This is a genomic window from Hwanghaeella sp. 1Z406, from assembly GCF_048892425.1.
In the GTDB taxonomy this organism is placed as follows: domain Bacteria; phylum Pseudomonadota; class Alphaproteobacteria; order UBA8366; family Aestuariispiraceae; genus Pacificispira.
On sequence record NZ_JBLZHU010000004.1, the window covers coordinates 57,672 to 115,342 of the forward strand.

Sequence of the window (57,671 nt, forward strand, 5' to 3'; positions counted from 1 at the left end):
TGTACGATTTCGGTGATGTCATTGATGGAGAGATCATTTTCCTGAACGATGGCCGCAACCCCTTCCAATACGGCGCGGGCCGGATCTCGCGGTGTCGTCAGCCGCTTGTGAACTGCGGTCGCACCATCAGGTCGGATGAGGGCAAAATCTGTAAAAGTTCCACCAATATCAATGCCCAAGCGTGCCATAATGCCCCTTTTTATACTGTCAAAAAAGCGTGCCCTTCTGCCATTTCCCGAACCAGCAGATGCAGCGACCGTTATGGTCTATCCGGGGGCGGCAGAATGCTCCCTCTATACCATCGATCTGGCAACGTCCATGGTGAAGACGGAAGAACACTTTCAACTAAATGAGGGACCTTGCCGGAGCGCTAGAATCCTACACCAGTGTTTCTAAAACGACAGAATACAGGGTCAGGCGACCCCGGCAAGGGAACGGGCTTGATCCCAGATTGCATCGCTTAGATCGACGGGATCACTCTCTTCCTTGCCCTGTCCAGGCATCCGGGTGCCCTCGTCCAGGGCCACACCTTCCTGAACCTGGCGCAAGCGATCAAAAAATGCGCCTGAGACATCGGGATCCATTAACAGATAGTACTGCCCCAGATCATGCGGGGGACCATCGGGGGCCTTCAGCGGTTTGACATCCCGACTAACCACGCCGCCGGTCAGCCCGGCTGCCAGCAATTCAGCCATCAAGCCAAATCCCCAGCCTTTATATCCCCCTAGACTGACCAGTGAGCCGGCAATCGCCGCTTCCGGATCTGTGGTCGGTTGTCCGTCGGCATCCACGGCCCAGCCTTCGGGTATCCTCTGACCCGCAGCCTTGGCCATTGTGATCTTGCCCAATGCAACGGTGCTGGTGGACTGGTCAAACTGCATCGCCAGCCCCCCTTTTCCATCCGGCACGGAAAACGCGATCGGATTGGTACCAATCACCCTAGTTTTACCCCCAGGCGCTGCCACGATAGGAGAGGCATTGGTAAATCCCATTCCAATCAAGCCTTTACGCGCTATTTGTTCGGTGAAGTATCCCAGTGATGTGCAGGTGTGGGCGTGACCAATTGCCAGGCTTGCGACGCCACAATCACGGGCTGCTGCAACCGCGACCGGAAGGCCGCGCGAAAAAGCCGGTTGCGCAAATCCAAAACAGGCATCCACGCTGACAGCGCCCGGACGTGGATGGGTGACGATTGGATCGACCGTGCCTTTCACGCGACCACTGGTGAGTTGCAGGCAATAGCTTTCCAGATAGTAGAGACCACAAATACGGTTTCCAACGGCCTCTGCCTTTCGAACCGCCCGCGCGACATCACCGGCTATCCAGGGCAAAGCACCATGCTTTTCCAGCGCTTTCCTGGTTACTGATTCTATATCAGCCAGCGATACCAATGCCATTGTTTACCAACCCTTTTTCTGAAATTCCAAACCGATCCGCTGCCAGTCTTGTGTCCGCTTTGCCCTATTTACGCGCTGCGGCCGCCTCTTCGCGCCATAAATCCCAGGGGCGCTTCACCTGTGCCTCGATTGTGTCGGAACAGGTCTGGCATTCGCCCGGGGTCAGATAACGAACCGTTCCCATTTGCGTGGCTTGCATCTGATAGCGGGCATTCAATTCGGCATAGACCGCGCGATAGACCGCCTGTTGGATCGATCCGCCGACCACGGTTGAACCATGGCCCCGCATCAAGACGATATCTGAATTGGCAAAGCAATCCGCCAGGGCGCGCCCCTTATCGCGATCACTGATCAAAAGGCTGGTGGCATCGCCAAACTCTTCCCGAATTTCAAATATCGGGGCCGCCTGGCCAATAAATCCAGCCATATGAAACATGGCGCGCAGCGGTGTGGATTCCACCACCGTCAATGGGACAATGGCATGGGAATGACTGTGAACAATGGACTGAACATCGGGCCGCTGGCGATAGATTTCACCATGAATGAAGCGTTCCAGATAGACCCGGCGCGCTTCTGATCCGACAGGGTCTCCGTCCAGGGTGAATTCAACAATATCATCCTCTGTCACCTGACCCGGTGCCATGTTCCGCGCCAGCAGAAAATGGTCTGGATTGTTTTCATGCCGGACACTGATATGACCGAATGCATCGACCACGCCCTGATCATAAAGAATATGATTTGCCGCGACCAAATCCTCCAGAATGGCATTGGATATGCCGGAAGCATGTCGTGGTGATGTCTGTGTCATTGCAATTGCCTCTTTTTGATTGTTCCCACCCATTTAACCGCCACACAAGGGGATGACATCCCATCCGCCAATCATGTGCAAAAACGTGACCCTGTTCTAATGCATTAAAATCAGGAAGTCCAAATGCGATCATCATCCACCGATTATCAGAGATCGCCTGCCTTATGACAGAAAAGGGCCGCAGTCGACTGTGACTGCGGCCCCGGTTAATCGAATGCTTTCAATCGATCAGTAACCACCCTTTTGCGCGGGTTTAACCAACACCAGGGTTAGAACCCAGAACACCAGCCCCCCGATAACTGCGGAAGGCAAGGATGCTGTCAGCACTTCATAGGGTGTTTTGCTGACATAGGTCAGCGGGTCCAGCAGATAGACATAGGTCACGAAGCCAGCCGCCATGGCCAGCAAGGCCGCTGGATTGAACCCGCCCCAATAATAGTAAGGCGCTGTGCTGGATCCATCATACAGGCCCCGAACACTGAGACGCTGTTTACGCAGGATCAGATAATCAACAATCTGGATCCCACATAACGGCGCAAAGAATACCCCGATGAAGGCCAGGAAGGTTCCAAAATTGTTGAAGAACAGATCCGGCACCACCACCCCGATCAAAGCAACCGGCACCAATGCCAACAACAAGGTGACTTTCCAGGACAGTTTCCCAATGCCAGGTACGCTTTTCAGACCAACAGCGGTCGCATAAACTCCGATAATTGCCGTTCCCAGATTGGCCGCGATCACAAAGACAAGAGCGATGGCGCCATAGAATGTACCACCCAATTGGACCATCCAGGCGGAGGGGTCTGAGGTTTCCAACGCCAGGATCGCCGCAAGACCGATCAGGCTTAACAACGGAACGGGCAATCCCATACCCAACATGGCTGGCATGCTGGCCGTGCTGGCATTTGGCGCAACACGCACCATCGCACCGATATAGGGCCACCAGGACAACAGACTGACGATCCCGATTTCAATACCGGTCACATAGTCCCATTGGATATCGCCTGATGCATAGGCTGGCTTGGCCTCTGCCACCGCAGCGCCGTTTTGTGTCAGCAGCAGATAAACCATCCACAGGCCAACGCCGACAATGAAGAAGAACAGAATATTGGATGCCCGTTCGATGCCGCTCTTGCCGGTCAACAGAACACCATAGACAACGGCACAGGCCACCAAAGTGGCAACCGGAAGGATCACATCTGTGGCCCCTTCCCCGACAAGACCGGTTGTCAGCAACAATTGAACAACAGACTTACCAAAGAAGATCAACAACAGAGAGTTCCATCCAATGATGGACGCATACTGAAGGAAGACCGTGATGATCCACCCACGCGACCCGAATTGGGGGCGCGCTGCCACGATGGAATCAATGCCATAGCGTGTTGCCGCAGGGACCACCGCTAGGGTCACCAACAACATGCCGATCATGGCACCGGCTGTCATGGTGGCAAAACCCTGTTTCAGGTTCAGATAGTATCCAACATATTCCCCAATGATATAGCACCAGGTAGCAGAAGCCGCGACCAGCAAGACAATGCCCAGTTCAATGCGGCCCCAGGTACGTTCGGACTTTACCAGCGGCCAATTGCTTTCATCAGCCGAATCTTTTGACGTATCGGTCATCTTACCACCCCCACAGCAATAACAGCACCGGGCCAATGATGCCGGTCAACGCCAGCAACAGCCAATCCACACCTGTGAACCCAGCCCCTTGATTTTCCGGTTGTTCCAATTCCTGAATCCGGCGCTCCAATTCCGCCGGTAACGGTTCATCTGACATCCCCACTCTCCCTCTTTATGCGGAAATCACATCCGCGTGTTGTGGCTATTTCCCCGGATATGATTCCGCATCCGCATAGGGGAACCACCAAAAATCCTGAGCCTCACAGCTAGGATCGATCATCACCATCTTGGTTTTGCGGAAGGTTTCGATACCCTCTGGACCCAATTGACGGCCAACACCGCTCATCTTGGTGCCGCCAAAAGGCCCGGCATCATTATCCAGCAAGGGCGCGTTCACCCAGACCATCCCCGCTTCGAAATCTTCCGCAGCGCGGATGCCTTCCTTCAGGTCGGTCGTATAGATATTCGCCCCCAACCCGTATTTGGAAGCATTGGCCAGGGCCATACCTTCCTCATAACTGGACACCCGACAGATCGGGGCCACGGGACCAAAACTTTCATTGTGGAACAAAGACATGTCTGGTGTGCAATCGACCAGCACGGTCGGTTCGACAAACCAACCGCGATTAAAATCGCTGGGGCGCCCGCCGCCGATTGCTGGCTTGGCCCCCTGAGCATAAGCGTTCTTCATCAGGGCTTCATAGCGGTCCCGCTCTTTCATCGACACCATGGGACCCATATCGACCTTGTCTAAACCATTGCCCAGACGGATCTTCTTCGTTTCTTCCACCAGCTTTTCGACAAAGGCATCATGGATTGCCTCATGCACATAAAAGCGTTCCGCCGAAACGCAGATCTGTCCGCAATTCATATAGGCGGAAAATGCGGCCGCCCGCGCCGTCAAATCCAGCGGGGCAGATGGCATCACCAGGAACGGGTCATTACCCGACGTCTCAATCAGACACGGCTTCATTAATTCGCCACAGGTCCGTGACACGATTTTTCCAACCGGAACGCTGCCAGTAAAGGCAACGACATGGGTATGATCATGTTCAATCAGATGCTTGCCGACATTTGCACCGCCACACACGATTTGGAACAGTCCTTTGGGCAGGGCCGAAAAAGCCTCAGAGAACAGCAGCGTCGTAATGGACGTGTATTCCGACGGCTTCACCACGACCGCATTGCCCGCCGCCAGGGCTGCCCCGGCTTCCCAGGCCAACAGCACCATTGGGTAGTTAAACGGCATGATCATCGCCGCCACACCCAGGGGCTGCTTCAGCGTATAGTGAAACTGTCCCGCCGTGGCCGGGCCCATCACGCGACCCATGTCATTGCGCCCAATCTCTGCACTATAGCGGAGGGAATGGACACACCAGTCCACTTCATCCAGAGATTCTTTATAGGGTTTGCCCATTTCGCGGGTCAGTGATTCTGCAAGAATGGGGCGCATTTTGTGGATTGCATCCGCTACTTCATGCATTGCATGGGCGCGATCCACGCCAGACCCGGCCCACCATTTCTTCTGTGCCGCATTGGCAACAGCGATAGCGTCGTCCAGTTCAGCCGCAGGGGTTTCCGGGATTTCTGCAATAACCTGCTCTGTCGCCGGGTCGATAACAGGGATCTGCGTCGTGGCTTTGCTGGCCTGGAAGGCGCTGTCGACGTAATTATGCCCGGAAAGCTTCTTCATCCGTGCCAGTACATCCGTCATAATCTTTCTCCAATCTTCACAGTCGAATACGGTCGTTTTTGGGGTCATAGAAGGGTTTGAACTGAACCTCCGCGCGGAACCGCTCGCAGGCGACTTCCACTTCAAAATCCCCACTGTTCAGGAAATCCAGAGTGACGCCATCTGCAGAACTGACATAGCCCATACCCAATGAGGCCTCGATCCGATGGCCATAGCCGCCGGATGTGATGGAACCAACGATCTGGCCATTTCGAAGAATGGGCTCTTCGTGATACAGCAGGGGTGCATTGCCACCCCCCGCCAGTCGAACCTGAACCAGACGACGGTTCGGCACGCCCTTTTCCTTGGCCCGCAGCACTGCATCACGGCCGATAAAATCTATTGGCTTGTCATAGGCTACGGCAAATCCAAGGCCCGCCTGAATTGGGGTATCCTCTTCGCCGATGTCATGGCCCCAATGACGATAACCCTTTTCCATCCGCATGCTGTTGATGGCAAAGAAGCCCCCGTGTTTCAGGCCAAATGGCGAACCGTTTTTCACCAGCGTGTCAAAAACATGCAGAGCGAATTCTGTGGGCATGTATAGCTCGTATCCCAGCTCGCCAACAAAGGTCAGGCGATTGATCCGCACCCGCCCATACCCGATTTCGATTTCGCGGCTGTGGCCAAAGGGTACCACCTCATTCCCCAGATCTTCCCCGGATACAGCCTCCAGCAGGGCGCGGGATTTCGGGCCCATCAGCGCCAACATCGGCATGGCGGATGTCACATCAAACAGAATGGCGTGGGCGTCATCCGGGATATGCCGGTGCAGCCATGAAAAATCCCTGGTCTGGGAGGTCGCAATCGTCACAATCAGGAAGGAGGTTTCCCCCAGGCGGGTGATCGTCACATCAGCTTCGATGCCCCCCCGCTCGTTCAGCCACTGGGTATAGACAACTTTCCCGACAGCAACATCGACATTTCCGGCTGATACCCGGTTCAAAACGGCACAGGCATCACGTCCTTCCAGTCGAAATTTCACGAAACAGCTTTGATCGAACAAGGTCACATTTTCTGCGGTGTTCAAAGATTCCTGCTTTGCCGCCCCGAACCAGTTCTGCGGCCCATAGGAATACTCAATATGTGATGAAATCTGATCGGTTGAAAAATACCCCGGACGCTCAAACCCGGCGGCCTCCGTCATACTGGCCCCGATGGTCAGCAAACGGTCATGGAAGGGAGACCGGCGCACATCGCGGGCCGTGGCATATTGCCGATAAGGCCAATGCATCTGAAACAACAGGCCCAGTGTTTCCGTGGTTCTGTCATACAGATAGGTTTTGTTGGACTGGAATGGCTGCATGCGGCGGACATCCACATCGGCCAGTTCAAATGGCGCATGCCCGTCATGGATCCATTGTGCCAGGGCCTTGCCAACCCCACCGGATGACAGGATCCCAACCGAATTGAAACCACAGGCACAAAACAGATTCCGGACCTCTGGCGTTTCGCCTAACAGATATCGGTCATCTGGGGTAAAGCTTTCCGGCCCGTTGAAGAACAGTTGAATGCCGGTATTTTCCAGCGCCGGCATACGCTTGATCGCCATTTCAAGAATTGGTTCGAAATGATCAAAGTCTTCCGGCAGCGAATCGAAACAGAAATCTTCGGAGATACCATTATGGCCCCAGGGTTTCGCCTCTGGTTCAAAACATCCCAATAGCAGCTTTCCGGCGTCTTCTTTGTAATAGGAGCATTCATCCCCCAGAAACAGCACCGGCAGGTTGGGTTGCAATCCCTCCATCGGTTCCGTGACGATGTAGAAATGCTCTGCGGCATGCAGGGGCAGATTGACACCGATATCGGCCGCCAAATCCCGTGACCACATACCACCTGCGATCACAACCTTATCAGCCCTTAACAGACCACCATCAATTTCGACCCCGATCACGCGGCCGTTTTCCGTGACAATGCGCTGAACCTTTGTATTTTCCAGGATTCGCACACCCTTGTTCCGCGCGCCTTTCGCCATGGCCATGGTGACGTCTGCGGGATTGACCTGGCCGTCCTTGGGCATCCAGATGCCGCCGACAATGTCATCCACCGTGATCAGAGGATAGCGTTCCTTGATTTCGCCGGGCGTCATCACATCGGCTGCCAGCCCGAAATTACGGGCCATCGACACACCGCGCTTCAATTCCTCAAACCGCGCCGGAGTCTTTGCCAGACGAAAAGATCCATTCTGTTTGAAGCCCGTTGCCTGACCGGTTTCGGCTTCAAGGCTGGAAAACAGCTCCCCAGTATATTTCGCCAATTCGGTCATATTACGCGTGGCGCGCAATTGTGTGACCAGCCCAGCGGCATGCCAGGTCGTGCCACTGGTCAGCTGCTTGCGTTCGCACAGAACGACATCGGTTATGCCTAATTTCGCCAGATGATAGGCGATTGAACAACCAGCGACTCCACCGCCGATAACAACCACATCTGCCCGTTCCAGAATGCTCATCAACCCCTCCAACTGACTCAATTGAGATATTTATATATCACGATAGTGAATTTTTATAGTAAAAATATCACTGCACTGCAGCATGACATCAGAATATTCACGGTCTTTGACATATCGAGACATGCTGCACTATTTATGGGATTATGGTTTGGTCCCAAACAGGAGTTTCTCTGCGTGAAAAAATTGCCGAAGCTTGTGCGTCCCTCAAACCAGATGGGTTTGGCCTCTTCCGCCGAAGACACGACTGTGGACCTGTCGGAGTTTTTAGATCTGGATGAGCGGGTCGGGAAAGAGATCCGGCAACTACGCAAGGCGCGGGACACGACAATCTCTGAACTCAGTGACGCCACCAATTTGTCGCCAGGCTATCTCAGTCAGATAGAACGCGGCATTTCCAGCCCCTCGGTGAAGGCCCTACATTCAATCAGTCGGGCCCTGGGCGTAACCATAAGCTGGTTCTTTTCACCGGCGGCAGACGATGATGATGGATTGCGCGACGTTGTGGTGCGCGCCAATCGCCGTCGACGCCTGACATTTTCCAGCGGTATCTCCGACGAGTTACTATCCCCAAATCTAGGGCGGGAGCTTGAGCTTTTGCGCTGCACCTTTGGGCCGGGGTCAGAAAGCGGGGCAGAGCCCTATCAACATCGGGGCGAGGAATCTGGAATCGTCATCTCTGGCACCCTGCATCTGTGGATCGGCGATAAGCATGTGATCCTGAATGAAGGCGACAGCTTCGCCTTTTCCAGTGACACGCCCCATCGCTATGCCAACCCGACGGACAACGAGACAATCGTCATCTGGGCGATCACGCCCCCGTCTTACTGACAGGTGCCCGTGGCTGGTCGCTTATCAGCACACCGAAGATAGGGTTAACCGACGCTTTGCAGAAATTCTTTCGTTCGCGCCATTTTGGGGGCAGAGAGAACCTGTTCTGGATTCCCTTGTTCGACAACGACACCGCCATCCATGAATACCACCGTGTCCGCCACTTCACGGGCAAAAGCCATTTCATGCGTGACGACAACCATTGTCATGCCGCCTTTGGCAAGATCGCGCATGACTTGCAGAACTTCCCCCACCAATTCCGGGTCCAGCGCAGATGTAGGCTCGTCAAACAGGATCAGTTTTGGTTCCATCGCCAGGGCCCTGGCGATTGCGACCCGCTGTTGCTGGCCGCCGGACAGTCGGTTCGGGAAAACATCCGCCTTATCTTTCAGCCCCACCCTGTCCAGGAGCTCCATCGCCAGATCGCGCGCAGCGTCCTTCTTCATCCGCCGCACGGCAACAGGCCCTTCCATAACATTCTTCAGGGCCGTCTTATGGGCGAAGAGATTAAAATGCTGAAACACCATGCCGATATGGGCGCGACGCGCGGCAGCCTCTTTCTCTCGCAATTCAATCAGGTAATCGCCTTCACGATTATAGCCGACCAGTTCCCCATCCACCGACAGCCAGCCACCATCAATTTTTTCAAGATTGTTGATACAGCGCAGAAAAGTGGATTTGCCGGATCCGGACGGGCCGATCAGGCAAACCACCTGACCGCGATCCACCACAAGGTCAATGCCTTTCAGGACCTGAAGGGCGCCAAAAGATTTGATCACGCCTTCGGCCCAGACCATGGGTTCATTACTTGTCATGTCAGTACTCATAAACGTGTCGGGTCTCCACCCTTTGATTGTCGCTCAATTGGTGCTGCGGAAGCCGCGCCCCAGCTTGTGCTCAAGGAAATATTGCCCAACCGAAAGAAGCGAGCAGATCGAGAGGTACCAAAGGCTGGCAACGATCAGCAGCGGAATAACCTCAAAGGTGCGGGCATAGATTGTCTGGGCAGAATACAACAATTCCGGAAGGGCGATAACGCTGACCAGAGATGTTGTTTTCAGCATCAGGATCACCTGGTTCCCGGTTGCCGGCACGATAACGCGCAGCGCCTGCGGCAGGGTAATGCGCCAAAAGACTTGAAGACGACGCATGCCGATTGCTGTTGCCGCTTCGCTTTGCCCCTGACCAACGGCAAGGATCCCACCGCGAATAATCTCCGCCATATAGGCGCTTTCATGCAGGGCCAACCCCAGAAGCGCGGCCATAAAGGGTGTAATGGCATTCCCCGAAAGCGTGAAGAACGTCTCACCACCGGGCAGGCCAATCTCAACCTCTGGATATAGGGCGGAAATATTGAACCAGAAGATCAACTGGACTAGCAGTGGTGTTCCCCGGAACAACCATTTATACGCAGCGACAAAGCTGCGCAGCCAACGATCCTCTGACAGCATCATAAGCGCCAGGAACACGCCAATAATCGTTCCCAGCACCATAGAAATGACCGTTAATTCGATCGTTGTCCAAAGTCCTTTGAGAATGATTGCGCTGGTGAGATATTTAAAGACCACATCCCATTGGAAATTTGGATTTGTTGCACTCATCCAAATCAGCCCAAAGACGAATAATGCCAAGGCTGCATCGGCCGCCAGACGCCCATAGGACGTCCGCCGAACGATCTTCAATGCGTCTCTCTCCGAACGCTTCCCGGCCCCTTGTGAGGAGGGCCGGGTCGCTTCTTTATTGGCCGTAGTCATTTATTCTCCGTTAATCAGCGGCGCATCCAGGGCCAATTCACCGATATGCCAATCGTCCAGAATCTTCTGATAGGTTCCGTCCGCAATCAGGGCTTCAGCGGCGGCCTTAAAGACCTGCGCCATCGGGTCCCCCTTGCGGAATGCAAAGCCTGACACACCCGACAGGTCTGCCGTCGGTGCCTTTTCAAACAGATCATCATTCAGGCGCACCATATACCCCGCATAGGGTGCTCCATCCAGCCAGCCATCGATACGACCGGTCTTAACCGCCAGGCTGCCTTCATTTGGACCGGCAAAATTCAGCACCTCAAACGCCTCTTTGCCATTTGCAGAACACTCTTCCTGAAGGCGCGGAACCAGTTCAAGCCCTTGTTTCGATCCTGTGGCTACCCCGATTTTGTGCCCACACAGATCATGCAGGTCCAGACCGCTTGGATTTCCCTTTTTCACCATGACCGCAGTGCCGGTTTGCTGAAAATCAACAATATCCATCTTTTCGCGGCGTTCCGGGGAATCATGAAAGTAAGACATGTCATAGCGTTCGCTCAGAATGCCCGCAATGATACCCGCGAATTTCGATGATTCCGACGTAACCGGAATCCCGAGCTTTACGGCGATAGCCTTTTGAAAATCCAGGACATAGCCAACCATTTCACCCTTATCGTCGATGAAATAGCTGGGGGGATATTGTGGGTCATAAACCGCCACGATCCCGTCCTTGTATGCCTCTGGCACTTGTGCATGCAGGGCCGCATCAGCGCCCGCCGGCAGATCCTGGGCAAATGTCGCCTGTGAGGACAGCATCAGGCCCGCAGCAATCGCGACCATCTTCGGGAACCAATAGAATTGTGATGGGTGTGTGTGCATCATTTTACCTCACTTCTGTTCTGAATGATTATGTTTATGGGAGTGTTCTCTGGTCAGAGAATACGGTCCACCAACCTGGCCCAGCCGTTTTCTTCCGTGGCATGCCAGTCCGACGTGGTGAAGGTCGCCGAAACGATCTCTTTGATTTCCAGGTCCGCAAGACCGCAATAATCCAGCTCATGCTGTGGCCATTTATTGAATTTAACGCTGCCCTTGCCGATCTTCTTTTCCAGCAGGGTCACATCCGAAGATGTGTCGCGGTTCAGGACTTCCGCAAATCCCATCCCTTCCCGGGATGCGTCGGGCAGCAATCGCAGCAGGTAATGCGGCGTCAGGTTAAGCGGCTCTGCTTCGGTCACGGTGGCATCTGGAGTCCATTCCAGTTCAACCACCGGCGTCGATCCCAGTTTCACAACGGATCGAATGCCGCCATTTTCAAGCCTGTCGAACGAGATATCGCTGACAAGCTTTGGATACCCCCATTTCTCACGCCCCCCCATCACCAAGCGATTTAAGTTTTCAAACTCAACAATCGGATGTCCGCCTCGCTTCCCCTTATACTCCATCGGCACGATAACGATGATATCCTTGAAGGGAACGACGGCATTGTTGCTGTAATCCGATGCAGAAATGAAAATCCTGTCGCCAACGGGGGTGAACGGCGTGTTGGCGAGGTTCTGTTCAATCCAATCTGGATCGACACGAAGATCAAAGCTGATCGCGGGAAGGTTCGGACAATGACTGGGAACCGTCGTTCCATAGGGCAATCGTTTGTATAGTTGAGAGGACGTAAAACCTTCACGCATACCAGGTCTCCATAACGGATTGATTCAGGGGGATCGTTGACAAAAACTGTTGTGTACGGCATCCCTATAAAGTGTTCATTAAGATGAACGTTCATTTAAATGAACACCCGTGTCAAAAATGAGTCAAGAGCAATTTTACCCGTATTTTGTACGTTTCTTCCCTGGGCAGTGATGGGCGGCACGAATACTATTATGGATACCCTCACCCCTTTTCGAAGGTTGCCGCATATGCGCATTCATGAGTTCTGCTTTCATATCAGGCCCTGCTTTCCTCAGTTTCAGCTTGGGAAATAGCCGTATGAGCAAAGATGCAAAATCCACCGCGCAAGACAGCTTCGCCCGGCATGTGGGCCAGCGCATTCGGTATTTTCGGGGGCTTCAGGATATTTCACTCTCTGAGCTATCGCGTCGCTCCGGGATTGCGAAGGGCACGCTATCGAAGCTTGAATCCGGCAGCGGCAATCCGACAATCGTTACACTGGGCGCGCTGGCCGGAATCCTGAACATTACGCCCGGCGATTTTATGGAGCCGCGCAACGGGGCGCCGCGAGATCAAAGCGGATGGAAAAAACTGGCCGGTCCGGGCATCACCATGCTGTTTCTGCATAAGATCGTGGCGGCAAAAAGTTGGGATATATATGAAACCAACATCCCACAGACCGACGCCCCTATCTATTCCGCCACGCATGGGGGAATAGAGCATTTGATCATGATAGAAGGTGTTGCAGATGTCGGCCCCGTCGATGCACCAACCCGCCTTAACCCCGGCGAACGCGTCGCATTCCCCGGAGACAAACCCCACCTATATTTTGCAATCGGGGGGCCCTGCACGGCCCTGCTGATGATGGAGCACCCAGCCAAACGGGCATAAACACCCGTGTTTTCGTGTATCCAGACCTGATACAGCCAGCGTGACTATAATTCAAAAAATTACCTTATATCTTCTCGTAGTTTTCCATAAATCAAAGAATCTATTCTATTACCTTCGAACAATATCTGCTTGCGTCTTGTTCCCTCTATAGCAAATCCATTATTCTCCAATACTTTCGATGACGCCACATTATTACTGTAAGAACCGGCTGTAACCTTCATTAACCCCACTTCATTGAATGCTATCCCCACCACAGCATCGATAATCAGGGTTGCAATGCCTTTTCCCCAGTATTCCTTATCACCGATGAAATAACTGATATCGGAAACAAGGTGATGAAAATTAATCGGTCCCAGCTTGATGTTACCAATATGCTTGGAATTGTAAAAAATGCCAAAAAGCACATCCGTTTCAGAATTAAGCTTGCTCAGAACAAATCCTTTAACGTCATCCATCGTATGCGTTAGGAACTTTTGCTCGGTAAATCTGGTGATATCATAGTCGTTCATCCAGCTTACATAGTCATGCGTAACCTGCTGCGGCTCCAGCGCCTTTAATGAAACGTTTTCATCCGACAGAACATACACTTTGCGCTTAATCGCTGATAATTTGATTACTTCAGCCATCGCTGCAAACCCCAAACAGAATTAAACAGAACACTATCGCGCTACAGGGCACTAATCAGCACCGGACCTCGCCTGATCCAAATAGGTCTGTGATTCTGCCTCAGCCAGATTGTGATAGGTTCCCACAGAGGGGCCCTTCTGAATTACAAGAAAATACTCGTAGAATCTCTCAGGGGGTTCCTCAACATATGTGAAACTTGCGAAATCGCCCCGTCTTGGAAAATAATAACTGGCCAGAATCTCATGCCCATTATCCGCCAATTGCGCCCTTAGCTTCGACACATCTGTGAAATAGTTTGGATGCCCCTTCCGTCGGGCGCCAATTTCCGCATCCAGGGCTGGCTTATCATCCTTGTGATAAAAGTGCCCCTTACCTGTTAAGTATAGATGCCCTCCCGGCTTTAGAACCCGCAACAACTCCCCCAAAGCTTCATTCTGATAGGTCGCATCAAATACGGCCAGGATCGCGACATTATCGAAAAAAGCATCCTCAAACGGCAGAGATTCCGCCTCACTGACCTGTATACTTTTAACATCCGGGTCGTCGGACCAGGCACGCATCGCTTCTGCAATCATGCTTTCAGAGATATCAACGCCACACACATCGAGCCCCATTGCTTTATAGAGCGGGAACATACGCCCCCAGGCACAGCCCACATCCAGAAGGGAACCTGCTCTTGTTGGGGTCTTGGCGAACACGCGTTCATAGACGGAATCATCTTCCGTCTTAGGGTCGCCCTGGATCACACTGCTGGTGCCCCCCTCGCTTGCCTCTTCGACGCGCTTCTTCCAGTAAGCCGTATATTGGGCATCCCAATAGCGCTTCCTGCTGCTTCTATCTCCGGTCATGATGTCCTCTTTACCTATGCTGTAACATGCGTTCTGGAACTCTCTCTGGCATCACCAATCCCGCGGGTCCCGAAGATCTGCCGGAAAGGTGGTCATTGTTTCTCTTAGGGTTTCAATCGCGGTCTTGTCCATTTCATGTGCCGCGAGAAACGCCGTCTTAATTTCTTCCAACTGACTTGGGCGATTAACACCAATAACCATCGATGCAATACCCGGTACTGTATCCACAGCAAACAGTGCGGCAGACAATTTTGATATGCCCAGATCAGCACAACACTGACCAAATTTGCTCAAGCACGGCAAAGCAGGCTCAAACAATGCTGGCAAAGCTGCCGGTTCTCTGAGCAAGACGCCTTGCAGGAACACACTGCGTGCAAAAACCACGACGCCCTGAGCAGCCGCGGCGGCAATGATACCGGCGTCAACAAACCGTTGGTCTGCAAGGCTTATCGGTATTTGCAACGCCCCTAAATCTGGTACGGACAAAGCATCTTCTGCTTCTGATAGTGTATAGACAGATGCGCCGAAACAATCAATTTGTCCTGCAGATTGCAGGGCGCGCAGCGTATCTTGTATTTCCGGTCTCATAATATCGGGTGCATGATGGGCAAGGTAATATCGGAACGGGGCCCCGCCCAATGCAGCCTGACTCTCAGCATAGTATTGCCGCAGCGCCTGTGCCCCGGAAACCGCATCCGCAGGAAGCTCTGGAAACTTGGTCGCGATGGCCAGCGGAAGAGTCGTTTTGCCCAGCCAACGGCCGATACGCTCTTCTGAAAGTCCGTAAGTACGGGCCGTATCCACCGCGTTGATGCCCGCTTCCCATGCAGCCGAAAGCAGGTCTTGGGTTTCCACCTCATTGGGCATTGGTGACGTTGGAACCGCACCATAGGGCAACCCCAATTGAACAGCCCCAAGGGTGATCCGGGATACGTCAAATGTGTCGGTCATTGGGCATAACCCTGTGACAGGTCGGACAGTATCGTTTCCACGACAACACTGGACGGATCGCGATCAGGAACCGTCAAAGCACGCGCCCTTTCCCAGCACATCCGGCGTTCCGTTAAGGATGCCGCTGTCTGCAAAGCGACAGATAATTGAGAGACCTCATACACCCCTTGCCCAAAGCCATGTTGTACGCTCCAGGGCCCTTTTGTTAAACCGCCAACAGCACAGAGGCGCACCATATCAGCCTCAAACAACAGATGCACCGCTCCGCCCAGCGGATCCTTTGCGACACGATTTAGATAAATCAAATCCGTGCTGATGGTGGAATAGCAACTGATTACCAAATCACATCCACATAATGGGCCTTCAACCGCCAGCGCCAACGGATCTTCGTGCACGATGGTCCCTGCAGCGTCATTCAGGGCCGCAAGGGTGTTTGCCCGGTCCACCTTGTTCTCTTTCGGGTGCGCACGATAGACAACATGATCGATTACAGGGTCCGCAAGATCGCGAAGCGCAGATACTGCAGCACACAAACTGTTGCGATACCCCGGTTCCTGATTAAGGGGTTGACCAAACAGCACTGCGGTCGTGCCGTGACAGCCCATGGCCTGACGCCATTGTTGCGCCAGCTGTTCAGGGTGAAGGGCGCGATACCGCTCAACCTGGGGCGGCCCAATATCTATGCAGCGTGCCGTCTCTTCACTTTCCAGGAAATCAATGCCGGCGACGAATTGCGTGCGCGCGCGACTATCGAATCCGGGAACAATATAGCCTGGCGGATCCTGAATGCTGTAGCTTGGAATATCACCGGCATGCGCCAACAGCGCCTCGTCTATTCCAATACCTGGCGAGGATAGGCCTGCCAGCAACACATCCGGCTGCACCTTATCCAGAATCTCTCGCGCCTCTGCCAGCAATTCGGCAGCCCCCCCATCATCCCTGTGATTGAGGGGAGCAGATTGTACCTGCACGACATTCAACGACTCTTTTTGAAAAATCTCATAGGCCGGGTTTTGCGCAACAACATGTACGGTAACAGTCGACAATCCAGCCAAGTGCCTGACGACGGGCACCAGGGCGAGAGCAGCACTTGGATCACGGGCAGAAACCAGAATTACCCCTGACTTGGCCAAGCCAGCTACCACGCGCTTAATCCCCCGTCGATGGCAAGACATTGGCCCGTGACATAACTGGCCGCATCAGAGGCGAGATAGAGCACGCCGCCCACGATTTCATGACGATTCGCCATTCGACCCATAGGCACACGAGCGCCATAGCGTTGGGCAAAAATGTCATTCTCGCCGGTGAACACGCCGCCGGGGGCAATGCTGTTTACCCGGATATTGTGCTTACTAAGATTGGCGGCCATCCAGCGTGTCATACCAATCACCCCAGCCTTTGCAGCCGAGTAACTAACGGGATTATTGATATTATTGCCGCGATACATAGCGCCTTCATAAATACGTTCATCCGAAGAAAGCAGGCCATAAATCGACGAAATCTGTATGATGGAACCGCCGCTTCCTTGTGCAATCATCTGGCGCACAGTCTCTCGCGCCATCAGGAACATGCCATCCAGGGTTACGCCCATTTGCCGCCGCCATTCCTCAAGACTGAATGACTCAAAAGGCGCAAAGAACTCTGCCGGATCGGCGACGGGAGCTGCCGCATTATTAATCAGAATATCCACCTTGCCAAAGTGAGAAACAGCCTTCTCCACCACAGCCCGTGCATCCTTCTCAACAGCTACATCAGCACGCTGGAACACAGCCTGGCCTTTGCGGCGCTGGTCAAGGGCCGCAATCAGCTCCTCGCCCCGTGCAACGTCGATATCCGCGATTACAACACGCGCGCCATTCGAAACAAGACCATGCGCGAAACCTTCCCCAAGCGCACCAGCGCCGCCTGTAATGATCGCGACGCGGTCGGTAAGATCAAACAGACGTGCGCTCTCAAATTCTGACCAGCTTGGCTCATTACTCATTTGTCCGTCTCCAATCGCGTCGCCAGAAAAGTTGCAATCATCCAATCCAGCTCTGAATCAATATCCAGAGAACGCTCCTCAGGCATCACAAACACCCGGGTATCGTCTGTGAAAACCGGTGCATCTGGAAAAAATACATCCCGCCTCCATACATAGATAGACGCGTTCATATCATATGTTTTCGGCGCATCCTGCCGCCTCAACACCGCCTCTTTCAAGGGCTTGATCAAGTGGGCTGGACCGTCACCGATCGTTTCAACCATATTGAAATAAGGCGACCGGCGAGACGGGGTGACAGAGAATACATTTTTTGCACCGGTCCTGTTCAAAAGCGCGATGGCCCCCGCGATATCGTCGCTGGTCCTGAACGGAGCCGTGACATCCAGGTCCGTGAAGGTGTCAAAGCGTATGCCCATCTGTTCCTCTGCCTGACGCGCGCAATGGACGATCGCCGGGCTCTTATCAGCCTGATCCGTGGCCAGCTCTGCTGGACGGTCAACCGCCAAATCCGCCCCGGCATCCATCGCCGCCTGCAATATCCCTTGGGAGTCACTGCTGACGGCAATGCCGGTGAACAAGCCGCTGGCACGCGCTTGCCGGACAGTGCGCTCAATCAAGGATATGCCATTCAGGGGCCGAAGGTTTTTGTTGGGCACTCCTTTAGAGCCGCCCCGGGCACATATCGTACAAAGATGTTTGGTCAAACTGTTATCCACTTTTCATGACACCGGTTTTCGGGCAACCCAACCCCAAAAAATCCACTTCCCGCTCTGTCGGGCGGCGATAGATATCCAAAGCCATAGCCCGCCCCGAACAGCAATCAATCATTGCGTGGAGCAGATCAAGATCCAAGGCGCTGGACATTGAAGACTCTGCCCGTGCAATTGCCAGCAGCATCCGCGCGAAGACTAGCTGACCGCCGTGATATCCATCCAGAAATTCACAATCTTCTGCATCAAGCAGCGCAGGGTTCAGAAAATCAAAGTGATGCTGGTTGAGCTTTGTCATAAACTCCTGGAAGGCCCACACAGTAGCAAACCGTTCAGGCGCGTCGCGCATCGCCTTATAGACTGTTGGCGCGACAGGCGGCATCACGGTTATGACGGTGGTCCCGGCCTCCTCTAACCGCCGGATGGACTCGTATATGCGCTTAAGGCGCTCCAGATCAACCTGCTCTCCATCCCAATCCTCAAATGCTTCTGAAAGACTGATGGCGAAACCCACATCCCGGGCGGGAGACCTGCCATAGACCGTTTCTTGATCACTGCGAGAGCCGTCTGGCGCAAATCCGGTCCCTCGGGTGAGGCCGCGGATCCCAAGCACAGGAACATTTCCGTAAAGGGGAGGATCATCGGCCACCAATGTCCTCACGACCTCAGTCAGGGTTAACTTGCCTTCTACCAACCATTTCAATGGTGCCAGTAACGCTTCTGGACTTAAGCGTTGCGGCGGGGCGATATCGGTCGGAGAGACAGCTTCGTATGTCTCTGCATTGAGCCACCAGAAATCCAACATCATGACGACAATTTTCGGCGCGCCTGAAGCCAGAATGTCGTCAACGGCAATCTCTAAATGACGGGTCGAATTGGCCATGCGTCCCAAATTGGTGAAGGGGACACGAAACATTTGCTGCACGGCAGGCAGTGCACGCGACGAGCCAAGCATGACTAATTCAGCAGGACGGTTCAACAAAAGCACCTGCTTATAGGGGTGATCATCACTGTAAATGGCGGTGCCATACAGGGCATTTTGTTCTTCCTGTATCCCGACAATACTTTCAAGGGACCGCAACTCTCCCGAGCGCCACAGAAACAGGGCACTGACCAGTACCGCGAAGAAAAGCAGGACCAAAGGCAGAGCCCAGAACATCAAATAGCGCTTTGCAGCACTGTTTGGCAAAAGGTCAGAATGCATAATACAAAAACTCTCCTGCACTGTTCATATAGTAAAGTGCCAGGATAAAGGTGGCACTGATTCCCAATGCCCAGAGCGGCAAAGGACGCCACCCCGGCAGTGTCGGCCTGTCAGTGCACGGTCCGCCTTCGAACGTGTATCCGATGAATTTTACGCTGTTGGGCAACAACCATACAACAGCCAGTAAACCAGCGAAAACCATGAGCTGGTTTACGCCATGGAACAGGTGCGTATCGACAAATTGTATGTCCAGCCCCGCGACAAGAGGCAACAATGCCCCGAACCTGTCGGCGTAATTCTCTGGTAAGGCGATGCCGTTCAGACCAACCATGCCACGCCAAATCTCCACTGCAGATTCCATGTTTCCGGCGCGGAATGGCACCCAGGCAAAGATCACGAACACAAAAGTCAATAAAATGCTAAATTGGGCGGGAAGCCTGAACCGCGTCAAGCGAGTCCAGGCGCGATTGAGCATAAGTGCGACACCATGAAGTCCCCCCCAAACAACGAAGCTCCACCCAGCCCCGTGCCATAGGCCGCCCAGGAGCATCACAATCATTAGATTCACATATTGTCTTGGCCGACCCTTCTTATTGCCACCAAGGGGGATGTACAGATAGTCCCGAAGAAAAGAAGAAAGCGTGATATGCCAGCGACGCCAAAAATCAGTGATGCTGACAGCTTTATAGGGTGACAAAAAATTGATCGGCAATCTTAAACCAAAAATCAGTCCCAAGCCGATGGCCATGTCAGAATATCCCGAAAAATCGAAATAGATCTGGAACGTGTAAGAGATTGCCCCCGTCCAACTCTCAAGCAAAGGCAGATCAATCCCCTGTGATGCGGCATCAAAGACTGGCGTAGACCACTTGGCGATCTGGTCTGCAAACAAAACTTTCTTCGCAAGACCTAAGGTGAAGATCGTAACGCCCGCCGCAACCAAGGGCGCCTTGTATAAACCTGCAAGGCCGTGTCGCACCTGCTGCATGAAACCACGATGGTGGACGATGGGGCCCGCGATCAGCTGAGGAAAGAAGCTGATAAACAGCAAATACATGGGGAAGGATGACTCTGCCTCGGTCCCGTCATGCACATCAATCAAATATGCGATTTGCTGAAAAGTGAAAAAGGATATGCCGATAGGCAACAGCACATTAAGCAGCGGAAATTCCGTCGCCAGAAGGGAGTTCACACTGGCGAGCAAGAAATCCACATATTTAAAGTAACCAAGCAGACCTAAATTGAAAACAATGCCACCAACCAATAATGACTTCTGACCTGGATCTTTTCGGATGGCGCGATGTTCAAGGGCTCTGGCAATATGGAAGTTAACAATCGCCGAGATCAGGATCAGCGCCAGATATCGCCAATCGTACCAGGCGTAGAATCCAAGAGATGCGATCACGAGAACATAGCATCTGGAAAGTGAACCTGCCCTTTGAAGGGCAGCCAAAACCACCAATAAAACCGGCAAAAAAATCAGAAGAAAGGGATAGCTGGAGAAAATCATGTGTTAAAACATTGCGCGTACATTCTGCCCCACAATCCAATAACTCAATCGCAGCAAATCCTGGAATTTTGTCAGGATACTCCCCGCTTATTCTGGCGTGTATACATAAATGGTGTGGCCTTCGCAAGGCGCTTCAATTAAGGCGCTTCAATTGATGTTGTGACCTGATACGCAGGGGCACTCACGTCCTTCAGGCCACTCGCCTTATGGAGAAACCAGTCGATGGCATAGGTGAAAAACCTTATAAGCAACGCGATGGCGAAAGCTGGGAAGATTGAAATTTCTTAGTCATCATGGCGGATAAACTGACGGTGGAAAGGACCGGCACCTATGGCGAGCCTGGCAATCTTCGAAGGGCGGCAGCCGGAAGACCTATCGACGAGCAGGCTAATCGCCATGACCGACCTGCCGCTCGACTGGGTCGAGCAGCGCCAAGTTCTCGGCTTTGCTTGAGCCAGCAACTTCCCTGCATCATCTCTGCATCACAAAACCGTAAAGACGCACTGACCCTTAGGGCCGCAGAGACGGTTTCAGTAATTCATGTCAAATCTAGCGAGCAAAACGTCTCTTGAGACTCGTGTCGACACGCTCCACTGACACAAGGGTTTGAAAAGACGCTGAAATTCGGCCACCGTCTCCATGATACTCGTACTGCATTGAAATAAAATGGGAAGCTGGCGGAGGGAGGGGGACTCGAACCCCCGCAACCCTTATCAGGTTGACGGATTAGCAATCCGCTGCATTACCGCTCTGCCATCCCTCCGCATTTGGGATCGACTGGATCGATCAGCGCAGCGGGAGATAGCGGGTTGGAGGGGGGCTTGTCAATGCGATATGGGCTGTGATCTGCAATCACTTTGTCATATAAGCCGGGCACCGCCATTTTCTGCGGGATTGGCTTCGGGATGCAGGCGCCCTGTAGGGATGGCCGAATCCGGTTTGGCACAGTCCAGAAACAGGCCCGACCCCGGCTGGGCGCACAGAGTCGCATTTTCAATGACCACCCGCCCCCGGCTCAACACCGTCTCTGGCCAGCCGGTCAGGTGCCGTCCCTCATAGGGCGTAAATCCGACATCATCGTGGATCATCGTCTCATACTGGACGGTGACTTTTTTATTGGGGTCCCAGATCGCCAGATCCGCATCAGCCCCGACCGCGATTGTGCCCTTTCGCGGATGCAAGCCATAGAGCTTTGCCGCATTGGTGGCGGTCAGGGCGACGAATTCGTTAAGGCTAAGCCGACCCTTGCCCACCCCTTCAGAGAAGAGCAGCGGCAGGCGCAATTCCAGGCCCGGCACGCCATTGGCAAGCTGGGTGAAGCTGGCATCCATGCCATAACGCAGCTTGCCCGTCTGGTCGAAGCGATAGGGTGCATGATCAGACGAGAAAACCTGAAACGTGCCATTCTTCAACCCGCGCCAGATTGCCTCCTGCCCGGCAGAATCCCTCGGCGGCGGGCTGCAGCAGTATTTCGCCCCCTCCAATCCGTCGCGGTCCAGATCAGCCGCGGTCAGGAACAGATATTGCGGGCAGGTTTCCCCAAAGATCTTCAACCCTGCGGTTTGAGCCGACCGGATCGCGCTGGTCGCGGCCTCGTCCGAAACATGGACAATCAACATGGGCGTATCGGTCAGGGACGCCAGGTCGATGGCCCGCCGGGTCGCCTCGCTCTCTGCGATGCGAGCATGGGCGATGGCGTGATATTTCGGGGCGCGATGTCCGCCTGTCGTCAGTTTCTCGCTGAGCCAGCGGATGATGTCATCGTTTTCCGCATGTACCATCATCATGGCGCCAAGGGTGCGCGCGGCCGATAACACAGTCAATAATTCATAATCATCCAGCTTGAACGTGTCATAGGTCATATAGACCTTGAAGGACGTAATCCCCTGTTCGATCATCGCCGGTAATTCCTGACCAAGAACCTGTGGATTGGGATCGCGCAGGATCAGGTGAAAGCCATAGTCGATGATCGCCTTGGGGCCAGCCAATGCGTGATAGGCGGCAACGGTTTCGCCCAGGGTCTTGCCGGGCTGCTGCATGGCGAAGGGCATCACGGTCGTGGTGCCGCCAAAGGCTGCCGACCGCGTGCCACTTTCAAAATCATCAGCGCATTCGACGCCATCCACAGTTTCCTGGGCCAGATGACAATGGCTGTCGACCCCGCCGGGCAGGATCAATCTGCCCGTTGCATCGATCTCTCGCGCCCCATCGGACAGGCTTTCGCCAATTGCCGCAATCCGCCCGTCCTGAATCCCAATATCTGCCTGAAAAGTGTCACTGGCGGTGGCGCAGGTGCCGTTTCGAAGGACCAGATCAAAGTTGACCATGATGGGATTAACCAGCCTCTTTCATGCGCTCTGCCTGACGCAGATCGACGGACACCAATTGTGATACGCCCCGCTCTGCCATGGTCACACCAAACAGGCGGTCCATACGAGCCATGGTCATACGGTGATGGGTGACGACCAGAAAGCGTGTGGAACCTGCGCTTGTGATCTGATCCAGCATCTTACAAAAGCGATCCACATTGCTGTCATCCAGCGGTGCATCCACCTCGTCCAGCACACAGATCGGGGCGGGGTTGGTTAGGAACACCCCAAACAACAGGGCGAGTGCGGTCAGTGCCTGCTCCCCCCCTGACAGCAGCGACAGGATTTGCATTTTCTTACCCGGCGGGCTGGCCATGATTTCCAGACCTGCCTCAAGCGGATCATCGGATTCGGTTAGCTTCAGATGCGCCTCACCGCCCCCAAACAGGGTTACGAACAGGTCCCGGAAATGTGTATTCACTTCATCGAAGGCCTTTAACAGACGCTCCCGGCCCTCGCGGTTTAAAGCATTGATGCCCTGGCGCAGACGGGCGATGGCGGCGATCAGGTCATCGCGTTCCGCCTGCATGGAGGCGATCTGTTCTTCCAGTTCTGCCGCTTCCTGCTCTGCGCGCAGATTGACCGGGCCGATGGCGTCGCGCTCTCGCGCCAGGCGCTCTATTCGGCGTTCCACATCATCCTGGGGCGGCAGGGTCGCATCCGATTCCAGGCCGGATTGTGTCAGGGCCTCTTCCGGGGTGCAGTCCAGTTTCTCGCGCACCCGTTCGGTCAGGCTGGCAACGGTCTGCATCGCCTGCTCCACTGCCGCTTCACGCCGGACACGGGCCTCGCGGGCGGCAGCCAGGGCTGTTTCTGCCTGTCGCAGGGCAAAATCCATATCGCGTTGGGCATTCTCTGCTTCGGCCAATTTATCCGCCGCGGCCTGACGCTCTGCTTCACATTTTGCAATCGTGTCGCGCAGGAAACCAAGCTTCTCCTCAATCTCTGCCGGTCGGGCCTCCATAGCAGTCAAATCGCGCCCGGCTGCCAGTCGACGCTGTTCCAAATCGGCCATGCGTCGGGTCGCCCCTTCGGACCGGCTGGTCCAGGACTGCATTTCCGCAGAGATGGCAGCAAGGCGATCCCCCCGCGCCCTGGCATCGCGCTCTAACTGATCAAAGGCAGAGCGTTTTTCAACCTGACGGGCGCGCAACTCGGCAACCGTAGTGCGCAGACGGCTGAGGCGCTCTCGAAGGGCGCCTGCATCCTCCAGCACTTTCTGTGCCTGTTGCGAAGACGCCAAACGATCCTGAGCCTCGACTTTATCCGCCTCCAACCGGGCGGATTCTTCAACCAGTGCAGACAGACGGTTGCGGCTGTCTGAAACCTGCTGTTCCAACCGGGTCAGGGTGGCGCGGGCCTGACCGACCTGATCATAGGCGGCCTGCTGATCCTGACGGGCCTGTGTCGCGCGCATTGAGGCCTGCGAGAGGGCATCAGCCGCAACCTCAGAGGCTTTGCGTAAATCGTCCAGGCGTCCATGCGCTTTCGCTTCTGCATCCGACAGGGCCGCCTCATTGGCGCTGCGGGCTTCTGCAATCAGTGCGTCGGCGGCTTCATGCGCCTTGGCCTGATCCGCCTCTGCCTGCGCGCGGGTAGCTAAAAGGGCTTGCTCAGCGGCTTCGGTCGCACCAGCCAAGGTCTTCTCTGCGGCCTGCAATGCGTCTTCGACGACCGCCAGACGGTTTCGATATTCCAAACGCTTTGCCGCCGCCGTCGCGGTGCCCGGGCGAATGCGCAATCCATCCCAACGCCATAGCCCGCCGTCTTGCGTCACAAGGCGCTGACCAACTGCCAAATCCGCCTGCAGACGGGTTGCGATGGCTGCATCTTCGGCAACGCCAACCTGGCTTAACCGCCGCCCCAGAGACTCTGGTGCCCGCACATGCCTGGACAGTGGCACCACGCCACCGGGTAAGTCTGGACCGCCATTTGGCAAGGCACCCAAATCAATCCAATGGCGCGAAGCGGCCTCATCCAGGGCGGCATCCAGGTCATCGCCAAAGGCCGCCCCCAAAGCGGTTTCATAGCCGCTGGCTACATCCAATTGTTCCAGAACCGGCTCGGCCCCGTCATCATCCTGAGTCAACAGGTCCCGCAAGGCATTGGCTTCTGCCGCCAGGCTGGACCGCTTACTGCGCGCGGCCTCCACCTGTTCCCGTCCAGTGCGTTCCGCCGCCGATACGGCATCGCGTCCGGCGCGATCCGCCTGACTGATACTGTCACGGGCGGTGCGCTCTGCGGTACTAAGGGCGTCGCGTGCTGCATTGCGGGCGGCATCCAGTTCCGCGCGCATCGCAGCGTCCGCCTGATCCAACGCCCCGCGTGCAGTTTTGGCGGCTTGTTCCGCTTCGTCGCGCTGGCTTTCGGCGGTTTCAGCATCGTTGCGCGCCTGTGACAGGGCAGCATCTGCTTGTGTCACCGCCGCGCGGGCGGCTTCAACATCACCGGCCTGCGCAATCTTCTGGTTCAACTCTTCTGTTTCTTGAGAGATCGCACCAGCGCGCGCATCCAACGCCGCAAGACGACGGGTCGCTTCTTCCACCTGTCTGATCAGGGACGCCCGCTGTGCTTCTACGGCGGCGACATGCTCGTTTAACTCATCCAGCGCCTGCTCTTTTTCGGTAACGGCTGCATCTGCTTCATCCCGCTCCTGACGCAATCGGTCCGTGGTTACCTTCTCGCCTGCCTGCTGGGCCTCCAGCGTTTCCTTTTCCTCTTTCAGCCGAGCCAATGCCTCTACCGCGTCAGAGGCCAAGGTCTCTTCCCGGCTGGCATCGGTCGCGATCTGATCCAACCGGGCGCGCAGTTCCGTAATCTGCTCCCCCACCCGTTCGGCCTCAGACTGCAACTGTCGCTCCGCAATCACCTGCGCCTGCAGGCGTGCGGCAGCTTCCGCCTCGGCTTCTCTCAGTTTTGGGATCACCTCATGGGCATGGGTCTGCAAAGACGCTCCCTGAGCGGCGGCCTGTGTCCGCTCTGCCACGACCGATTCAGCCTCCGCCAGGGCAGCGCGAGCATCGGTCAGGGTCTGATCTGCCTCCAACCAGCGGATATGCAATAGAATCGCTTCCTGGGCGCGCAATTGTTCGGCAATCTTGCGATAGCGATTGGCCTGGCGGGCCTGGCGCTGCAATCCGCCAAACTGCGTTTCCAATGCCCCGATCACATCTTCCAGACGCTCCAAATTCGATTCGGCGGCTTTCAGACGTAATTCCGCCTCATGCCGCCTGGAATGCAGCCCCCGAATGCCTGCGGCTTCTTCCAGCAGGGTGCGGCGATCGGTCGGTTTCGCGCCGATCAGTGCGCCAACGCGACCCTGACTGACAATGGCCGTGGAATTCGCGCCCGTTGCCAGATCCGCAAACAGCAATTGCACGTCGCGGGCGCGGACTTCCTTGCCATTGATGCGATAGGTCGATCCCTGCCCTCGGTCGATTCGTCGGGTGATTTCGATTTCATCAGAATCATTGAAGGCTGCAGGCGCAATGCGATCTGCATTGTCCATGAAAACGGTGACTTCAGCATTATTGCGCTGTGGTCGCGTAGAGGACCCCGCAAAGATGACGTCGTCCATCTCGCCACCGCGCATCCTTTTGGCCGATGCTTCCCCCATCACCCAGCGCAGCGATTCGATGACATTGGATTTGCCGCAGCCATTGGGACCCACGACTCCCGTTATACCCGGTTCGATCATCAGTTCGACCGGGTCAACGAAAGACTTGAAACCGTGCACACGCAGCTTCTTGAAATGCACTTAGACTGGTCCGTTCTGGCCAAAACACGCAAGTATATCAGGATGAGATGCCATCCCTAACGTACTAGGCAATACGGATTCTGACGGAAGAGTCGAGTCGTTCCCGAAGGGGCTTGGAATCACGCCGTGATTCGGTATCAGTTCAGCGCCGCTTCAATCACTTCTTGAAACTTTTCGAACGGTTGAGACCCAACGATCTTGGTTCCATCAATGATGAATGTCGGGGTTGAGCCGATATCATCCAGTTCGGACCAATAGCTGCGCTGCTTCACAATCGCCGCATAGAGGTCCTGATTGTTAAAACACGCTTCAATACTATCGGACGACATACCCGCAAAGCTGCCCAGCTTTGCCAGATCCGCCAGCATGTTCTGGGACCCGCCCCAGGCCGGCTGTTGTGCGAACAGCAGGTTGACCAGCGGGAAATAGCGATCTTCAGGGGCACAGCGGGCCAACAAAGAACCAAGCGCCGCCCCTTCATTCAACGGATAATCACGAAATTCCAGCTTAACCTTACCGGTATCGATATAGGTTTTCTTCAATTCCGGCAGGGTCTCCTGATGAAAGGCCGCACAATGCGGGCATGTCAGGGACGCATATTCAATAATGGTCACCGGGGCGTCGGGATTGCCCAAAATACGGGGCGTAATCAGCGCCTGATTCTGCGCAGAGGGGGATTCAGCAGCTTGTGCCTCGGAAATCAGCGGCGCATTGGGTTGTACAGTGCTGGCATTGGGCAGGCTAGATATCTCTGTTCCACTGCGGAAGAACGCGACCCCACCCACAATAACCGTCAAGGCGACAATGATCGCCGGAACAGTGGCTTTATGCTGAAGAATGCTCATGAATGACAACCCCTTTAACAATCGTCCGACAGTGATGTGTCTTAGGTATGAATTTAAGACCCTTATGGCAAGGCTTGGTGAATTATTCCTGCGTCTTTTTCGCAGCATCCCGGCGCAGCACCGACTCCCCGATGCGCAACAAAACCGCCCGTAGCTCTGGATCCTCAACCCGTTGCAGGTCCAGTTTCATCTGCGCCAGACGTTCCGGATCAGCCGGCGTTTGGGGTGGTTTGGGCGCGGCCCCTAACCGGCCGGGCCCGGCCTTGCGGTTCGCCAGACGCGTGGGCGGCACCTGCATCAGTTTGATTCCGGAAATCGCCTTATAGCCGAAATGCATATTGATACGCGATACCAGCACCGGCTCCAGATGCTGCAATTCTGTCGCCATGGGCCCCAGCGCACGAATATGCAGCGTGCCTGCATCCCGGCGTCCCCTGGGAAAAGTCAGGCGGTCCGGATGCGCATGGCGCGCCAGATCGACCCCGACGATCTGATCCCATTCATTTAAAATCCGCGCATCCGTGAAGCCCCGCTTACCCACAGCCTTCTTCGTCAGACCCGGCACCAGAGAAGCCAAAGACCGTGTGCCGCCATAGCGCCTATCATCCTTCTTCTTAGCGGCCCAGCTATTGGATGGTCTGGCTGGTGTTTCGTCGTCAGACATGTGGATCTTTCCGAAATGTATAATCTTGTCGTCTGGGGCTGGATTTGCCGCGCGCGCTCACTACACTGTAACGCCATGAGCCACCTTTCTGAAACCGATATCGCCCCGCTGCTGTTACCTTGGTATGATAGACATGCGCGCCGCCTGCCCTGGCGGTCACTGCCGGGTGATTTGGCGGACCCGTATCATGTCTGGCTGTCAGAAGTCATGCTGCAACAAACCACTGTTGCAACGGTGGCGGATTATTTTCGCAAGTTTCTAAAGCTGTGGCCAACTGTGGGCGATCTGGCAGCGGCGGATCTGGACGACGTGCTGACCGCCTGGGCGGGTCTTGGCTATTACGCCCGGGCACGCAACCTGCACAAATGTGCCAAACAGGTCGCAACACAATTCAATGGCCGGTTTCCTCAAACAGAAGAAGCCCTGCTGGAACTGCCAGGCATCGGTCGCTACACAGCAGCCGCCATTGCCGCCATCGCCTTCAATCAACCAGCATCCGTGATGGATGGGAATATTGAGCGGGTGACGACCCGCCTGTTTGACATTGACACACCCCTGCCCGAGTCAAAGCCGATCCTGTATCGGCATGTATCGGATATGACGCCGACCCATCGACCCGGGGATTTTGCCCAGGCGATGATGGATCTGGGTGCAACCATCTGTGTGCCGGGCAATCCAAAATGCGTCTTATGTCCCCTGATTACCGCCTGCAGTGGCAAGGATCGTGCTGCCACCTTGCCAAGGAAACTGCCTAAGAAAGCAAAGCCTACGCGCCGCGGAACCGCCTTTTGGATCACCCGACCGGATGGGTCCATACTGTTGCGCCGCCGGGCAGAGACAGGTCTGCTGGGGGGGATGATGGAAATCCCTTCCACAGATTGGAAAGAACAGGAAAGTACGGATTTTGCCCAGACCGGCCTGCCAGAGGAACCATTTAACTTTCAGAAAGTGGGTGAAATCCGCCACACCTTTACCCATTTTCATCTGGAACTGAATGTTTATGCCTGCCAAGCAACAGAAGATTGGGCGAATGATGACAATGTGCCGGAAAACTGTATATGGTGCCTGCCTGATCGCTTGGACCAGGTAGCCTTGCCGACCGTAATGCGGAAGGTTGCGAAAGCTGCCCTGATGGTTGCCCCATAAACGCCACATAGCCGCCCCACCCCTGAGAGGACCCGCTTGTGACACCCCCAGCATCACCTCAAGACACCATAATCCTGGCCCAAAGCGATCCGGTCACCTCGGCGCTGGAAGTTGTATCCGACAACATCGATAGCCTGAACAAAGAAACACTGGTCGCATATTGGGACATGGTGAAGGACGTATGGAATTATGGGATCGGGGGAACCAGTCTGGGCGATATCCTGATCGCGCTTGGGATATTGATCATATTCCTGATTTTTCGGCAGTTCTTCAGCCGCTTTATCTTGCGCCGTGTCGAAAAAATCGCACAGCGAAGCGACAACAAACTGGATGATTCCTTAGCAACGGCGCTCAGCGAACCGGTTCGCTTTGTCCCCGCCGTCATCGGTGTGTTTTTCGCAACCGAGTATCTTAACCTCAGCGGCACACCAGAAGCACTGGCGACATCGCTGAACCGGTCCCTGATTGTCTTCATAATTTTCTGGACCCTGTTCAGGATGGTTGACCCGTTGTCCTTTGTCCTGGGAAAGGTCGAGCGTGTCTTCACATCCGCGATGGTCGAATGGTTGATCAAGGCGATCAAGGTTCTGGTCGCCTTAATCGGTGCCGCAACCGTGCTGGAAATTTGGGGCATTCAGGTCGGCCCTATCATTGCCGGTCTGGGACTGTTTGGGGTCGCCGTTGCGCTGGGCGCACAGGATCTGTTCAAAAACCTGATCGCCGGAATTTTGATTCTGGTTGAAAAGCGATTTTCTATTGGGGAATGGATTCAAGTTGACGGCGTTGTGGAGGGAACAGTCGAGTCAATTGGCTTTCGTTCCACCTTCATACGGCGGTTCGACAAGGCGCCCGTCTTTGTTCCGAATGCACAATTGTCAGACGTTGCGGTCACCAATTTCTCCCGCATGACGCACCGCCGGATTTATTGGGTCATTGGCGTTGAATACCGCACGACCACCGACCAGTTGCGCGAAATTCGCGATGCGATTGAGGATTACATCGTCAAAAGTCCTGATTTCGTGCCCGCAGACCAGGCGACCCTGTTTGTGCGCCTGGACAAGTTCAACGACAGTTCCATCGATTTCATGGTGTATTGTTTCACCAAGACAACAGTTTGGGGCGAATATTTGAAGGTCAAAGAAGACTTGGCCTATGCCGTCAAAGCGATTGTTGAGGATGCTGAAACCGGCTTTGCCTTCCCCAGTCGTTCCCTGTATCTGGAAACTATTCCTGGCTCTATGCCAGAATTGTTCTCGCCGCCTGGCAAAGCCAATCAGTCATCGACGGATGCAGATGATCAAGGGGGCTCCTCATCCGAAGCGGAATCTGCCTCGCGGGAGGAAGATCTGTCTACGGAGTCCAGCCTTGATGGTGGAAGCGATCGCAAGAGACAACCTAAACCCAAGCAAGGCGACGACGGGGGCGATGGTACCTAAAATACCTTTCACCAAGAGGCTTGACCCTCGCCGAAACCGGCTATAGCGTGCCAGCACGATGACGAAACGGACCACCCTTTCGCTCCTTCCGGAGCTACTACTAGGCCTCGCCCTTATTTGAGCGCGGGTACGGGTTTGTATTGACCCAATTCCGACAGCCTGATTGACCCTTTCCGGAAGACCATCGTGATGATTTCCAACACCTCAAAGTATCTCCAGAAACAAAATTCCATTCCGGCTCAATCCGGGATTAACACCCTGTCTGTAAGTCATAACGGCCTGCTGCTAGAGCGCCTTATCGGCGGTCCCGGTTTGCCCTGCGGCGCACCGGCGATCGTAACCCCTGCCGCAAACTCATTCAGCCCCCGGCGCGCCACCCAATAGAGGTCGCGCGCATCGAATAGACGAAGATAAGGAGTTCCAGACCATGAAACACATGCCCATTGAAAAATATCGCATGTTTGAACGCATCGACCTGCCCGACCGACAATGGCCAAGCAAGGTCGTCGACAAGGCCCCGATCTGGTGTTCGGTTGACCTGCGCGACGGCAATCAGGCCTTGATCGAGCCAATGGGCCCGGACCGCAAGCGCCGCATGTTCAAACTGCTGGTCGAAATGGGATTCAAAGAGATCGAGATCGGGTTTCCCTCCGCCTCTCAAACAGATTTCGATTTCACCCGGGAATTGATCGAACAGGATATGATCCCGGAAGATGTGACCGTTCAGGTCTTAACCCAGGCCCGCCCGCAACTGATTGAACGGACCTTTGAATCATTGAAGGGCGTCCACCGAGCCATCGTGCATGTGTATAATTCAACCTCCACCATTCAGCGTCGCGTCGTTTTCCAACAGGACCGCGCCGGGGTGAAACAGATCGCGCTGGATGGCGCCAAAATGGTGCGTGAACATGCAGAGAAAAATCCAGGCACCGACTGGCGGTTCGAATATTCCCCGGAAAGCTATACCCAGACGGAACTGGATTACGCGCTGGAAGTTTGCGAATCCGTGATGGATGTCTGGGAACCAACGCCCCAGAAGCCCTGTATCCTGAACCTGCCCGCGACGGTGGAAGTTGCCCCGCCCAATGTCTATGCGGATTCCATTGAATGGATGCATCGCCATTTCACCCGGCGGGACAGTTTGATCCTGTCGGTTCATCCCCATAATGACCGGGGATCGGGCGTGGTCGCAGCGGAATTTGCCCAAATGGCAGGTGCTGACCGCGTCGAAGGCACCCTGTTTGGCAATGGGGAGCGGACCGGCAATGTCGATATCGTAACCCTGGGCGTGAACATGGTCGCCAGCGGTGTCGATCCGATGCTGGATTTCAGCAACATCCCGGAAATGCGCAAAATTGTTGAATATTGCAACCAGTTGCCCGTCCATCCGCGCCACCCCTATGGCGGCGATCTGGTCTTCACCGCCTTTTCCGGCAGCCATCAGGACGCGATCAAAAAGGGCCTGTCGGCAATGGAAAATTCCAATACCGGCATCTGGGACGTCCCCTATCTGCCCATTGACCCGGCCGATGTTGGCGCTTCCTATGAGGCCGTGATCCGGGTGAATTCACAATCGGGCAAGGGTGGTGTCGCCTATATCCTGGAAAGCGATTTCGGGGTGCGCATGCCGCGCAATCTGCAGATCGAATTTTCCACCGTGATCCAAAAGATTGCGGATGAAAGCGGCAAAGAACTGGCACCAAAGATGATCTGGGAAAGCTTCTGCCAGACCTATCTGGATAACCAGAGCCCCTATGCCTTTGTGGACCATACGACCAAGGCGGAAACCCATGCTTCCGAAATTCGCTCAATCACCGCCAAGGTGAAAAAGAACGGCAAGGACATATCCCTAAAAGGGCGCGGCAACGGCCCGATTGACGCCTATGTGAATGCGCTGACGGCGGATTCCGGGGTGGAAATCTCTGTCATGGATTATTCCGAACATGCCATGGGTCAGGGTGCCAATGCCAAGGCGATTGCCTATGTCGAGGCCCGCACCGGAACCGGAAAGCGCATATACGGTGTTGGGTCGCACCCCAACATCGTCACCGCCTCTCTGAAGGCTGTCACCTGTGCAATGAACCGGGCGATTGCGATGGCATAGAGCCACACTGCGTTGATATTGTAGTGTTTAGCCTTATCCGATCCGGGGCAGGCGAGCATCCAGCACCAACGATGCCCGCCGCCCTAGACCCCGGATCACGTCCGGGGTGACGATAAAAAACACACAATTCTCATCCTGAGGAGGCGCGCCAGCGCCGTCTCGAAGGAGGGCTGCACATTCCGTGCTTCCAGCGAGTTCACCCTTCGAGACGCTCCGCTCCTCAGGGTGAGGGTGCGTAAAGGTTTGAGACCCCAAACCCTGTCATACCCGCTTTCGAAGGAATGAGATCTTTCAAACCGCACAATTCTCATCCTGAGGAGGCGCGCCAGCGCCGTCTCGAAGGAGGGGCTGCACATTGCGTGCTTCCAGCGAGTTCACCCTTCGAGACGCTCCGCTCCTCAGGGTGAGGGCACTTAAAGATTTGAGCCCCCAAAACCCGTCATTCCCGCGCAGGTCGGCTACAGGGGTGGCAATCCGGTTTCATAGTTGAAAGGCACCGCGTCCTTGGACATCCGGGCCGTGATGTCTTCGCGATAGGTCTTATCTTCGACTAGTTTGAAGACAAATGCATCGGATTCCAGCTTCTGGGCGAAGCGTTGTCGCACGGTTTCCAGAACCTCCCCAGTGGCGCGACCTGAGCCTGACCGGCCTTTCGCACGCAGGGCCAGTAAAGGAATCGCCTGCCCATCATCGCCGCGCAGATGCCCGCGCGTGCTGACATACAGAAAGGCATGGTCCAACCGTTCCTTGCCATTCAGCCGCAATTCAATGCCATCCAACAGGCGAAAATCATAATTTGCTGCGCCAATCTCTGTGGCGTGCATAATGGGAAGCTGCGCCTGATCCAACCAGGTCACCGCCAGTTCGACCGTAACACCGGGTGAGAATTGCAGCATCGCCGGCACAGCACCATAGGCGGTGATATGCGCTGCATAGACGACATCAAAATCAGTCAGATGCGCGCGCTCCACCGGGATGATGTGATCCCCCAGATGCCCGAATTTCTGGGCCAGACGCTCTGGCGCGCGGTTGGACCCAACGGCCAGAACCGGCACCCGACCAACGCGGTCCTCCGGCTTGAACGGACGCTCCGCCCCGTTTTCCCAGGTATAGCTGTCAGTCGGGGCGGTATAGGGATAATTGCGCGCGCGATGCAGGATATCCGCCTGCTGTTCATACAGATCGCTCAAAGCTTTTCAATCCGAAAGCGGGCATAGGCATCGTCGATGGCGGCCATGGAGCGGGATTTCCACTCATTCTGTGCCGCTTCATAACTCTTGAACGGCCCGGTGCGGATTTCCTCGCCGCCATTAGCCAGTTTATGGAAATTGGTGTCGGTGTAGACGCCGCCGATGACCCAGAATTCGTCATGGCTTTCCTTTTCGATGGAAAACCGGGCATGGGCATCATCGACGGTTTCCATCGCCTTGGCGCGCCAGACAGCCTTTGCCTGATCATAGTCGTCAAAGGGCCCCAACCGGGTTTCCTTGACCCCATCGGCCACTTTCGTAAAGCTGGTATCGGTGTAGATACCGCCAACAACCCAATAGCGTGCGGACATGATAGTGTCTCCAACTCTCGACAGACCGTGATTAGCGCTCTATCTAACCCGTTAGCACCGTCCCGCCAAGCTTTGCACCAATTTTCAGGACCTCCACTTTATGCCCTATTCGTCATTGCGTGATTTTATGGACCGCCTGGAACAGGAAGGCCGCCTGGTTCGGGTGAAAGAGCCTGTGTCTACCGTTCTGGAAATGACGGAGATTCAAACGCGCCTGCTTAAGGATCGCGGACCGGCTGTGTTGTTTGAAAATCCGGTTGGGGTGGATGGCAAGCCTTGTGAGATGCCGGTCCTGGTCAATCTGTTCGGGTCGGTGGAGCGTGTCGCCTGGGGCATGGACCGGGAACCGAGCCAATTGCGCGAAGTCGGCGAAACCCTGGCCTTCCTGCGCCAGCCGGAACCTCCCGGTGGATTCAAGGAAGCCCTTGGCCTGTTGCCCCTGGTCAAACAGGTCCTTTCCATGAAGCCCAAGACGGTAAAGACCGCGCCGGTACAGGAAGTCGTTCTGACCGGGGATGATATCGACCTGTCGCGCCTGCCAATCCAGACCTGCTGGCCCGGCGAGCCCGCCCCACTGATCACCTGGCCGTTGATTGTCACACAGGGGCCCAACCCAAAGGGTGATAAAAGTGACGCGTTCAATCTGGGCATCTATCGGCTGCAGGTGACCGGCAAGGATACGACCCTGATGCGCTGGCTGAAACATCGCGGCGGGGCCCAGCATTACGCGCGCTGGAAAAAGGACCGCCCGGAGCCCCTGCCCGCCGCTGCTGTGATTGGGGCTGATCCGGGCACCATTCTGGCCGCCGTAACGCCGGTACCAGACACATTGTCGGAATATCAGTTCGCCGGGCTGTTGCGGGGCAAGAAGGTCGAACTTGTCGACTGTAAAACGATCCCGCTGAAGGTTCCGGCAGAGGCGGAAATCGTTCTGGAAGGCCATGTCATGCTGGACGAGTATGGCGATGAAGGTCCCTATGGCGATCACACGGGCTATTATAATTCGGTCGAGCCCTTCCCGGTCTTTCGGGTATCGGCCATCACCATGCGTAAAAAGCCGATCTATCTGTCGACCTTCACCAGTCGCCCGCCAGACGAGCCGTCTATTCTGGGCGAGGCGTTGAACGAGGTCTTCATCCCACTGCTGCAACAGCAGTTCCCGGAAATAGTAGACTTCTGGCTGCCGCCGGAGGGATGTTCCTATCGCATCGCGGTGATTTCCATGAAAAAGGCCTATCCCGGCCATGCCAAGCGGGTGATGCTGGGCGCGTGGTCCTATCTGCGCCAATTCATGTACACGAAATGGCTGATCGTGGTGGATGATGATATCAATGCGCGCGACTGGAAGGATGTGATGTGGGCCATGTCGACCCGCATGGATCCGGCGCGGGATATCACCATGATTGAAAACACGCCCATCGACTATCTGGATTTCGCATCCCCCGAAAGCGGGCTGGGGTCCAAGATTGGCCTGGACGCCACCAATAAATGGCCGCCGGAAACCAAACGGGAATGGGGCACCAAAATTCAGATGGATCAGGATGTCATCGATAAAATCGACCGCCTGTGGCCTGACCTGGGCCTACCCGGCGATGGCAAGAGTATCTGGTGATCCCAGGGTAACTTCCTGCTTGCCAAAAAATCATTTCAGGATCATTTAGGCGCTTAAGTCGTGCCCCTTGGCATGACTGCTCTTTCTAGGTCTATAAGCATTATGTCCGATGATCGTCTGCGCGCCGAGCGGCGTTTGGATTTAGGCCTCGCCTTGGCGGGGGATGGTGACCATGCCGCTGCCGTTGAGGCCTTGCAGGCCGCTTGTGATTTGGCACCCGGTTGGGTGGAGGCCCACTTTGCCCTGGCCGAAAATCTGGAAAAGCTGCCCGGGCATGCGGCACAGGCTGAAGCCGCCTATCGCACATGCTTATCCCTGGAGCCCGCGGACCGAATGGGGGCACGCATTCGACTGACCCTGTTGGGGGCGGCCCCGACACCAGATCGCCTGCCTGCCGCCTATGTTGAGGCGCTGTTTGATCAAGAGGCGCGGCGGTTCGATTCCAAGATGAAGGACAAGCTGGATTATCGGGGGCCCGAAGCGATCGCCCAAGCGGTCCATAAAATACTGCCCGACCTGGCCCATCCTGCGCGGGTTCTGGACCTGGGTTGTGGCACGGGATTGATTGCGCCATCTTTACGGCTGGCTGCCGGTCGGCTGGATGGGCTGGACCTGTCATCGGGCATGCTGGTTCAGGCGGTGGCGACCGGCCTGTATGATTCCGTGCGCCAAGGGGACCTGCTGAACGATGCCTGGCTGATCGACGAGCAACCCTATGACCTGATCGCCGCAGGGGATGTTTTGAACTATATCGGGGACCTGGCGCCCGTCTTCCAAAGCGCGACCGCAGCATTGTCGCCGGGCGGTTTCTTCGTCTTCACCGTCGAGGCCGGCGAGGACACACAGATTGAACTGGGGGAAGGCCATCGCTATCGCCATGGCGATACCCGCCTGCGCCCCTGGATCGCCGCCGCCCTGCTTGACCTGGTCTCGTTGGAGCGGCGCGTTTTACGCCAGGAGAAGCGCCAGCCTGTCTATGGCCTGATTTGTATTACCCGCAAGCCGCCTCTACCGGTTGATATGGGCCTGCCTGTCCCCCATTTTGATCAAAAGACCGTGTGAACTGCCCCAGTCTGGACGATCCCCCTTTGAAGCGGCAGGCCTGAGCCCTATCTTAGAGATCACGAAGTGTGTTCTTTCTAAGGAGGCCACTATGTTTTTCATGAATTCTGCTGCGAAGGCGCAAAAATCCCAGATGGTCAATCCGAAGGATGCCCTGCCGGGTCGCCTGGAGAAGATGCGTGTGAACCCGATCCATCATGCATTGGGGACCCGCATTGTTGGCCCCTTCCCGGACGGCACGGAAACCGCCCTGTTTGGCCTGGGCTGTTTCTGGGGCGCTGAGCGGATCTTCTGGAAGACGCGCGGCGTCTACAGTACGGCGGTCGGCTATGCCGGCGGCTATACCGTCAACCCAACCTATCAGGAGGTCTGCAGCGGTCAGACCGGCCATAACGAAGTGGTGTTGGTCGTTTATGACCCCAGCCAGATTTCCTATGGCGATCTGGTGCGCCGGTTCTTTGAAGCGCATAACCCGACCCAGGGCATGCGCCAGGGCAATGATACCGGAACGCAATACCGGTCGGGCATCTATGTCTATGACGATGCCCAACGCACAGAAGCCGAAGCAATCAAGGGTGCCTATGAAAAAGCATTGCAGGCCAAAGGCATGGGACCGATCACGACGGAAATTGTCGACAAGCCCGACTTCTATTATGCTGAAGACTACCACCAGGCCTATTTGTCAAAGAATCCCGGCGGCTATTGTGGGCTGGGCGGCACAGGCGTGACCTGCCCTGTTATTCAGGAGCAACCGGCGGAATAGCATCCGGCACCGGGGAGTCGGGCGTCGCCTTCACCGGGATGTCTGGCCCATGATAATCCCGCACACCGGCGGAATAGGCGGCACAGGCCAGCCGGACGGTGAGCGGGATTTCTATTTTCTTCCCATCCCTTTCGCCCTTTTCATAATATTGCACGACACGGCGTTTTAACCCCAAAGCATGGGCTGCATCCTTTTGGGATAATTCGACGCTTTTGCGCCAACGCTTGAATTCAGCGGGTTTCACCGGTGTCATTCCTTTTTTCTGAGCAGGCTTAAAACAGTGTTAGTTGCGGTAACCAATTACCGTTTGTAACAATTCTCACATAAAGCGCACAAAGTGCGCGTAAATTTCCCTTGATCTGCGCACCAAGTGCGCCTATCTTCCTATCAGAAGCGCACGACGTGCGCAACCTTTAAACGATTGGTCTAGACAAAGTTCTGGGAATTCCTCCCAGCCCCGTCGGACCGGCCCGAAAGGAGGGTAGTATAATGACCACTCTGTATGTTGGTGAAAAGCACGCCTATCGCGACGAATTGTCCATTGCACGGGCAGAATCCGCGCGACAGGCTATTAATGCCCCCCGGGCCGAAACCCTGGACTGGGACGCGAAGCTGCTGTTTCGCGTGACCTGGGACGACCAAGAGCTTTACACGACCGACGATATTGCCGTGCGGCAGTTGGTTACAAAACATCCAAACTGTGATGTACGGGTAATTTCAGTCGCGTAAAGTTACGCGTAAAAACTGACAACAGAGCCGCGGCGCGGGGATGAAGAGTCCGCCTGCGGCGATGTTGTGACCAGCGCCCGGGCATCCGATTGCGCATCCTTAGGCAGAGTTTTGTTTTTCAGCGCCGTTGGTCCAGCATCATTTGCTGCAACAGCTGTCACAGCATTTTGCACTTGCGGCGCTTGCGTCTGCCGCCTTTGGGCGACATCTCCACTGTTAAACGCGCGATCGCGCTGGGCTGTGCCAGCGGGATCCTGTGCGATTTGCCGCGCACCAATCACGGACTGCGCCATGAGCAACGTATTTGATTCAACGCCTGCGACATTCATAGTGTAAGCATCCTGATGATAGTTAACGTATGCGGGGATACTTAACTGTGAGATGTTAATAAATTTCTAACGGCACAGAATTATTTTGAAATGCGCCAGATCGTTCCGCCTGTATCATCACTGACATAAATCGCCCCATCAGGCCCCACGGCAACACCGACAGGCCGACCCCAAACTTTTGCCGGTGACGGCGCATCTGGATTTGGGGCATCGACACGAAACCCCGTTAGAAAATTGATATATCGCCCGGTGGGGACACCTTCCTGAATCTCGACCCGAACCACCTTGTATCCAGTTGGCACTGCCGCATTCCAACTACCCCGCAGCGCGACCAGCGCATCATCGCGCCAGTCTGTTGGAACACCTGCATCCGCCAGAAAGGTCAGGCCAATTGGCGCGCTGTGAGACTCAAACAAAACATCCGGCAGTTTCGACTGGGCAACCAGGTCCGGGCGCCGGTCGGCATAATCCGGCTGTGGATATTGCCCGCTGTAAGCATAGGGCCAGCCATAAAAATCACCCTGTTGAACCTGTGTGAAGTAGTCTGGAACCAGGCCATCGCCCAGACCGTCGCGTTCATTCACCACGGTATAGAGTTGATCGGTGCCTGGCTTTATCGCGATTCCAACTGGATTTCGAAGGCCGCTGGCAAACGTCTCCCCGCCCTCTATCTTTCCATCTGACGCCACGGAAAACCGCTGAATCGTTGCGCGCGGGGACGGTTCTTCTGCGATATTTCCACGCGACCCAATGGATGCATACAGGGTCTTACCATCTGGGGAAAATGCAATATTGCGCGTCCAATGCCCACCGGTCCCGCCAAATACGCCGCGCGGACTCATCTCCTCAACCCGGCCCCATTGCTGTCCCCATTTCAGACGATAAAGCCGGTCCAGATCAGCAATCCATAAATACCCATCATGTAAAGCCAACCCGTGGGGGCGGTTGAAACCACTGGCAATTTCTTCACGCTGATCAGCGGTGCCATCGCCATTTCTGTCCCGCAAAAGGGTCACGACGCCCGCCCGGCTGCGCGCCACGATGACCGCACCGTCCTGATCCACGACCAGATTGCGGGCCCCCGTGATGTCCGCTGCAAACAAGGTGACCGTGTAGCCATCCGGCGCAATCGGGATACGCCCGTCCCTTGCAACGGTATCAGAACTGTTGCCAACAGACTGAGTGGCGAATGGGGCGGGCAGATCTTGGGCGCGAATTTCGAATACGTCGCCCGGCTGATCGGGTGTTTGCGCCTGCGCCATTGTTGCGCATAAGGCGATTCCCGCCGCGATAACGGATCGGCTAAAAAGCAATCGCGCTGGATACATTTTTATCTCCCATTCCATTCGTCTGCACAGGGCTTACAATCAGAATGGGGCTAAATCCTATTGCTTCAAGACCGACACACCCGGCAAATCGCGCCCTTCCATCCATTCCAGGAAGGCGCCCCCCGCCGTTGAGACATAGGTAAACTTGTCTGCCACACCGGCCGCCATCAGGGCCGCGACCGTGTCGCCCCCGCCTGCTACGGAGATCAGTTTCCCAGCCTCTGTCAATTCTGCGGCCTTCCTTGCCAGCGCCACAGTCCCGGCATCAAACGGTGGAATTTCAAACGCCCCCATCGGGCCGTTCCAGATCAAGGTTTTGCAGGATTCCAATTCTGCCGCCAGCGCGTCTGCTGTTTCCGGCCCGATATCCAGAATCATTTTATGGGCTTGAACCGCATCCAATGCGACAGATTCAGACTCTGCGCCAGACGCAAATTCCGAAGCTACCGTAACATCATGGGGCAAGCCGATCCGGCATCCAGCCGCATCCGCACGGGCCAGAATACCCCGCGCAACATCGGCCAGGTCCTTCTCGCACAGGCTTTTGGCGATGTCTTTACCCATGGCATACAGGAACGTGTTGGCCATGCCCCCGCCGATAATCAACAGATCGACCCGTTCCACCAAATGCTCCAGGACTGCTAGCTTGGTAGACACTTTCGCGCCGCCAACAATGGCAGCCACCGGGCGTTCTGGATTGCCAAGGGCTGCTTCCAGCGCTTCCAGCTCTTTTTGCATATTGCGACCGGCCAGAGCCGGCAACAAAGTGGCAATAGCGACCGTGGACGCATGGGCGCGATGAGCTGCAGAGAACGCGTCGTTTATATAAACATCACCCAGGGCAGCCAATTCCTTGGCAAATTCCATATCATTCGCTTCTTCGCCAGGATAGAACCGCAGATTTTCCAAAACGACGATTCCGTCCTTAGAGATGCTGTCGATTGCGGTTTTTGCCGTGCTGCCAATGCAATCTGTTGCAAAAGTAACAGAACGACCCAGAACCTTTCCCACGGACTTGGCGATTGGGCCCAGCGACATTTCCGGGACAGGCTTCCCCTTAGGCCGGTCGAAATGCGACATAAGAACCACGCGCGCGCCACGATCGATCAACGTATCGATGGTATCGCGCAGACGTTCAATGCGGGTCGCGTCACTGACGGTATCTCCCCGCATCGGGACATTCAGATCCGCCCGCACCAAAGCAACTTTTCCATCGAAATCAAAATCATCGAGCGTCTTGAACACGGGATACCCTTCCTGATTATGCTGAATTTTGCGACTCTCTACCCGATCGCGGCACAGGTTAAAAGCATTACCGGCGCGCATTTGTCGCAGAATAGCGATTGAGCCCGCGCAAATCCGCCCCATATCCTAAAGCGACGTATTTGGGGAGACAGCATATGTCACTATTCGGTCGCGCCCTGTTTGGGGCTGCTCAGACGTCACGGACCTTATGGTTCGGGGCGCAATATAGTCTGGCGCAACGCCTGGCCCCTCCGCTTGATGGCCCTTCTCCAGCGCCTGGAACGTTGCCCGGCTGGCCCTTAATTCTGAGAGACTTGCGCGGTTTGCAGCGCCAGGACTGGCAGAATGTGGAAAACGGCTATTACCCGCCCCCTGCAGATATTCTAGCGTCCCCGATCAAGATGCTACGCAATGCCGCACGGTTCATCAGGGATGTCCCCGCGGTCAATTTGCGGCGTCGTTTGAAAGCCAATAGTGACGTTTTTCAGGATGTCACCACGGCCCGACGCCCCCGATATTACATGCAGAATTTCCATTACCAATCTGGCGGCTGGCTGACCGATGACAGTGCCGCCCTGTATGACCATCAGGTTGAAGTTCTTTTCACAGGTGGTGCCGATGCGATGCGTCGACAGGCGCTTGTCCCGATTGGCGATTGGCTGCGCGTCCATAGGGCGGAAGGCCGGCAATTGATGGATGTCGCCTGTGGCACCGCCAGGTTCCTGCATGATGCCAAGCGCGCCCATCCCGCCCTGCACGTGATGGGCCTGGATATGAGTGAGAACTATCTGCGTAAAGCACGAAACAATCTGCGGCGCTGGCCCGGTGCGTTTTCCATGGTGCTGGGCAAGGGCGAACAGTTACCCCTGGCGGATAATATGGGGCCGGACCTGATGACCTGCATTTTTCTGTTCCATGAGTTACCGCGAAAGATACGCCGCCGCGTGATGGCGGAAATGGCCCGCGTCCTGCGACCGGGCGGGCGTTTGGTTATCGTCGATTCCATTCAGATCGGTGATCATAGCCCTTATGATAAACTGCTGGATCGTTTTCCCATGGCGTTCCATGAGCCCTATTACAGCGACTATATCCGCGACCCGCTGGAACAGTTGGGTATTGCGTCAGGCTTGCGCCACCACAACACGCGCCGCGCCTTCTTTGCCCGGGTTGTCACCTTTGACAAACCCGATAGGGCTTCCTGATCCTTCATCGTTATTTTGCCGGACCATCAGCGGTTATCGTCCGCCCGGCGGGTAAGGCATCCGCTTTTTCGTGGCGCATCAGCGAGATTTCCGTCGGCGCCGGTCCCTGTTCTATCCCATCAATACAAAACTGATCAAAAACAACGGCATAGACCGTATCGCGCACAATTTCGAAGTCGTCATATTCATCGATCCAGAAATCCACGCGATATCGATGGAACAGGCCCAGCTCGAACACCTTCACACCATCATACCGCCAGGTGTACATATCCAGCGCGTCGTTGCGGCCCAGGGCGTCTGACAATTTATCCCGGACCGGCTGTTCAGCTGCCTTGATTGAGCGTTCGACCTCATCTGGTCGATACCGTTCCGGCACAAAGAATTCAGCGCTGAACCGAACCATGTCGCCGGTGGAGAAATTCTGAATCAGGGATTCAGAGACCTGACCGTTTGGAATGCTGACATTATAGCCATCCCGGGTGCTGAGCCGCATCGTGCGCCAGGTAATGTCGGTGACCAGCCCGATCATATCCCCGACCATCACCCAATCGCCAACCTTAAAAGGGCGTTCAATATTCAACACGATGCCGGAAAAGATGTTTGCGATATTGGCCTGAATAGCCAGACCAATGATCATGGCCAGCAAGCCTGATGTCGCCAGCAGACTGGTCAATTGCTGATCAAAAACGAAGGCGATCACACCAAAGATGGCCAAAAGATAGATCGTGCCTGCCCCAAACAATCGCACCACATTGGGAATACGGCGACCTGATCGTTCCTCTATCGGAACCCAGACAAATCGCTCCAGGCTGATGACCAGAAGGCGCGCCGGTATCAGCCACCACAGGCAGTCGAAGAACAGCACGATGCCATCGGTAACCGCATCCGGCAGGGTTTGGGCGGAATAATCCAATAGCAGGGTTCCAGCAGAAATCAAAAGAACCGGCCAGCCAATCACGCGGATCCCCAAGGTCTGGAACCGCCAGAACTGACCCCGGTCCTTGCGGTCCATAATGGCTGCGAATAACAGCGCAACGACCGCAAATATAAACAGATAGACGAACCAGTTGTAAGGAATGGCATCGGCGGGATCCAAACCCGCCGGTCCCAGTATAACCCCCAGATCAATGCGCGTAAATTCAGCCGCCTGCTTTCCAAAGCCAACAAAGGCGGGGTCGCCTTCCCCCGTTCCCTGATAGACTTCCTGCGAAATCCAACTGCGCTCCGGTGCCCAATCCGGCAGGCTGGCAAAGACTCGCCGGGACTGCAGGCCATCCAGCAAAGGGTCACCGCTGGGCCCCTCACCAAACAAGGCAGCGATGTCCAGGGATGATTCATCAATGCCAAGCCACGCCAGCCAATCGGACGCCTCGTCCTCTAAGCCCGCTTCATTATTGCCGCCCGAATTGCTGACCACCAGGGGCTGTACGTCGCTGCGCGTCTTTACCAATCCCATGCCCAATACATCGGTCACATACATCAGATTGTTGCGACTGAGCAGACGATGATGGAAACCCAGCCCGGCCAAAACCGTGCCATAGGGATGCTTGATATTGGAAAACTCTGTCTTGAACTGGCCTGAGACGCGATATGACACATATTTAAGATCGCCATCCAGGCCTGTCTTGTCCGGATCGGTCAAATGGATCGGTTCAACCGCATTCAAAAAGACGACATCTTGAGGTTCGAATTCGCCGCGATATCTAAACCAGATCAGAAAATCGATCTTGTACCGATCTTCCAGTATTTGCTGATCATCACTGGGCCCTTCCCGAACCGGCTCAACATTCAACAATTGAACGCCGGTATAGACGACATTGGTCTTATACATGAATTTATCATTCACATAGAGAACCTTGCCTTCCTGAACCAGATCCAGGAAACCGGTCACGCCGCGTTCCAGAATAGGCTGTAACTGGGTCAGCGCGGAAATCATGCTGGAACCGTTATACAGACCAATCTGAACACTGGTTGTATTTGCCCCATTCTTTCCGAAATACCGTTCCCCTGCGACAACACGATGGCTGCGTTCCGGATGGTCCAGACCTGCCAGGAAATCCCGGACTGCACCCCGCAATGCACCGATATCCGCTGCATCCGCCGGGACTTCGTCAGACGGGCTTTGCCCAATATCTGCGATAATGCCATCCACGGCCATCCGGGCTGCGTCATAGGAGAATGCCGCGACCCAATCCGGGGCGGTGCCATATCGTGCCAAATGGTCTGTTCGGAAGTTCTGGGCAACTTCTGTCGCTGTATCAAACAACAGCGGTGTCGTGACAAAGATGCCATTGGTAATGGAGGCTGCGGGCTCCCCTTCCGGCAGGATCGACTGAACTTCGGAGACAAAGGCACCTGTCGCCATGTTGGAAAGGCCGACAATGCCATTGCGGACGCGGCCCTGCCGCAGCCCGGTCACGATCCGCGCGGCCTGGGGCGCACCGCCCTGAACGAAAATGTCGCCCGTCAGTTTCTTGTCGCGCATTTCTTGTGCAATGGCGGTTGCACGATCTGACAGGGCTCCCAAATCATTTGGATTATAGGACCAGAAATTAAGGACCTTGGTCCCAAACCGGCGATACGTCGCATCGAACGCCTCTGCCAGCATGCGCCCGCGCGCAGTGTCTTCATGAATGATAGACACCGTTTCCTGACCGATCACATTGCGCAAATAATTCGCCAGAAACCGCGTCTGGGACAATTCATCATAGACGGTGTGAAATACCCATTGGGTGTCAGATGCCGCATCGCTGCGCGCCGTCGTTGGCGCGGTGGATATCATCGGCACGCCAGCGGCTTCATAGATCGGTTCCGCAGCCGCGGTTGCTTGCGGACTCCAATGACCAATGACCGCAACGACATCCGTGCGCGCCGCAAGATCGCGGGCGGCTTCAACCGCGTCGGCGACCGTATTCCCGTCGTTGATTCCTTCAACCACGACGGCGCGCCCCCGAATCCCGCCGGATTCATTCACCAGATCAGCGGCCAGTTCTGCGCCACGCACCATGGTCGCGCCAATCGCAGCATCTGGCCCTTCCATCGGGCCAACGACCGCCAGACGAAACGGATTGTTGTAATCCAGGTCCAGAACGGTGACCCGTGTGATCAAGGAAAATACCCCTGCGATCGTAGCCATCGCCAGCAAGATCACCAGGAACATATTCCGCTTGGTCATCGGCCAATTGCCGAAAACCGTTCGCCATACTGATTGAAACACGAGCCCGCCCCTAAAAAGTAACCCCAATTGCACCGCGATGGCTGGGGGCCAGTCTTACCTTGGAGCCCGTTTTAGACAACCGTCACGTCAATGTGCTGGGTTATTGTATCTGTTCCGTCGGAAATCTCCACCGTGAAGGTGTCATGACCTGTAGGCGACCCATCATGAGAATAGACAAAGGTGTTTCCATCCAGATTCAACGACCCATGATCTGGTCCCGCCGCAATCGCATAAGACAGATGATCGCCATCCACATCGCCGCCCAACAGCAGACCCTTGTAGTTTCCAGCGCTGCTGACGGAAAAGTCTACCATATTCTCACGACCATCGTCCCCGGTCACCGTCCCGTGGATACCATTTACGGAACTATCCAGAACGGTATTGCCTGAATTCTCGTTGAAGGTCCAATAGCCGACAAGGCCATTTTCCCCGCCCGTCAATTCCCGTGTCATGGATTGTTGAATTTCCGCCTCACTGCGCGCCGTGTTCCAAACACGGACATCATCCAGCGCCCCTTCATAATTTTCACCCAGCCCATCGCTGCGGGCACCAAGTGCCAAGGGTTCGGCGGTAGTGATCGCGCCATTGTTGAATGTGCTGGAATAACCCGGCTCGGTGCTCCAGCCCGATCCATCCCCATCCAGATACCCTCGAATTTCGCTGGTGGCGCCAGACTGATCAATGACCATGGCAACATGATGCCAGCCCTCATTCAGGCCGGTCAGGGAAATTTCGGATTCCCCCTTGCTGCCAGGATCAAGCGTCGCAGTGCGCACCAGCAATGTGTCATCGTCGATCAGGATAGAATAGCCGATATCATCGGAATTCTGCGTATTCCCCTTGGATACAAGGTAATCCAGATCATTGGTCGCAGCCGACCCGGCCCAGTAGAACCAGGCCTCTACGGTCAGGCTGCCATTGCCAGGATCCAGCGCGGCGTTGTGATCAATATAAACCGCATTGGTTCCATCAAAGGCAAAGGCATTCTGCGAATCAATGCTATCGCCAAAGCCGGGAATAGAGGCAATGTCGGAATCTACGTCATGGGAGACCCCATCAAACGTTCCCGCATGATCGGTGACCGGGTCTCCATTCGTAATGGGGTCTGAGAAATCATACAGCGCGCGAAGTCCACTTTCCGCACCATCCGCCTGTACCAGATAATTGTCCGCAATCTGTTGAGCCGTACGTGCCGTGTCCCAAATACGGAACTCAGCTAATTGACCATCCATATACTGCTGTCCACCATCCCAGATAAGAGCCCCGATGGAAGCATTATTCACCAAAGATTCCGTAACCGGCGGAATCGAAAATCCTATTCCGCCAGAACCGGCAAGAGTAGAGTCATGTTGTCCATCAATGTACAGATTTGCCTCAGCCGCCGTGAAAGTCACCGCAATATGGTGCCACTCACCGGTATTCAGTGACGCCGAACTGGTGATGGTTCCGCTGCCATTATGGGATTTGTAGGTCACGGCGCCGTTTTCCACAGACAAGAGTGCCATCGTATTGGTGAAATTCGCCTGTTGAGAGAATATCCGTGCCTGGGTGTTGCTATCCAGATAGACCCAGGTTTCGATGGTTCCTGCTGTCATTCCGTTAACCAGCGAGGGGGGCACATCAACATAGCTATTTGCACCGGTAAAGTTGGCGCTGGGTACAACACTGTCACCATGACCCATCGGAGGTGTATTGTTGAGGAATGGGGTCGTGACATTGACCGCGATCTGTTGATTTGTGACGCCGCCCTGACCGTCCGATACCTGCAGGGTGAATTCATCCCCTCCGACATAGTTGGGATTGGGGGTATAGGCAAAAGTACCGTCCGGATTGACCACAACAAATCCATTGCTGGCATTGGTCAGCACAGAATAGCTGAGCGGATCGCCATTCCCGTCACTGGCCAGCAGTGAACTGTTTGCGACATCACCCTCTGCAACCGTCAACAAGGGCACGATGTTGCTGCCAGCGCTCAGGACGACGGGATTGCTGTTGCCGGTCTGGTCCGGAACTTCGCCGTTAAACGATCCTTCAAAATTATACAGCGCCACCAGGCCCGGCTCATTTGGTGGATCGGCAATTTCAGCGCCGATATGGGATTGGATTTCCTCTTCAGACAAGGCCACATCCCAAACACGCAGATCATCGATAAGACCCTGAAAATCCCGGCTGCCAATATTGTCATCACCGATATTCCAGGGGCTGTCATTTGAAGGCCCCATGGTGAAGGGGGCATCGGACATCAGGATACCGTCGATGTAAATTTTCAAATTGGCCCCGTCATAGGTGACGCCAATATCATACCATGTGTTTGGTTGAAGTATGTTGGGAGGGGTCGACGGTTCAACACTGACATTCCAGACGCGAATGGCACCATCCGCCATATGCAGCCTAAAGGGTGAGGAATCGACCACATTGGTGTCTGACTTATCAAACAGGGTCTGCAATCTGTTCACATCATCAGAAGTCTTGATCCGTAATTCGACCGACATCGGGGTTGCCCCGCCGAAATCCAAGGCGGCCGAATGGGCGATGGTGGATTTGCTGTCGACCCCATCCTGTATAAGGGCCCCGGTCGAGTTCTGAACGGCCGTTACGATTGGCGCGACATTGGGGATTTCCTGAACCTGTACCGCGACAGTGCTGACAACCGGTGTCACGCCGCCATCATTAACGGTGATATCCACATTGGCCGTGCCAAAAAAGCCTGGATCGCCGGTAAAGCTGGCCGTATCCATCGCCGCGCGAACATCCACTGCAAGGCCTGTAATTGAGACACCATTCCCCGACGGCACAATAAACGCGCCCCCGCCACCAGCATTGGCGGAAATCGATCCCTGAGCACTGGTCAGGGTTACCGTCAATACGTCGCCATCAACATTTGCGATATCGATATCCGCCAGAGAAATCGGCTGATCTTCCAATCCAGAAATCGCATTAACCCCACCAGAGGTCAGGCTGGCATTGTTGAGAACCAGGTCAGGGGCACCATCCACCGCACTGACCATAGAGCCGTCCATCCGGTAATCCGCAATCAGATCAGGATTCATTGCAGGATCCAATTCCTGCCCCATGACCGCATTGATTTCCGCCTGACTGCGCACAGAATCCCAGATGCGCACGCCATCAATCTGACCGTCCAGCGCTTGCGACGACTGGAAGTCACCGCCAACCGCATCCTGATCTGCGCCCAACACTAAGGTTCCCCCCGCCTCTAGGGCTGCTGTCGCCGGAAGGGTCGCAACAGGATTGCCATCCACATAAAACACCGTATCCCCGCCATTTGGCCCAAAGGACAGCGCCAGATGATGCCAGGCATCATCGGTCACATTGACGGTCGTGATCGTCTCAAGATTGGTATTATTCAGCCAAATGTTGATATCGCCGCCCGTCAGGGTGATCCATAACTCATTGGCAGACCCCGGCACTGCATAGGAAGCAACAGCGCCTGCCTGGTCGGCTGTTTTCAGCCAAAGCTCTACGGTCCCTTGCGTCGTCGGGAATGTGTTGAAATTTTCAGCTATGGCGAAGGAGAAACTGGCATCGTCACCATTGGAGCCAACACCGGTCACATTCAGGACTTCCGGCGCAGAAATGACCGTCGCATCCTCAATCGGGGCGACAATGATATCAAAACTGGAATTGGTCGTGACCGTCCCATCATTCACAGACAGGCTGACTGGAACCAATCCATTGGCATTGTCTTCTGGCGTATAGGTCAGGGTCGCCAGGGCCGCATTGATCTGCGCGGCAGTACCGGAAACGGTCACAGAAGTTGACCCACTGTTTTGCAACGTGGCCCCTGCGCCCCCATCGGTTAAATCCAGGATACCGTCTGGAACATCAACCGTGACAGTCAGGTCGTCGCCGTCGACATCCCCAACTTTCAAACCGTTAATGGCGATGGTTGTGTCTTCAAAACCGGCTGCATTCGCCGAAACATTCGTGGATATCCGAAGGTTATCGACGCCCCAGCTTTCGTCACCAATTTCTTGGTTCAGCGTGGAACTGAAGCCCAGCGTAACGATCTTATTCCCCAGCCCGTCATCTGGGAACGCAGCCAATTGCGCCGCGCTCAGGCTAAATCTTACGCCGTAAACCTGATCATTAAATGCGGCCAGACCTAAATCCGCATCCTCAAGCGTTTTCAGCGTGAAATTCGCATCACTTTGATCCCCGACCTGCCCGAAGACTTTTTGAAGGATCGGATCGCCATTGATCGAAACCGTGAAGGTTTCATCATCCCAGGAATCCATCTCGTAGAAATCAAAGCTGAAGCTGACGCCATTTGCCCCATTTGGAATGATGAAGGCTTTTTCTGTCGCGCCGCCCTGACCGAAATTCCCCAGGAATTGGGTTAATCCATCAACCGTCGTTACGGTCGTATCCGACCAGCCATTCGCACCGGATTCAAAATTTTCATTGGTGATTGTAACACCCGTCGTCACGAAACGCGGTGCATCATTCGCCCCGGTGACCACCACACTGGCGGTATTGGGCACGGAGCCCCCGTCACCATCAACTACGTTATAAGTGACAGACAGTGCCACCTGTTCCCCATCATCCAGATATCCGAATTGACTGGAATTAATCGTCAATTGTCCGGTGTCATTGTCGATGGAGAAAGAAACGATATGGCCATCATCGGATGTTACAGCAACCGAGGCTGTGTCCAGGTTTGTCCCATCGTCAATATCGCTGGCCCCTGTCAGCAGGTCGATTGCGAGCGAACCACTATCTTCAGTCACAGGTGCGACAGCAATCGGGCCAGCAACCAAGGGCACATCATTGCTGCCATTCACGGTCACATCGACGGTGGACACAGACGTCAATCCGCCGGGATCGGTTACCGTGTAGGAAATCTGCACGACCGCATGTTGACCAACCGCAAGGGATTCGAAGTCAGTGCCAGGATTGTATTGAATTTGATTGCCGACGATGCTGACCGTGCCTTGCCCCGGGGCGACGGAAGCCGCCGTCAAAGAAAGGGACGCCGTCGCATTATCAACATCCGTATCATTGGCGATAACATCAATCGTCTTGACCGTATTCTCAGACGTTGAACTGACATCCGCGACGGCAATCGGGCTGTCATTGGTCCCGGTGATCGTAACGGTGATATCCTGGAACGCTGTCGTTCCTTGATCATCGGTCACGGTGACACGGAAGACTTCCGTCGCCGTTTCGCCAGTGGTCAAATAATCAAAACTTCCCTCTGGCACTGTGTAATCCCAGGAAACAGTGCCCGTCGCACCCACAGCCGGTGTTGTGATCGCTGCAGTCAAAATCCCCGCGACGCCAAACGAGGGGGTGACATTTACTGTATGCGTGCCATCCGCATCCACATCGATGAATTTAAGCTCTCCAGCAGCGGTCAAATCGGGATCACCGGGCTCCGCATTATCGGTTGCTTCCGTCGCAGCACCTGTCACGGTGCTGTCCGCCAGATCAATTACCGGCACATCGTTTGTGCCCGTCACGACCACAGAAACGGTGCTGGAGGCAGACCCGCCAACCCCATCAGACACGGTATAGGAAATTGTAATGCTTTCCGTATCCCCGGCGTCCAGATCATCAAAATCGGTTCCGGGGTTGAATGTCACCACAGGTCCGGCGATTTGAACGGTACCCTTGCCTTGTGGCACACTGGCTGCGGTAATGGTTAAAGGTTGACCATCCGGATCGTAGTCATTGCTCAGGACAGACAGGGACAAGGTCTGGTTTTCGGTCCCGGCCCCGGTATCGCTGGTCACAATGGGATTCAGATTAACCGGCGTTGTGGTCTGGGTCGGTGCCGTATCCTGTGATGTTGTCTGGGATGTCGTCCGTGTCGGCGTGGTCGTTGTCGACGGGCCAAAACTGCTGGGCGTGTAGGACGGCGTGGTGTTGCCGAACGGTCCTGGATTGAGGTTATTCTCAAAATTTGGCCCACGCGGCGACGAATTATTGGTATTCGTATTCCCACCGGCTGCGGATTCAATCTCCTGCAAGGCCGCGATTTCTTCATCCGTTGGCTGATCGGACCCGCCCCCTTCCGGCGCAGGGTCTTCAGTCTGATTCTGGGTGTTCCCCTGTTCTTCGGTCCCGGTCCCAGCATCCGCCACCTGAATGGTTTCGGTCACGCCTTGACCCGTTGCCTCATCATCGCCGGTGGCGGTGTCGGAATTTTCGCCCTCGCCAGGGCCCTGGGCAACCTGTTCAACGGATTCCGCAGTATCGGACTCGGTTTGTGGATCCGCGCCATCTTCACCGGTCTCGGTCTTGGTATCCTCAGAGGCGACTTGCTGTTGCGTCTCCTGAGAGGGGGCAGCTTCTTCGTCACTTGTCGTCTGTTGAGGGGCGGCTTGGTCCGTGCTGGCCTGTTGTGATGTCGCAGGCCCGGTGTTTCCACCAGATGGCTGACCCGACGAATCTGCCGTTGTCGTCGCGGCAGGTTGCGATGTGCCGGTATCGCCAGTGGCTGCGCCATCCGCGGTTTGCTGTTGTCCAGCCTGATCTTGTCCAGCCTGTTCTTGTCCAGCCTGTTCTTGTCCAGCCTGAGTCTGGCTGCCCTGATCCGTCGTTTCACCGCCGGTCGTGCCGGTCGCATCGGCGACGGCCTGGGCCAGATTAACATCTTTTGCGGCATCGCCCCCTTGCGCCAATGCGGTTGCGGCGGGATCAGAAGGCACGGATTGATTTTGACTGGTCGTATCTGCTGCCTGTTGCGCATCCGCTGCCCCGGCCAATGCATCGCCGGGTGCCTGACCATCCGCCAGAGAGGATATCAGTTCCTCCCCGAACGCATCGCCCTGACCGGCATTCGCCATGGCGTCATCGACATTATCACCAGAAGCCAGGGATGCCGCCAATTGATCCGCAGGGGACAAGGGCACGTCCTGGGCCTGCGCGACTGCTGCGGCTTCCTGTGCCGCTTGCTGGGCATCATTCATTGCATTGACGGGAGATTCCCCCGATGCAAGGCTTTGTTCCAGCGCATCCGCAAAATCAGAATTACCGCTTAATTGCGCAAGAGTTTCCGCATCCGCGCCATTGGCCAGGGCGGCGGCCAATTTATCAGCAGCCGACAGCGGAACAGATTGCGCATCCGCATTGGCGTCTTGCTGCTGTTGAGCACTATCGGCCTCCGCTAAAGCCTGCCCAGCGTCATTCCCAGCGGCCAGAGACTGTTCCAGCGTCGCGGCGAACGCCTCACCACCGCCCGCCTCTTGCAGCGCATTGGCAACATTTTCACCCTGCGCCAGGGATTGAGCCAACCGGCCCGCCGCATCCAGATCAACTTCTCCGGCCTGCTTTGCTGCTGCCGTATCCGTTGCGGCCTGTGTCGCATCCGCCAGTGCGTCATCGGCCCCCATTCCCTGAGACAAGGCGGCTTCCAGATTATCTGCAAAGGCATTCGCATCGCCACCGGCCAAACGGGCGGCATCTGACAGGGCGTCCCCAACATTGTCGCCATTGGCCAACGAGGAGAGGATGGAATTTTCAACTGGGACGGATGCCTGCTGCTGGCTGGTCAATTGCGCGTCGGCGGCAACAGAGGCCGAGTCCAGCGCCGCTTGCGGGCTGCTGCCTTGCGCCAGAGATTCCTGCAATTCGGACAAGAAGGCCGCCTCAATAGCGGCGGGGTCCTGGGGAGCATCGCCATTAGCAATCATGTCGCCAACGACCCGGGAAACGGCTTCTTCTACGCCCTGACCGGAAGCAATCGCCGCCAGCAGTGCATCTGCCGGAGACTGACCCTGCGCAGCGTCAAATGTGTCAATCGATTGCTGCATCGCCTGTTCGGCATAGTCCACCGCATCACGGGGGGCTCGGTTCGAAAGAAATACTTCGTTCTGGAAGGTCTCAAGAAAAACATCAGCCGCCTGATCTGCTGCGGCAGTGCTGGCCCCGGCATCGATAGCGGCTTCGCGCATGGACTCGCGGACCGCATTCAGCGCTTCTTCAACATTCTCCCCGGCTGAGATCGCGATTAGAAGGTTGTCAAAAACATCTGTTGGCAGGCCAGCTATGCTGGACGCCCCCCCTTGAGCCTGAACATCCTCAATCGTATCAGCCATCGATTTTAGTCCCCGTTTCCCAGCGGAATCCGAATTGGAGCGCTTGGCAGTTTACATCAGTTACTAGCCCAATTCCCTACATTTTAGCCTAAAACACCGTAAAATTGCGACTCTTATATGGGAAGCCCAATTAACTTTGCCACATTTTTTATAATATTTTTCGTAAAATTTTATATAATTTTTTAAAACCGTGTTCAGAAAATTCTGCATTTTCTGATTTGAGCATATTTCCCAGAACGCATTACATAAATTGAAACAAGAAATTCTAAAATATTATCAAAGCGCTAGCACTACATCTGAAAAGTCTAGCGTTCTCGCAGTGCAGCCCGCATTGAGCGAACATAGGGGTCTAAAATATATTGGGCTATGCGGCGCTGGCCAATGATGATGCTGCTGGACACGCGCATCCCCGGATACAAACGATACTCTAAATCACCATCTTTGAACATCTGGGCTGCGGTTTCTATGCGCACCGAGTAGTAGGGAACACCGTCTTCATCCAGTAATGCATCAGGACTGACACCCACCACAGTTCCGTCCAATTTGCCAAATCGCGCCGCATCAGAGGAAGTAAGGCTGATCTGTGCCGACTGTCCGGGGCGGACGAATCCGATATCATCCAGCGGCATTCTGGCATCAATCACCAGCCGCTCTTCCATAGGCACAATTTCCGCCAGAACATCCCCGGCGCGCACCACGCCCCCGATCGTGCTGACCGCGATGGTCTTAACAATCCCCGCGACCGGCGAGCGAATGATCATGCGGGACTGGCTGTCTTCAAATTTCCGCAGACGTTCGCTCAATTCCTGAAACTCGCGTTCTGATGCGTTCAACTGCGCGCGGGCTTCTTCGGTAAACTTCTCGGCAATTTCCGTCAGCCTCGCCTGGGCCTCTTCCATGCCTGCGCGCGTGCGTTGCGCCATGGCACGGTCTTCCTTGACCCGCCCCTCCAGCGTCGCAAGATCCTTCAACAGGTTGATATGGGTCATGCGGTTGGTGATATTCTGTTTCAACAGCGTATCGGATATCTTGATCTGTTCCTGCAGAAACCCTCGGGTGGCCGCTGCGGTTTCAAGACGTGCGGATACTTCTGCAATTTCCTGACGACGCTGGGCGATCAACTGGCGCTGAACATTAAACTCCGCCGCAAGTCGCTTGCGCCGCGTTTCCATCAATTGGCGGGCCGCCTCAATTTGATCGGGCACACGTTCTATCAGGTCCTCTGGGAAATCAGCATCGCTTCTGCCTGCCAGTTCTGAATTCAAACGCGCAATTTCAATCCGCAGGCCAGTCAGACGTGCCCGCAGCTCTGCAACTTCCGCATCAATCTGGGTTGAATCCAGAACGAACATGATCTGTCCAGGTTCAACGATTTCACGTTCCTGCACTTGGATATCCGCAACAATGCCGCCTTCCAGATGTTGAATTTGGCGCACGCGGCTGGCGGGCACGACTTCCCCCACTGTGGCGCTGACGATGTCCAGGCTGCCAAACCAGGTCCATACCGCAAAGGCCACAACAAAGGCCCCCGCCAACACGATAAAGCCCACTGCCCCGGTGGCTGATTCAATTGGCGATTTATCCTGTTTCGCAGTCATCATGCCGACCTGTTTCTACGCTGTACCTGCTTCATTGCGCTGCTTTCGCCCGAGGCTTAGGCGCGGGATTTTGACCGCGCGCGCCCGCGTTCCAATCTTTCGATGCGCCGGGGTTTTCCTTGGACAGAACCTTAACGGTCGGCCGTGGCTTCGCATCCAGATCCACCAGTATCTGTGCCCCCCGAATGATCTGCTGATCGTGGGATGAAACGATGATTGTCCGACCCGCCCGGGCCAGTTGGATCAGGGATTCGTAGACCTGACGAATGCCCTCTTCATCCATCCCCTCGGTCGGTTCGTCAAAGATCACCAAACGCCCGCCAGAGGCCAGTGCGCGCGCCACGGCAAGCCTGCGGCGCACCCCCCGGGCCAGGGTCATCCCATTATTCGTGATCAGGGTATCAAGACCCTTTTCCGTCTCGTGAACGAACCGGGCGGCACCGCTGCGCTCCAGAATCGCCTCCAGCACTTCATCGGTCAGATCGGGCTTTAGCATGCGCAGATTATCGCGAATGGTGCCATTAATGAAGGTCGGTTCCTGTGGCAGATAAACCAGTTGCCGCCGCCACCATGCGGGCACCAATTGCCGCAGATCGACACCATCGGCCAGAATCTGCCCCCGATCCGGTTGGATCAGCCCCGCAATCAATCGGGCCAAGGTCGTCTTTCCCGCCCCGTTGCGCCCCACCAGCGCGACCACGGCGCCCGGGTCCAGGCGGATCGACAGATCCTCAAACAAGGGCGTCGGGGCGCCAGGGGGTGTATAGGCGACATCCCGAATTTCCAGTGCCCCACTGTAATCGCGCAAGGCGGATCCTTCACTGGGTTCCACCGGCAGGCCTACCAGCGCCCGTGCACGATCCATAGCCAGGCGGGATCGGACCAGCGCTTCTGACAATTGCGCAAACCGGGTGACCGGCTGCAACGCCCGCGCACCCAGCAAGTTGGCACCAATCATCGTGCCTACATCCAATTCTCCCCGCACCACCATCGCCGCCCCGACACCGATGACGGCAACACTCATAATGCCCTGCGCACTTTGTGTTAAAGACTGCAGCCCCCCCTGACGACGCGCCAAGCGCCGCCGCAACGCCTGCACCACCTGCAGGTTCTTTGCCCAATCTTCGATCAAGCGATGGCCCGCACCAAAGGCCCTGACACTTTCCGCTGTTGAAGTCGTTGTGCTGATCAGCCCATGCCCAATCGATTGATGTTCTGCGATTTTCTTACTCATGGGTCGCAGCACGATCTGATTGGTCACCCCCAGAATCGCAACGACACATATCGTCGTGAACACAATGCCCGCCAGAATAGGGCTGAACAGAAAGATCGCGCCCACATACAACAAGGCAAAGGGCAGATCGAAAATTGCTGTCATATTCGGGGCGGAAAATGCGCTTTCCACCTGCTCAACGCCTGACAATGCCTCCCGACGCTCTCCGGATGGAACTTTCTCCAAATCGCTGAGGCGCGCGGTCGTCAGGACGCCATAGGCCCCAACGCCCAGATTATGATCCGGTTCTCCAGACAAAGTGGCCGCAAGCTTCAAACGGCTCCATCGAAAGCCGAGTTCGAAAAGAATCGCCAACAGCACGCCGCTGGTCAGCGTGAACAAGGTCGAATCAACGCCATGGGAAACGTAGCGATTAAGAACCTGAATGACATAAAGCGAAGA

The 57,671-nt window shown here is 55.4% G+C and carries 44 protein-coding genes and 1 tRNA gene (2 of these 45 cut by a window edge); 11 read left to right on the forward strand and 34 right to left on the reverse strand.

Translation table 11 applies throughout. The features are described 5' to 3' along the window. The 7 genes from ACOSDR_RS09675 to ACOSDR_RS09705 all read right to left on the reverse strand — a co-directional run. On the reverse strand, positions 1–188 hold the start of the coding sequence (locus ACOSDR_RS09675; protein WP_420731097.1) for a hydantoinase/oxoprolinase family protein. 1,894 nt of this gene lie to the left of the window's left edge; only the first 188 of its 2,082 coding nucleotides appear in the window; it begins with the start codon at positions 186–188; its stop codon lies off the left edge, out of view. Positions 189–413: 225 nt separating this feature from the next. Next, the gene (locus ACOSDR_RS09680) at positions 414–1,397 is read right to left on the reverse strand and encodes an Ldh family oxidoreductase (RefSeq protein WP_420731098.1); all 984 of its coding nucleotides are present in this window, start codon (positions 1,395–1,397) and stop codon (positions 414–416) included. Between the two features lie 64 nt (positions 1,398–1,461). Then, positions 1,462–2,205, reverse strand: coding sequence for a class II aldolase/adducin family protein (locus ACOSDR_RS09685; RefSeq protein ID WP_420731099.1), 744 nt, complete (start codon positions 2,203–2,205; stop codon positions 1,462–1,464). A 228-nt stretch (positions 2,206–2,433) separates the two neighbouring features. After that, on the reverse strand, positions 2,434–3,828 hold the full coding sequence (locus ACOSDR_RS09690; RefSeq protein WP_420731100.1) for a purine-cytosine permease family protein: 1,395 nt from the start codon (positions 3,826–3,828) through the stop codon (positions 2,434–2,436). A 1-nt stretch (position 3,829) separates the two neighbouring features. Beyond that, positions 3,830–3,985, reverse strand: coding sequence for a hypothetical protein (locus ACOSDR_RS09695; RefSeq protein ID WP_420722818.1), 156 nt, complete (start codon positions 3,983–3,985; stop codon positions 3,830–3,832). Between the two features lie 45 nt (positions 3,986–4,030). Next, positions 4,031–5,542, reverse strand: coding sequence for an aldehyde dehydrogenase family protein (locus ACOSDR_RS09700; RefSeq protein ID WP_420731101.1), 1,512 nt, complete (start codon positions 5,540–5,542; stop codon positions 4,031–4,033). A 16-nt stretch (positions 5,543–5,558) separates the two neighbouring features. Beyond that, positions 5,559–8,009, reverse strand: coding sequence for a GcvT family protein (locus ACOSDR_RS09705; protein WP_420731102.1), 2,451 nt, complete (start codon positions 8,007–8,009; stop codon positions 5,559–5,561). A gap of 174 nt (positions 8,010–8,183) precedes the next feature. Here ACOSDR_RS09705 and ACOSDR_RS09710 point away from each other — a divergent pair, with 174 nt between their 5' ends. After that, entirely contained in the window at positions 8,184–8,837 is a 654-nt protein-coding gene (locus tag ACOSDR_RS09710) for a helix-turn-helix domain-containing protein (protein ID WP_420731103.1), read from the forward strand. 44 nt (positions 8,838–8,881) lie between these two features. On the opposite strand, the gene ACOSDR_RS09715 is transcribed toward ACOSDR_RS09710, so the two are convergent. Genes ACOSDR_RS09715 through ACOSDR_RS09730 form a run of 4 tightly spaced genes read right to left on the reverse strand, consistent with a single transcriptional unit; the run spans position 8,882 to position 12,264 of the window. After that, positions 8,882–9,652, reverse strand: coding sequence for an amino acid ABC transporter ATP-binding protein (locus ACOSDR_RS09715; protein WP_420722814.1), 771 nt, complete (start codon positions 9,650–9,652; stop codon positions 8,882–8,884). A 45-nt stretch (positions 9,653–9,697) separates the two neighbouring features. Continuing rightward, entirely contained in the window at positions 9,698–10,591 is an 894-nt protein-coding gene (locus tag ACOSDR_RS09720; RefSeq protein WP_420731104.1) for an amino acid ABC transporter permease, read from the reverse strand. Further along, positions 10,592–11,461: a transporter substrate-binding domain-containing protein gene (locus ACOSDR_RS09725; RefSeq protein WP_420722812.1), complete on the reverse strand. Its 870-nt coding sequence runs from the start codon at positions 11,459–11,461 to the stop codon at positions 10,592–10,594. It abuts the gene before it with no gap. Positions 11,462–11,511: 50 nt separating this feature from the next. Next, positions 11,512–12,264: an acetoacetate decarboxylase family protein gene (locus ACOSDR_RS09730; RefSeq protein WP_420731105.1), complete on the reverse strand. Its 753-nt coding sequence runs from the start codon at positions 12,262–12,264 to the stop codon at positions 11,512–11,514. Between the two features lie 298 nt (positions 12,265–12,562). Between ACOSDR_RS09730 and ACOSDR_RS09735 the strand changes: the two genes are divergently transcribed. Further along, positions 12,563–13,135 carry a helix-turn-helix domain-containing protein gene (locus ACOSDR_RS09735; RefSeq protein WP_420722810.1) on the forward strand — a complete coding sequence of 191 codons (573 nt, stop codon included), beginning with the start codon at positions 12,563–12,565 and terminating at the stop codon, positions 13,133–13,135. A 59-nt stretch (positions 13,136–13,194) separates the two neighbouring features. Here the strand turns inward: ACOSDR_RS09735 and ACOSDR_RS09740 are convergent, their stop codons facing one another. The 8 genes from ACOSDR_RS09740 to ACOSDR_RS09775 are packed head-to-tail and all read right to left on the reverse strand — an operon-like array spanning position 13,195 to position 20,969. Further along, positions 13,195–13,761 carry a GNAT family N-acetyltransferase gene (locus tag ACOSDR_RS09740; RefSeq protein WP_420722809.1) on the reverse strand — a complete coding sequence of 189 codons (567 nt, stop codon included), beginning with the start codon at positions 13,759–13,761 and terminating at the stop codon, positions 13,195–13,197. 51 nt (positions 13,762–13,812) lie between these two features. Then, positions 13,813–14,610 (reverse strand): class I SAM-dependent methyltransferase, encoded by a 798-nt coding sequence (locus tag ACOSDR_RS09745; protein WP_420722808.1) that lies wholly within the window; start codon positions 14,608–14,610, stop codon positions 13,813–13,815. 51 nt (positions 14,611–14,661) lie between these two features. Further along, positions 14,662–15,561 carry an aldo/keto reductase gene (locus ACOSDR_RS09750; protein ID WP_420722807.1) on the reverse strand — a complete coding sequence of 300 codons (900 nt, stop codon included), beginning with the start codon at positions 15,559–15,561 and terminating at the stop codon, positions 14,662–14,664. Next, a complete protein-coding gene (locus ACOSDR_RS09755; RefSeq protein WP_420731106.1) occupies positions 15,558–16,706 on the reverse strand; it encodes a hypothetical protein in 1,149 nt (382 codons plus the stop codon). Before ACOSDR_RS09755 ends, ACOSDR_RS09750 begins: the two co-directional genes overlap by 4 nt. After that, the gene (locus ACOSDR_RS09760; protein ID WP_420731107.1) at positions 16,700–17,545 is read right to left on the reverse strand and encodes an SDR family oxidoreductase; all 846 of its coding nucleotides are present in this window, start codon (positions 17,543–17,545) and stop codon (positions 16,700–16,702) included. Before ACOSDR_RS09760 ends, ACOSDR_RS09755 begins: the two co-directional genes overlap by 7 nt. Next, positions 17,542–18,249: a cytidylyltransferase domain-containing protein gene (locus ACOSDR_RS09765; protein WP_420722804.1), complete on the reverse strand. Its 708-nt coding sequence runs from the start codon at positions 18,247–18,249 to the stop codon at positions 17,542–17,544. The genes ACOSDR_RS09760 and ACOSDR_RS09765 overlap by 4 nt, the downstream gene beginning before the upstream one ends. Before the next feature lie 4 nt (positions 18,250–18,253). Further along, on the reverse strand, positions 18,254–19,459 hold the full coding sequence (locus ACOSDR_RS09770) for a hypothetical protein (RefSeq protein WP_420722803.1): 1,206 nt from the start codon (positions 19,457–19,459) through the stop codon (positions 18,254–18,256). Then, positions 19,449–20,969, reverse strand: a complete 1,521-nt coding sequence (locus ACOSDR_RS09775) for an MBOAT family O-acyltransferase (RefSeq protein WP_420731108.1) — start codon at positions 20,967–20,969, stop codon at positions 19,449–19,451. The genes ACOSDR_RS09770 and ACOSDR_RS09775 overlap by 11 nt, the downstream gene beginning before the upstream one ends. 330 nt (positions 20,970–21,299) lie before the next feature. Here ACOSDR_RS09775 and ACOSDR_RS09780 point away from each other — a divergent pair, with 330 nt between their 5' ends. After that, the gene (locus ACOSDR_RS09780) at positions 21,300–21,422 is read left to right on the forward strand and encodes a hypothetical protein (protein WP_420731109.1); all 123 of its coding nucleotides are present in this window, start codon (positions 21,300–21,302) and stop codon (positions 21,420–21,422) included. Between the two features lie 222 nt (positions 21,423–21,644). Here ACOSDR_RS09780 and ACOSDR_RS09785 read toward each other — a convergent pair. The 5 genes from ACOSDR_RS09785 to ACOSDR_RS09805 all read right to left on the reverse strand — a co-directional run bounded on the left by ACOSDR_RS09785 (position 21,645) and on the right by ACOSDR_RS09805 (position 28,604). Next, positions 21,645–21,732 (reverse strand) — tRNA-Ser (locus ACOSDR_RS09785). Positions 21,733–21,829: 97 nt separating this feature from the next. Next, a complete protein-coding gene (gene hydA, locus ACOSDR_RS09790) occupies positions 21,830–23,296 on the reverse strand; it encodes a dihydropyrimidinase (RefSeq protein ID WP_420722786.1) in 1,467 nt (488 codons plus the stop codon). 7 nt (positions 23,297–23,303) lie between these two features. Continuing rightward, positions 23,304–27,095 (reverse strand): AAA family ATPase, encoded by a 3,792-nt coding sequence (locus tag ACOSDR_RS09795; RefSeq protein WP_420731111.1) that lies wholly within the window; start codon positions 27,093–27,095, stop codon positions 23,304–23,306. A gap of 137 nt (positions 27,096–27,232) precedes the next feature. Further along, positions 27,233–27,940: a DsbA family protein gene (locus ACOSDR_RS09800; protein WP_420722784.1), complete on the reverse strand. Its 708-nt coding sequence runs from the start codon at positions 27,938–27,940 to the stop codon at positions 27,233–27,235. Between the two features lie 82 nt (positions 27,941–28,022). Then, positions 28,023–28,604, reverse strand: a complete 582-nt coding sequence (locus ACOSDR_RS09805) for a DUF721 domain-containing protein (RefSeq protein WP_420722783.1) — start codon at positions 28,602–28,604, stop codon at positions 28,023–28,025. Between the two features lie 75 nt (positions 28,605–28,679). Here ACOSDR_RS09805 and mutY point away from each other — a divergent pair, with 75 nt between their 5' ends. From mutY to leuA, 3 genes are all read left to right on the forward strand, one after another. After that, entirely contained in the window at positions 28,680–29,750 is a 1,071-nt protein-coding gene (gene mutY / locus ACOSDR_RS09810) for an A/G-specific adenine glycosylase (RefSeq protein WP_420722781.1), read from the forward strand. Between the two features lie 38 nt (positions 29,751–29,788). Continuing rightward, positions 29,789–31,186: a mechanosensitive ion channel family protein gene (locus tag ACOSDR_RS09815; RefSeq protein WP_420722779.1), complete on the forward strand. Its 1,398-nt coding sequence runs from the start codon at positions 29,789–29,791 to the stop codon at positions 31,184–31,186. Between the two features lie 427 nt (positions 31,187–31,613). Then, the gene (gene leuA, locus ACOSDR_RS09820; RefSeq protein WP_420722778.1) at positions 31,614–33,290 is read left to right on the forward strand and encodes a 2-isopropylmalate synthase; all 1,677 of its coding nucleotides are present in this window, start codon (positions 31,614–31,616) and stop codon (positions 33,288–33,290) included. A 458-nt stretch (positions 33,291–33,748) separates the two neighbouring features. On the opposite strand, the gene ACOSDR_RS09825 is transcribed toward leuA, so the two are convergent. Together ACOSDR_RS09825 and ACOSDR_RS09830 are read right to left on the reverse strand one after the other, a co-directional pair. Next, positions 33,749–34,480 (reverse strand): hypothetical protein, encoded by a 732-nt coding sequence (locus ACOSDR_RS09825; protein ID WP_420722777.1) that lies wholly within the window; start codon positions 34,478–34,480, stop codon positions 33,749–33,751. Next, entirely contained in the window at positions 34,477–34,851 is a 375-nt protein-coding gene (locus ACOSDR_RS09830; protein ID WP_420722776.1) for a DUF4170 domain-containing protein, read from the reverse strand. Before ACOSDR_RS09830 ends, ACOSDR_RS09825 begins: the two co-directional genes overlap by 4 nt. 100 nt (positions 34,852–34,951) lie before the next feature. Between ACOSDR_RS09830 and ACOSDR_RS09835 the strand changes: the two genes are divergently transcribed. From ACOSDR_RS09835 to msrA, 3 genes are all read left to right on the forward strand, one after another. Next, complete coding sequence (locus ACOSDR_RS09835) at positions 34,952–36,463, forward strand: UbiD family decarboxylase (protein WP_420722775.1); 1,512 nt, start codon at positions 34,952–34,954, stop codon at positions 36,461–36,463. Between the two features lie 102 nt (positions 36,464–36,565). Further along, entirely contained in the window at positions 36,566–37,525 is a 960-nt protein-coding gene (locus ACOSDR_RS09840) for a methyltransferase domain-containing protein (RefSeq protein ID WP_420722774.1), read from the forward strand. A gap of 100 nt (positions 37,526–37,625) precedes the next feature. Continuing rightward, entirely contained in the window at positions 37,626–38,288 is a 663-nt protein-coding gene (gene msrA / locus ACOSDR_RS09845) for a peptide-methionine (S)-S-oxide reductase MsrA (protein ID WP_420723125.1), read from the forward strand. Here msrA and ACOSDR_RS09850 read toward each other — a convergent pair. Beyond that, a complete protein-coding gene (locus ACOSDR_RS09850) occupies positions 38,263–38,532 on the reverse strand; it encodes a helix-turn-helix domain-containing protein (RefSeq protein WP_420722773.1) in 270 nt (89 codons plus the stop codon). The genes msrA and ACOSDR_RS09850 overlap by 26 nt on opposite strands. Positions 38,533–38,777: 245 nt before the next feature. Here ACOSDR_RS09850 and ACOSDR_RS09855 point away from each other — a divergent pair, with 245 nt between their 5' ends. Further along, positions 38,778–39,017, forward strand: coding sequence for a hypothetical protein (locus tag ACOSDR_RS09855; protein WP_420722772.1), 240 nt, complete (start codon positions 38,778–38,780; stop codon positions 39,015–39,017). A 2-nt stretch (positions 39,018–39,019) separates the two neighbouring features. Here the strand turns inward: ACOSDR_RS09855 and ACOSDR_RS09860 are convergent, their stop codons facing one another. The 3 genes from ACOSDR_RS09860 to ACOSDR_RS09870 all read right to left on the reverse strand — a co-directional run bounded on the left by ACOSDR_RS09860 (position 39,020) and on the right by ACOSDR_RS09870 (position 41,919). After that, complete coding sequence (locus ACOSDR_RS09860; protein ID WP_420722771.1) at positions 39,020–39,346, reverse strand: hypothetical protein; 327 nt, start codon at positions 39,344–39,346, stop codon at positions 39,020–39,022. A gap of 80 nt (positions 39,347–39,426) precedes the next feature. Further along, positions 39,427–40,674 (reverse strand): PQQ-dependent sugar dehydrogenase, encoded by a 1,248-nt coding sequence (locus ACOSDR_RS09865; RefSeq protein WP_420722770.1) that lies wholly within the window; start codon positions 40,672–40,674, stop codon positions 39,427–39,429. Between the two features lie 57 nt (positions 40,675–40,731). Beyond that, on the reverse strand, positions 40,732–41,919 hold the full coding sequence (locus ACOSDR_RS09870) for a phosphoglycerate kinase (RefSeq protein ID WP_420722769.1): 1,188 nt from the start codon (positions 41,917–41,919) through the stop codon (positions 40,732–40,734). A 155-nt stretch (positions 41,920–42,074) separates the two neighbouring features. Between ACOSDR_RS09870 and ACOSDR_RS09875 the strand changes: the two genes are divergently transcribed. Beyond that, on the forward strand, positions 42,075–43,121 hold the full coding sequence (locus tag ACOSDR_RS09875) for a class I SAM-dependent methyltransferase (RefSeq protein WP_420722768.1): 1,047 nt from the start codon (positions 42,075–42,077) through the stop codon (positions 43,119–43,121). A gap of 10 nt (positions 43,122–43,131) precedes the next feature. Here the strand turns inward: ACOSDR_RS09875 and ACOSDR_RS09880 are convergent, their stop codons facing one another. The 4 genes from ACOSDR_RS09880 to ACOSDR_RS09895 all read right to left on the reverse strand — a co-directional run. Continuing rightward, complete coding sequence (locus ACOSDR_RS09880) at positions 43,132–46,338, reverse strand: ABC transporter substrate-binding protein (protein WP_420731113.1); 3,207 nt, start codon at positions 46,336–46,338, stop codon at positions 43,132–43,134. A gap of 71 nt (positions 46,339–46,409) precedes the next feature. After that, the gene (locus ACOSDR_RS09885) at positions 46,410–54,398 is read right to left on the reverse strand and encodes a LamG-like jellyroll fold domain-containing protein (protein WP_420731114.1); all 7,989 of its coding nucleotides are present in this window, start codon (positions 54,396–54,398) and stop codon (positions 46,410–46,412) included. Between the two features lie 305 nt (positions 54,399–54,703). Next, entirely contained in the window at positions 54,704–55,999 is a 1,296-nt protein-coding gene (locus tag ACOSDR_RS09890; protein WP_420731115.1) for an HlyD family type I secretion periplasmic adaptor subunit, read from the reverse strand. Between the two features lie 28 nt (positions 56,000–56,027). Beyond that, positions 56,028–57,671 carry the 3' portion of a peptidase domain-containing ABC transporter gene (locus ACOSDR_RS09895; RefSeq protein WP_420722764.1) on the reverse strand. Its footprint extends 93 nt past the window's final position, so the window shows 1,644 of its 1,737 coding nt (coding positions 94–1,737); its start codon lies off the right edge, out of view; it ends in the stop codon at positions 56,028–56,030.

Bases quoted from the DNA above. Each gene is read 5' to 3' on its own strand.
- ACOSDR_RS09680 (WP_420731098.1), bottom strand. From the start codon at position 1,397: ATGGCATTGGTATCGCTGGCTGATATAGAATCAGTAACCAGGAAAGCG.
- ACOSDR_RS09685 (WP_420731099.1), bottom strand. From the start codon at position 2,205: ATGACACAGACATCACCACGACATGCTTCCGGCATATCCAATGCCATT.
- ACOSDR_RS09690 (WP_420731100.1), bottom strand. From the start codon at position 3,828: ATGACCGATACGTCAAAAGATTCGGCTGATGAAAGCAATTGGCCGCTG.
- ACOSDR_RS09695 (WP_420722818.1), bottom strand. From the start codon at position 3,985: ATGTCAGATGAACCGTTACCGGCGGAATTGGAGCGCCGGATTCAGGAA.
- ACOSDR_RS09700 (WP_420731101.1), bottom strand. From the start codon at position 5,542: ATGACGGATGTACTGGCACGGATGAAGAAGCTTTCCGGGCATAATTAC.
- ACOSDR_RS09705 (WP_420731102.1), bottom strand. From the start codon at position 8,009: ATGAGCATTCTGGAACGGGCAGATGTGGTTGTTATCGGCGGTGGAGTC.
- ACOSDR_RS09715 (WP_420722814.1), bottom strand. From the start codon at position 9,652: ATGACAAGTAATGAACCCATGGTCTGGGCCGAAGGCGTGATCAAATCT.
- ACOSDR_RS09720 (WP_420731104.1), bottom strand. From the start codon at position 10,591: ATGACTACGGCCAATAAAGAAGCGACCCGGCCCTCCTCACAAGGGGCC.
- ACOSDR_RS09725 (WP_420722812.1), bottom strand. From the start codon at position 11,461: ATGATGCACACACACCCATCACAATTCTATTGGTTCCCGAAGATGGTC.
- ACOSDR_RS09730 (WP_420731105.1), bottom strand. From the start codon at position 12,264: ATGCGTGAAGGTTTTACGTCCTCTCAACTATACAAACGATTGCCCTAT.
- ACOSDR_RS09735 (WP_420722810.1), top strand. From the start codon at position 12,563: ATGAGCAAAGATGCAAAATCCACCGCGCAAGACAGCTTCGCCCGGCAT.
- ACOSDR_RS09740 (WP_420722809.1), bottom strand. From the start codon at position 13,761: ATGGCTGAAGTAATCAAATTATCAGCGATTAAGCGCAAAGTGTATGTT.
- ACOSDR_RS09745 (WP_420722808.1), bottom strand. From the start codon at position 14,610: ATGACCGGAGATAGAAGCAGCAGGAAGCGCTATTGGGATGCCCAATAT.
- ACOSDR_RS09750 (WP_420722807.1), bottom strand. From the start codon at position 15,561: ATGACCGACACATTTGACGTATCCCGGATCACCCTTGGGGCTGTTCAA.
- ACOSDR_RS09760 (WP_420731107.1), bottom strand. From the start codon at position 17,545: ATGAGTAATGAGCCAAGCTGGTCAGAATTTGAGAGCGCACGTCTGTTT.
- ACOSDR_RS09770 (WP_420722803.1), bottom strand. From the start codon at position 19,459: ATGCATTCTGACCTTTTGCCAAACAGTGCTGCAAAGCGCTATTTGATG.
- ACOSDR_RS09775 (WP_420731108.1), bottom strand. From the start codon at position 20,969: ATGATTTTCTCCAGCTATCCCTTTCTTCTGATTTTTTTGCCGGTTTTA.
- ACOSDR_RS09780 (WP_420731109.1), top strand. From the start codon at position 21,300: ATGGCGAGCCTGGCAATCTTCGAAGGGCGGCAGCCGGAAGACCTATCG.
- hydA (WP_420722786.1), bottom strand. From the start codon at position 23,296: ATGGTCAACTTTGATCTGGTCCTTCGAAACGGCACCTGCGCCACCGCC.
- ACOSDR_RS09800 (WP_420722784.1), bottom strand. From the start codon at position 27,940: ATGAGCATTCTTCAGCATAAAGCCACTGTTCCGGCGATCATTGTCGCC.
- ACOSDR_RS09805 (WP_420722783.1), bottom strand. From the start codon at position 28,604: ATGTCTGACGACGAAACACCAGCCAGACCATCCAATAGCTGGGCCGCT.
- mutY (WP_420722781.1), top strand. From the start codon at position 28,680: ATGAGCCACCTTTCTGAAACCGATATCGCCCCGCTGCTGTTACCTTGG.
- leuA (WP_420722778.1), top strand. From the start codon at position 31,614: ATGAAACACATGCCCATTGAAAAATATCGCATGTTTGAACGCATCGAC.
- ACOSDR_RS09830 (WP_420722776.1), bottom strand. From the start codon at position 34,851: ATGTCCGCACGCTATTGGGTTGTTGGCGGTATCTACACCGATACCAGC.
- ACOSDR_RS09835 (WP_420722775.1), top strand. From the start codon at position 34,952: ATGCCCTATTCGTCATTGCGTGATTTTATGGACCGCCTGGAACAGGAA.
- ACOSDR_RS09840 (WP_420722774.1), top strand. From the start codon at position 36,566: ATGTCCGATGATCGTCTGCGCGCCGAGCGGCGTTTGGATTTAGGCCTC.
- msrA (WP_420723125.1), top strand. From the start codon at position 37,626: ATGAATTCTGCTGCGAAGGCGCAAAAATCCCAGATGGTCAATCCGAAG.
- ACOSDR_RS09855 (WP_420722772.1), top strand. From the start codon at position 38,778: ATGACCACTCTGTATGTTGGTGAAAAGCACGCCTATCGCGACGAATTG.
- ACOSDR_RS09860 (WP_420722771.1), bottom strand. From the start codon at position 39,346: ATGAATGTCGCAGGCGTTGAATCAAATACGTTGCTCATGGCGCAGTCC.
- ACOSDR_RS09865 (WP_420722770.1), bottom strand. From the start codon at position 40,674: ATGTATCCAGCGCGATTGCTTTTTAGCCGATCCGTTATCGCGGCGGGA.
- ACOSDR_RS09875 (WP_420722768.1), top strand. From the start codon at position 42,075: ATGTCACTATTCGGTCGCGCCCTGTTTGGGGCTGCTCAGACGTCACGG.
- ACOSDR_RS09885 (WP_420731114.1), bottom strand. From the start codon at position 54,398: ATGGCTGATACGATTGAGGATGTTCAGGCTCAAGGGGGGGCGTCCAGC.
- ACOSDR_RS09890 (WP_420731115.1), bottom strand. From the start codon at position 55,999: ATGATGACTGCGAAACAGGATAAATCGCCAATTGAATCAGCCACCGGG.